Origin of the sequence: Alcanivorax sp., from assembly GCF_040118815.1 — a bacterium.
Lineage (GTDB): Bacteria > Pseudomonadota > Gammaproteobacteria > Pseudomonadales > Alcanivoracaceae > Alcanivorax.
Genome location: NZ_JBEDTC010000006.1, coordinates 113985 through 171655, shown reverse-complemented (window position 1 = coordinate 171655; position 57671 = coordinate 113985). Strand labels below are relative to the sequence as shown.

At 57.5% G+C, this 57671-nt stretch carries 50 protein-coding genes and 1 tRNA gene (2 of these 51 cut by a window edge); 21 read left to right on the top strand and 30 right to left on the bottom strand.

Translation table 11 applies throughout. The annotated features are described in order from the left end of the window. Positions 1–1514, top strand: the 3' portion of a protein-coding gene (locus tag ABNH18_RS04760) for a hybrid sensor histidine kinase/response regulator (protein WP_349381706.1). 766 nt of this gene lie to the left of the window's left edge; the window shows 1514 of its 2280 coding nt (coding positions 767–2280); its start codon lies beyond the left edge, outside the window; its stop codon occupies positions 1512–1514. Here ABNH18_RS04760 and ABNH18_RS04755 read toward each other — a convergent pair. Next, positions 1511–2812: a Y-family DNA polymerase gene (locus ABNH18_RS04755; protein WP_502876771.1), complete on the bottom strand. Its 1302-nt coding sequence runs from the start codon at positions 2810–2812 to the stop codon at positions 1511–1513. The genes ABNH18_RS04760 and ABNH18_RS04755 overlap by 4 nt on opposite strands. Then, positions 2799–3227 carry a translesion error-prone DNA polymerase V autoproteolytic subunit gene (umuD, locus tag ABNH18_RS04750; RefSeq protein ID WP_349381705.1) on the bottom strand — a complete coding sequence of 143 codons (429 nt, stop codon included), beginning with the start codon at positions 3225–3227 and terminating at the stop codon, positions 2799–2801. Before umuD ends, ABNH18_RS04755 begins: the two co-directional genes overlap by 14 nt. Before the next feature lie 223 nt (positions 3228–3450). Here umuD and ABNH18_RS04745 point away from each other — a divergent pair, with 223 nt between their 5' ends. Continuing rightward, positions 3451–3744 carry a hypothetical protein gene (locus ABNH18_RS04745; protein ID WP_349381704.1) on the top strand — a complete coding sequence of 98 codons (294 nt, stop codon included), beginning with the start codon at positions 3451–3453 and terminating at the stop codon, positions 3742–3744. Positions 3745–3996: 252 nt separating this feature from the next. Here ABNH18_RS04745 and ABNH18_RS04740 read toward each other — a convergent pair. Next, positions 3997–4070, bottom strand: a tRNA-Gly gene (locus ABNH18_RS04740). 509 nt (positions 4071–4579) lie between these two features. On the opposite strand from ABNH18_RS04740, the gene ABNH18_RS04735 reads away from it, so the two are divergent. After that, positions 4580–5563, top strand: coding sequence for an NAD-dependent epimerase/dehydratase family protein (locus ABNH18_RS04735; protein ID WP_349381703.1), 984 nt, complete (start codon positions 4580–4582; stop codon positions 5561–5563). Between the two features lie 180 nt (positions 5564–5743). Here the strand turns inward: ABNH18_RS04735 and ABNH18_RS04730 are convergent, their stop codons facing one another. Next, the gene (locus ABNH18_RS04730; protein ID WP_349381702.1) at positions 5744–6718 is read right to left on the bottom strand and encodes a methyltransferase; all 975 of its coding nucleotides are present in this window, start codon (positions 6716–6718) and stop codon (positions 5744–5746) included. A 192-nt stretch (positions 6719–6910) separates the two neighbouring features. Here ABNH18_RS04730 and ABNH18_RS04725 point away from each other — a divergent pair, with 192 nt between their 5' ends. Beyond that, the gene (locus ABNH18_RS04725; RefSeq protein ID WP_349381701.1) at positions 6911–8866 is read left to right on the top strand and encodes a transglycosylase SLT domain-containing protein; all 1956 of its coding nucleotides are present in this window, start codon (positions 6911–6913) and stop codon (positions 8864–8866) included. A gap of 13 nt (positions 8867–8879) precedes the next feature. Here the strand turns inward: ABNH18_RS04725 and ABNH18_RS04720 are convergent, their stop codons facing one another. Continuing rightward, positions 8880–9626 carry a spermine/spermidine synthase domain-containing protein gene (locus ABNH18_RS04720; RefSeq protein ID WP_349381700.1) on the bottom strand — a complete coding sequence of 249 codons (747 nt, stop codon included), beginning with the start codon at positions 9624–9626 and terminating at the stop codon, positions 8880–8882. A 3-nt stretch (positions 9627–9629) separates the two neighbouring features. Then, positions 9630–12569 (bottom strand): DUF748 domain-containing protein, encoded by a 2940-nt coding sequence (locus tag ABNH18_RS04715; protein ID WP_349381699.1) that lies wholly within the window; start codon positions 12567–12569, stop codon positions 9630–9632. A gap of 140 nt (positions 12570–12709) precedes the next feature. Between ABNH18_RS04715 and ABNH18_RS04710 the strand changes: the two genes are divergently transcribed. Continuing rightward, positions 12710–13177: a hotdog fold domain-containing protein gene (locus ABNH18_RS04710; protein WP_349381698.1), complete on the top strand. Its 468-nt coding sequence runs from the start codon at positions 12710–12712 to the stop codon at positions 13175–13177. Positions 13178–13271: 94 nt separating this feature from the next. Here the strand turns inward: ABNH18_RS04710 and ABNH18_RS04705 are convergent, their stop codons facing one another. From ABNH18_RS04705 to ABNH18_RS04670, 8 genes are all read right to left on the bottom strand, one after another. After that, positions 13272–13973: an alpha/beta family hydrolase gene (locus ABNH18_RS04705; RefSeq protein ID WP_349381697.1), complete on the bottom strand. Its 702-nt coding sequence runs from the start codon at positions 13971–13973 to the stop codon at positions 13272–13274. A 23-nt stretch (positions 13974–13996) separates the two neighbouring features. Beyond that, positions 13997–14614: a TetR/AcrR family transcriptional regulator gene (locus ABNH18_RS04700; RefSeq protein WP_349381696.1), complete on the bottom strand. Its 618-nt coding sequence runs from the start codon at positions 14612–14614 to the stop codon at positions 13997–13999. Next, on the bottom strand, positions 14611–15393 hold the full coding sequence (locus ABNH18_RS04695; RefSeq protein WP_349381695.1) for an SDR family NAD(P)-dependent oxidoreductase: 783 nt from the start codon (positions 15391–15393) through the stop codon (positions 14611–14613). The genes ABNH18_RS04700 and ABNH18_RS04695 overlap by 4 nt, the downstream gene beginning before the upstream one ends. Before the next feature lie 109 nt (positions 15394–15502). Next, entirely contained in the window at positions 15503–16546 is a 1044-nt protein-coding gene (locus ABNH18_RS04690) for a PA0069 family radical SAM protein (RefSeq protein WP_349381694.1), read from the bottom strand. A gap of 99 nt (positions 16547–16645) precedes the next feature. Continuing rightward, positions 16646–21487: an NAD-glutamate dehydrogenase gene (locus ABNH18_RS04685; protein ID WP_349381693.1), complete on the bottom strand. Its 4842-nt coding sequence runs from the start codon at positions 21485–21487 to the stop codon at positions 16646–16648. Between the two features lie 254 nt (positions 21488–21741). Beyond that, a complete protein-coding gene (locus ABNH18_RS04680; RefSeq protein ID WP_349381692.1) occupies positions 21742–22914 on the bottom strand; it encodes an SO2930 family diheme c-type cytochrome in 1173 nt (390 codons plus the stop codon). A 10-nt stretch (positions 22915–22924) separates the two neighbouring features. Continuing rightward, a complete protein-coding gene (locus ABNH18_RS04675; protein WP_349381691.1) occupies positions 22925–24136 on the bottom strand; it encodes an SO2930 family diheme c-type cytochrome in 1212 nt (403 codons plus the stop codon). A gap of 69 nt (positions 24137–24205) precedes the next feature. After that, a complete protein-coding gene (locus ABNH18_RS04670) occupies positions 24206–25741 on the bottom strand; it encodes a parallel beta-helix domain-containing protein (protein WP_349381690.1) in 1536 nt (511 codons plus the stop codon). Positions 25742–25993: 252 nt separating this feature from the next. On the opposite strand from ABNH18_RS04670, the gene ABNH18_RS04665 reads away from it, so the two are divergent. Continuing rightward, on the top strand, positions 25994–27007 hold the full coding sequence (locus tag ABNH18_RS04665; RefSeq protein WP_349381689.1) for a helix-turn-helix domain-containing protein: 1014 nt from the start codon (positions 25994–25996) through the stop codon (positions 27005–27007). A 147-nt stretch (positions 27008–27154) separates the two neighbouring features. Here ABNH18_RS04665 and ABNH18_RS04660 read toward each other — a convergent pair whose 3' ends face one another. Both ABNH18_RS04660 and ABNH18_RS04655 read right to left on the bottom strand, forming a co-directional pair. Further along, positions 27155–27469 (bottom strand): DUF2288 domain-containing protein, encoded by a 315-nt coding sequence (locus tag ABNH18_RS04660; protein WP_349381688.1) that lies wholly within the window; start codon positions 27467–27469, stop codon positions 27155–27157. A 299-nt stretch (positions 27470–27768) separates the two neighbouring features. Beyond that, complete coding sequence (locus ABNH18_RS04655; RefSeq protein ID WP_349381687.1) at positions 27769–29181, bottom strand: alkaline phosphatase D family protein; 1413 nt, start codon at positions 29179–29181, stop codon at positions 27769–27771. A gap of 95 nt (positions 29182–29276) precedes the next feature. Here ABNH18_RS04655 and ABNH18_RS04650 point away from each other — a divergent pair, with 95 nt between their 5' ends. After that, entirely contained in the window at positions 29277–32069 is a 2793-nt protein-coding gene (locus ABNH18_RS04650) for a hybrid sensor histidine kinase/response regulator (RefSeq protein WP_349381686.1), read from the top strand. On the opposite strand, the gene ABNH18_RS04645 is transcribed toward ABNH18_RS04650, so the two are convergent. Then, positions 32059–32313, bottom strand: a complete 255-nt coding sequence (locus tag ABNH18_RS04645; protein WP_349381685.1) for a response regulator — start codon at positions 32311–32313, stop codon at positions 32059–32061. The two genes, ABNH18_RS04650 and ABNH18_RS04645, sit on opposite strands and share 11 nt — an antisense overlap. Here ABNH18_RS04645 and metG point away from each other — a divergent pair. Further along, entirely contained in the window at positions 32312–34345 is a 2034-nt protein-coding gene (metG, locus tag ABNH18_RS04640; protein WP_349381684.1) for a methionine--tRNA ligase, read from the top strand. The two genes, ABNH18_RS04645 and metG, sit on opposite strands and share 2 nt — an antisense overlap. A 193-nt stretch (positions 34346–34538) precedes the next feature. Here the strand turns inward: metG and ABNH18_RS04635 are convergent, their stop codons facing one another. Further along, positions 34539–35231: a Crp/Fnr family transcriptional regulator gene (locus ABNH18_RS04635; RefSeq protein WP_349381683.1), complete on the bottom strand. Its 693-nt coding sequence runs from the start codon at positions 35229–35231 to the stop codon at positions 34539–34541. 128 nt (positions 35232–35359) lie between these two features. On the opposite strand from ABNH18_RS04635, the gene ABNH18_RS04630 reads away from it, so the two are divergent. The 3 genes from ABNH18_RS04630 (at position 35360) to ABNH18_RS04620 (ending at position 38378) form a co-directional block, all read left to right on the top strand. Then, positions 35360–36145, top strand: coding sequence for a class II aldolase/adducin family protein (locus ABNH18_RS04630; RefSeq protein WP_349381682.1), 786 nt, complete (start codon positions 35360–35362; stop codon positions 36143–36145). A gap of 10 nt (positions 36146–36155) precedes the next feature. Next, complete coding sequence (locus tag ABNH18_RS04625) at positions 36156–36752, top strand: HD domain-containing protein (protein ID WP_349381681.1); 597 nt, start codon at positions 36156–36158, stop codon at positions 36750–36752. Positions 36753–37007: 255 nt separating this feature from the next. After that, positions 37008–38378 carry an oxygenase MpaB family protein gene (locus ABNH18_RS04620; RefSeq protein WP_349381680.1) on the top strand — a complete coding sequence of 457 codons (1371 nt, stop codon included), beginning with the start codon at positions 37008–37010 and terminating at the stop codon, positions 38376–38378. A gap of 100 nt (positions 38379–38478) precedes the next feature. Here ABNH18_RS04620 and ABNH18_RS04615 read toward each other — a convergent pair whose 3' ends face one another. The 4 genes from ABNH18_RS04615 to ABNH18_RS04600 form a co-directional block, all read right to left on the bottom strand. Continuing rightward, on the bottom strand, positions 38479–38844 hold the full coding sequence (locus tag ABNH18_RS04615; protein ID WP_349381679.1) for a hypothetical protein: 366 nt from the start codon (positions 38842–38844) through the stop codon (positions 38479–38481). 326 nt (positions 38845–39170) lie between these two features. Further along, on the bottom strand, positions 39171–40001 hold the full coding sequence (locus ABNH18_RS04610; RefSeq protein ID WP_349381678.1) for a DAPG hydrolase family protein: 831 nt from the start codon (positions 39999–40001) through the stop codon (positions 39171–39173). Between the two features lie 636 nt (positions 40002–40637). Then, positions 40638–41288 carry an esterase/lipase family protein gene (locus tag ABNH18_RS04605; RefSeq protein ID WP_349381677.1) on the bottom strand — a complete coding sequence of 217 codons (651 nt, stop codon included), beginning with the start codon at positions 41286–41288 and terminating at the stop codon, positions 40638–40640. Between the two features lie 82 nt (positions 41289–41370). Then, the gene (locus tag ABNH18_RS04600; RefSeq protein WP_349381676.1) at positions 41371–42498 is read right to left on the bottom strand and encodes an aminotransferase class V-fold PLP-dependent enzyme; all 1128 of its coding nucleotides are present in this window, start codon (positions 42496–42498) and stop codon (positions 41371–41373) included. A gap of 284 nt (positions 42499–42782) precedes the next feature. Here ABNH18_RS04600 and rsxA point away from each other — a divergent pair, with 284 nt between their 5' ends. The 6 genes from rsxA (at position 42783) to ABNH18_RS04570 (ending at position 49547) form a co-directional block, all read left to right on the top strand. Further along, complete coding sequence (gene rsxA, locus ABNH18_RS04595) at positions 42783–43367, top strand: electron transport complex subunit RsxA (protein WP_007150071.1); 585 nt, start codon at positions 42783–42785, stop codon at positions 43365–43367. A 58-nt stretch (positions 43368–43425) separates the two neighbouring features. Next, positions 43426–44010 carry an electron transport complex subunit RsxB gene (gene rsxB / locus ABNH18_RS04590; protein ID WP_349381675.1) on the top strand — a complete coding sequence of 195 codons (585 nt, stop codon included), beginning with the start codon at positions 43426–43428 and terminating at the stop codon, positions 44008–44010. An 82-nt stretch (positions 44011–44092) separates the two neighbouring features. Next, complete coding sequence (rsxC, locus tag ABNH18_RS04585; RefSeq protein WP_502876770.1) at positions 44093–47050, top strand: electron transport complex subunit RsxC; 2958 nt, start codon at positions 44093–44095, stop codon at positions 47048–47050. Between the two features lie 127 nt (positions 47051–47177). Continuing rightward, on the top strand, positions 47178–48194 hold the full coding sequence (rsxD, locus tag ABNH18_RS04580; protein ID WP_349381673.1) for an electron transport complex subunit RsxD: 1017 nt from the start codon (positions 47178–47180) through the stop codon (positions 48192–48194). Then, entirely contained in the window at positions 48194–48841 is a 648-nt protein-coding gene (rsxG, locus tag ABNH18_RS04575) for an electron transport complex subunit RsxG (protein WP_349381672.1), read from the top strand. Before rsxD ends, rsxG begins: the two co-directional genes overlap by 1 nt. Next, complete coding sequence (locus ABNH18_RS04570) at positions 48834–49547, top strand: electron transport complex subunit E (RefSeq protein ID WP_349381671.1); 714 nt, start codon at positions 48834–48836, stop codon at positions 49545–49547. The genes rsxG and ABNH18_RS04570 overlap by 8 nt, the downstream gene beginning before the upstream one ends. A gap of 190 nt (positions 49548–49737) precedes the next feature. On the opposite strand, the gene ABNH18_RS04565 is transcribed toward ABNH18_RS04570, so the two are convergent. Beyond that, entirely contained in the window at positions 49738–50202 is a 465-nt protein-coding gene (locus ABNH18_RS04565) for a hypothetical protein (protein WP_349381670.1), read from the bottom strand. A gap of 253 nt (positions 50203–50455) precedes the next feature. Between ABNH18_RS04565 and ABNH18_RS04560 the strand changes: the two genes are divergently transcribed. Continuing rightward, complete coding sequence (locus tag ABNH18_RS04560; RefSeq protein WP_349381669.1) at positions 50456–50986, top strand: glycine zipper 2TM domain-containing protein; 531 nt, start codon at positions 50456–50458, stop codon at positions 50984–50986. A gap of 81 nt (positions 50987–51067) precedes the next feature. Here the strand turns inward: ABNH18_RS04560 and gltS are convergent, their stop codons facing one another. After that, on the bottom strand, positions 51068–52252 hold the full coding sequence (gene gltS / locus ABNH18_RS04555) for a sodium/glutamate symporter (protein WP_349381668.1): 1185 nt from the start codon (positions 52250–52252) through the stop codon (positions 51068–51070). A 117-nt stretch (positions 52253–52369) separates the two neighbouring features. Between gltS and nth the strand changes: the two genes are divergently transcribed. After that, positions 52370–53008 carry an endonuclease III gene (gene nth, locus ABNH18_RS04550; protein WP_349381667.1) on the top strand — a complete coding sequence of 213 codons (639 nt, stop codon included), beginning with the start codon at positions 52370–52372 and terminating at the stop codon, positions 53006–53008. A 54-nt stretch (positions 53009–53062) separates the two neighbouring features. After that, positions 53063–53506, top strand: a complete 444-nt coding sequence (locus ABNH18_RS04545; RefSeq protein ID WP_349381666.1) for a DUF3617 domain-containing protein — start codon at positions 53063–53065, stop codon at positions 53504–53506. A gap of 95 nt (positions 53507–53601) precedes the next feature. Here the strand turns inward: ABNH18_RS04545 and ABNH18_RS04540 are convergent, their stop codons facing one another. The 3 genes from ABNH18_RS04540 to ABNH18_RS04530 form a co-directional block, all read right to left on the bottom strand. After that, a complete protein-coding gene (locus ABNH18_RS04540) occupies positions 53602–54351 on the bottom strand; it encodes a dienelactone hydrolase family protein (protein ID WP_349381665.1) in 750 nt (249 codons plus the stop codon). Between the two features lie 128 nt (positions 54352–54479). Continuing rightward, positions 54480–54887, bottom strand: a complete 408-nt coding sequence (locus ABNH18_RS04535) for a DUF1330 domain-containing protein (RefSeq protein ID WP_349381664.1) — start codon at positions 54885–54887, stop codon at positions 54480–54482. A gap of 89 nt (positions 54888–54976) precedes the next feature. Continuing rightward, positions 54977–55600 carry an IMPACT family protein gene (locus ABNH18_RS04530; RefSeq protein ID WP_349381663.1) on the bottom strand — a complete coding sequence of 208 codons (624 nt, stop codon included), beginning with the start codon at positions 55598–55600 and terminating at the stop codon, positions 54977–54979. Positions 55601–55628: 28 nt separating this feature from the next. On the opposite strand from ABNH18_RS04530, the gene ABNH18_RS04525 reads away from it, so the two are divergent. Then, the gene (locus ABNH18_RS04525; RefSeq protein WP_349381662.1) at positions 55629–55922 is read left to right on the top strand and encodes a hypothetical protein; all 294 of its coding nucleotides are present in this window, start codon (positions 55629–55631) and stop codon (positions 55920–55922) included. Here the strand turns inward: ABNH18_RS04525 and ABNH18_RS04520 are convergent. The 3 genes from ABNH18_RS04520 to ABNH18_RS04510 all read right to left on the bottom strand — a co-directional run. Continuing rightward, the gene (locus ABNH18_RS04520; RefSeq protein ID WP_349381661.1) at positions 55916–57043 is read right to left on the bottom strand and encodes an HlyD family secretion protein; all 1128 of its coding nucleotides are present in this window, start codon (positions 57041–57043) and stop codon (positions 55916–55918) included. The genes ABNH18_RS04525 and ABNH18_RS04520 overlap by 7 nt on opposite strands. Next, positions 57043–57414: a DUF3302 domain-containing protein gene (locus ABNH18_RS04515; RefSeq protein ID WP_349381660.1), complete on the bottom strand. Its 372-nt coding sequence runs from the start codon at positions 57412–57414 to the stop codon at positions 57043–57045. The genes ABNH18_RS04520 and ABNH18_RS04515 overlap by 1 nt, the downstream gene beginning before the upstream one ends. 82 nt (positions 57415–57496) lie before the next feature. Beyond that, positions 57497–57671 carry the final stretch of a YbaY family lipoprotein gene (locus ABNH18_RS04510; RefSeq protein WP_349381659.1) on the bottom strand. It continues 641 nt past the right edge of the window, so the window shows 175 of its 816 coding nt (coding positions 642–816); the start codon falls outside the window, past its right edge; the stop codon is at positions 57497–57499.

Here is a 57671-nt window from a genome sequence, read left to right as displayed (position 1 = left end):
AAGAGCGTCGCATCCGCGCAGAAAGCGCCAACGACGCCAAAAGCACCTTCATGGCCACCATGAGTCATGAAATCCGCACGCCTCTCAACGGCATCATCGGCATCATTGACCTGATGCAGACCAGCCCCCTGAGCAATCAACAGGCGCACTACCTCAGGCTCATGCAGCAATCCAGTGAGAACCTGCTGGCGATCATTAACGACATCCTCGATTTTTCGAAAATTGAAGCCGGAGAGCTGCGCCTTGATCACCAGCCCTTCAATCTGACAACGCTCATTGAAGACACTATGAGCGCCTACGCCGGGATCGCCCACAAGAAGCACCTAACCCTTGCCTGTGAGCTGCAATTGGATCGTATGCAGGCCGTGGTCGGCGATGAAGTGCGGCTGCGGCAAATCCTGATGAACCTGATCAACAACGCCCTGAAATTCACCGAGCAAGGCCATGTCATTATTCGCGCCCGCGACAAATCGCAGACAGACACCGGGCTGAGCGTACATATTGAAATTGAAGACAGTGGCATCGGTATTTCCGATAGCCATCAAGAGGTGATCTTTGAGGCCTTCGCCCAAGCCGACCAGAGCACTGCCCGCCGCTTTGGAGGCACAGGCCTGGGGCTGAGCGTCTGCCGCTCGTTATGCTCGCTGATGAACGGCACCCTGGGCGTCTCCAGCACACTGGGCCAGGGCGCACGCTTCTGGCTCGACTTGCCCCTGCAACCCCAGGAAAAGCAACCGCCACTGCCGCAGCTTCCCAAGGCCAGCATTCTGATACTCAGCCACGACCTTCCCCTGCGGCAAACACTCAGCCGCATGCTGGAACACGCCGGCGGCACCACCCTGCAAGGCGACGCCATCAACTTGCTTTCCCTGCCCGGCCCCTTCAGCCATGCGCTGATTGACGAGACCCTGCTCGGCGCCGCCGGGCTCAGCGCCATCCCCCCGGACACCCAGGCCCGGATACTGTTGATCGGAGATCTGCACGAAGAAAGCGACGCAGTGCCCGTGCTCCGCAAGCCCGTCACCCGGAGCGCCCTTTTTCTGGCCCTGGCGCCAGACTCCGGACATGAAACAGCCGCATCAAAACCGAGCCAAGCCCCCGCCCTTGATCAACTGCAAGTCTTGGTGGCAGAAGACAACAGTGTTAACCGGGATGTACTGAGGGCCCTGCTTGGTTCTCTGGGGATCACCCCACTCATCTGTAAAAATGGTCACGAAGCGGTGCAAGCCTACTGCCAGCACCCGACCCCGCTGGACCTGATCCTGATGGATGTGGAAATGCCGGAGCTGGATGGCCTCGCGGCTACCCAGGCCATTCGCCAGTTTGAGCGGGATACAGAGAAAGCACCCTGTCCGATCATCGCCATCACAGCCCATGCACTCGGCAGCCAGATCACCCGCATCCACGACGCCGGCATCGACAGAATCCTCAACAAACCGATTCGCCGCGATACGCTCTTGCAGTGCCTGCAAGAACTGGCTTCTCCCCTGACACACAGAGACCAAGACGCCTAGCGCACCACCGGCAAATCAGACCAGCGGCTGGTGTATGCCGGAGACAGATGCGCCCTGCGCATGGCCCAGACACTGTGTGGGTCGCTGGGCATTCCTCTGCCCGCCAGCCAAACCTTGCCGGCACCGCTCTGGTTAATCGTATCCATTACCGCCATTAAGGCGCCGCCCCGATCACCGGACTCTTCTTGCTGCGTAAACAATCCATCCTGGATCTGATCACGTCCGCGCAAATCCGTGAGAATCACCCCAACTTTCCCGTAGCGGTATCCCGGCTTCCATAACTGAGCCAGCAATCCCTGCGCCTGATGCACCACCACTCGGGTGTCTGACGTGGCCGTCGCCAGTGGCGCACCGAGCGTGTCAGGAAACAGCTGTTGTGGTTTGCCCATTGGGGCAGTCCGTAAATACACCGTCACCCGGCCTGCGTATAACGACTCCTTGCGCAGGGATTCCATTGCCCGCGACACAAAATCACTCAGCGCCTGACGCAACGGAGGCAACGCCGCAACGGGCTCACCAAAAGAACGCGAATGGATCACTTGCTGGCGCGGCGAGGGTTGTGTTTCCAAAGAGAGGCAGGGCTCTGCGTTCAACTCCCGCACCAGACGCTCCTGGACCACGGAGAAACGGCGGCGAATCATGCCGCTATCGGCCCGAGCCAGATCCTGCGCCGTCTCAATACCGAGGGCCTCAAAACGCCCTGCCAACCGACGCCCTACCCCCCACACCTTGGACACCGGCGTTAGTGCCAGCAGCTTTTCCCGGCGCAGCGGGTCGGTCAGTACCACCGTGCCCTGCGTCGCGGGATAGCGCTTGGCCGCGTGGTTGGCAAGCTTGGCCAGCACCTTGGTAGGCGCCACCCCCACGCACACCGGAACTCCCACCCAGCGAGCAATCCGCGCCTGAATCTGCTGCGCCAGTGGCAACAGCTCCACCTCCCTAACCAACGACAGGTCCAGAAACGCTTCATCGATGGAATACACCTCAACCTGGGGCACCAGGGTTTCCAGGGTCGCCATCACCCGCTGGGAAATATCGCCATACAGACCATAGTTGGATGAAAAAACCTCAACCTTGTGGCGGGCAATCAAATCACGGGCCTGGTGAACCGGCATACCGGTTTTCATTCCCAGCGCCTTGGCCTGTGCAGACCCAGCCACAATGCAGCCGTCATTGTTGGAGAGCACTACCACAGGTCGCCTCTGCAGATCCGGACGGAACAAGCGCTCACAGGCAGCATAGAAACTGTTGCAATCGACCAGGGCAAACACCGCGTTACTCTCCTTATTCTCCCCCAATGACTCCCGATTCCTGCGCCGCCCGACTGCCGCCCCGCAAGGCGTGCAGGCAAAACGTCACCACGCCAAAAAGATCGACACCATCTTCACCGATAGAGATCGGCGCATAGGCCGCATTGCGGGGTTTAAGCATGGGAGTCGGCAGTAGCTGCAGTTCCTTTACGGTGAACTCGCCCTGCAGCGAGGCAACGACCACATCGCCGGCCACGGCTTCCAGTGAGCGATCCACAATCAGGATGTCGCCAGAAAAAATACCGGCATCAACCATGGAATCCCCCTCCACGCGCAACAGGAAGGTGGACGCTGGCCGGCGAATGCATAGCCGGTTCAGATCCAGGTGCTCATCCAAATACCCCTGGGCCGGAGACGGAAACCCCGCAGAAATGCGTTCACTGAAAAAAGGCAGGGCAGACATAACAACACACCGGAAATCGACAGTCGGCCAAGCATGGCAAAATACTGTCATTATGTACAGTTATCATGTCATCCAAAGCTCATCCGGTAGTACTCCCCACACGTGAAATCAATCACAAGAACGCGACAAAACGACAAGCAACGCCTATCCATCCGCTGCAACGGCTGACGTAACTTACGGTGATACACGTTATGCGCCCGCACGAAGTAAGCAGGAGGCCACCATGAGCAACAATAATCATCACCGCTGGATGTCCGATTTTCTGGAAGAAATGGGGCTCCCCGCCCGGGCCGAATTTCAGGGCTATGTTCTATTCGACCTGAAGCAGAATGCCTTTATCGCCACCAGCAGACACCACCAGGAAGGCTCGCATCAGCGGCTGGTCAAACCCTGCGCCTGGGCCCACTGCTACCCCTACATCATGCACGCCAGCGACGCCGCCAGCATGCTGGGCAGCGAATATGAAATTCGCGCGCTTTTCCGGCTCGACGGCCGTCACCTGTCCTGTTCCGTGTGATTGGGTGTAGCCAAGGGACTGTAGATTCAACGCAAGACGCCCGGAGCTCAACGCTGGATGCTTAAAACCTAAAGTCAAAATCCCATCGCCATTTTGTTGGAGCGACCCTGTGGGCATAAAGGTCAGGAACCTAGGGAACCCGTCAACAAGGGCAGCAGTGATGTGACTTTCGATTCATTGCCTCTGACATCAAGCGTTTTGCATCTGGCCCAGACATAAAAAAAACCGCCAAAAGGCGGTTTTTTTTATGTCTGGAGCGGGTGAAGAGAATCGAACTCTCGTATGCAGCTTGGGAAGCTGCCGTTCTACCATTGAACTACACCCGCCTGTTTGAAACGGCAATATAGTCAAAAGCCGCGGGCTTGGCCAGTGTTGAAGCAAAGTCTCCAAGGTTTCGACAAGTCGCTGTTTAAAAAGTGCATTGGGGATTAACGTGAATAACTGGCTTCTAGTCGTTTGATTAGCTTATCGCAAATAACCTGCATTTCCCGGACGCTAGGCGCCCGATGCCTGACGCAAAACCCAATAGTCTGATTGCCTGATCGCTATTGCGTTACCTCTTTTGAGGGACATTCAGGGAATAGTCGGGTAGTACGTTTTGAGAAGAGCGCATAGAAGCCAAGGTTTTCAGGTTTTGAATGCAAGCGTGCGTCGTCGGGCATCCGGCGCCCTGCGGTTGCCAGAGTTGGATAATGAAACAAATCCTGAAATCGGCTCATCACTCAATCCCGCGATGAACCTTTAAAAGCGAGTCGGCGCACAGACAAAGCAGTTGCCAGCGTCCGTTTCGATGCGTATAGAAGAGACAAGCATCAGCAAAAGAAGGATACACACCATGCCAGTGGCATTTATCAGTGGGGGCCGGGGGTTTCTCGGCGGACATATCATCGACCAGCTGCTCGACAAACAATGGGAGGTGGTTGCACTGGTGCGGCCCAACAGTGATGCCAGTGCCCTACATGCCAAAGAAGGCGTGTCGGTGGTGCAGGCGCCCCTGGATAATGCCACCGAGCTGGCGTTGGTGATGCCTGCAGCGCCGGATGCTGTTTTCCATGTGGCTGGCAATACCAGCCTCTGGCGCCGCGGCAATGCCCAGCAATACCGTGACAACGTACTCGGTACCCAGGCCATGGTCAGTGCCGCCCTGAAAAACGTGGCCGGTCGCTTTATCCATACCTCATCCATCTCCGCCTGGGGTATTCAGGAAAACCCGATCAACGAGCTGACGCCATCCAATGCCGCCAGTGACTGGATCGGCTACAACCGCACCAAGCTTCTCGCCGAGCAGGAAGTGGAAAACGGGATTCGCCAGGGGCTCGACGCGGTAATCATGAATCCCTGCGGCATCATTGGAGCCGGCGACACTCATAACTGGTCACAAATGATCCGCATGATCAACGACGGCAAACTGCCCGGCGTGCCGCCAGGGGGCGGGAATTTCTGTGCGGTGGAAGAAGTGGCCCGGGCCCACATTGCGGCTTTGCAGCACGGTGTCTGCGGTGAGCGTTATATTCTGGCCGGCGTGGAAGCCAGTTTCCTGACGCTGGTCCAGACCATTGCCGGCCAACTTGGCCGCAAGGCACCGCACCGCACCGTGCCCCCCGCCGTGCTGAAACTGGCTGGCCAACTCTACCCCATCGGCAGCCTGTTCACCGGTAAAGAGCCCAACCTGACCCCGGAAAAGGTCGCCCTGATCACCAGCCGCGTACATGCCGACGGCAGCAAGGCCGTAGAACAACTGGGTTTTAATGATCAGGTGCCGCTGGCCACCATGCTGGAAAACTGCATCGCCTGGATGGCCCGGGAGCAGATGCTGTAAGCGCCTGCTAACAGTTTTCCGTGCGCCAGATGCCTGAGGTAAGACAACACACTGCGCGAAAGGCTGCCGCTATCCCGGAATCCCTTCTGAGGAAGGATTCAGGCATCCAGTGCTCGCCCAGACTGGATAGAAAAACTTCCCCTGAAATTTGCTCACCGCGCAATGGCGGTAGCCCCAAAGCTACAACACTGCCCGGTAGACACGGAATCGGGTGGTTTCGCTGGCCACCTGCACATGGCTGAAGGCATCGTCCAGCCACTGCACATAGGGCAACTCACGGTTGGCCACCAGCCACAGTACCCCGCCGGACTTGAGGTACTTGGGCGCGTCGGCAATCAAGCGACGGGTAATATCCGTGGTGCGCTGGCGGCGGTCATGGAACGGCGGGTTAGTGACCACCATATCCACACGCCCCTGAATCGGGGAAAACAGGTCACCGCCCATAATCCGACCTTGCAGCCCATTACGCGCCAGGCTTTCAGTGCTGGCCGCCACCGCGCTGGCGCTCACATCCACGCCCTGCACCTGCCAGCCATGGCGAGCCAGCCAGACGCTAATCACGCCCGCGCCGCAGCCCATATCAATCACTTTCCCCGGCTTACCCAGTGTGTGCGACTCCATGGCTGCCAGCAGAAGCGCACTGCCCTCATCCAGGCGGCCGCGGCTGAACACTCCGGGATAGCTGATCGCTTCCTGATCAGCCACCTCCAGCACAGTGCCCCAGGCTTGCAGGGACTGCTTTTCACCCGGTTGTAACAAGCCGCTATACAGCTTGCAGTGGCGGGCACTGTCTTCGAGCACGGACGCATCCACATGGGCATCCAGGTATTTCAGCGCACCACGGATGCCGCCCTTCGCCGGCCCGACCAACCAAAACTCGATGGGCGCAGTAATTTCACCGGCTAGCCAGTTAAGCAAAAATCGTAACCGATCGATGGACTTGGGCAAGGGCAGCACCAGCAAGTCCGTCCCTTCCGGCACGGTCGGCGCAGGCGCCCATTGTTGTGCACCGATGGTGTAGTCGTCCGCATGCACATGCACCGTAGCGTCCACCGCCAGGGTTTTCAGGGCAGGATCATTGGCATCCACCACCAGCACATTTCTGCCGGCAAAGGCATCGGACTGGCGCAGCAATAGTTGTGTTGTATTTTCCATGGGCTCGGCTCAAAGAATCAGCGGCGGCAGTATAGTGCATAACAGCCTTGTCCGGACAAGGGCGCTCCCTTCCCCCCCCCCAAGACCTGACCCATAAGTACCAGCCCTCGTAAGTTTTACATAATCGCCACGCCATCCGGGCAAACCTGCCGTTAGAATCAGCAGATTATTCCGACGATGTGGAGGCTTCAAATGGTTCGCACTGCGCCATTAACTCGCGCTGCACTGTTTGCCTGCTGTCTGTTTTCTTCGTTGGTGGTTACCGCTACGGAAAGCGATAACTTCCACCAGGCACTGGACGCAGCACGCAACGATGACTGGGAAACCCTGTCCCGGCAGCAACAGGCCCTGGGGGACCAGCACCCCCTGCAAGCCTATCTGGACTTCCACCGGCTGCGCGCCGCCCTGCCCCAACTAGACGCAGACAAGGTAAATCAGTACGCCGAACAATACCCAGACTCACCTTTACCAAACGATATTCAACAGCTTGCCATTGTCGCCTACGGCAAGGCAGAAAAATGGCAAACACTATTGGCCATTACCGATAGCGCCCCCAACGGGGTGGCACTGAGCTGCTATTACCACCAGGCACAATGGGAAACCGGCGACCATGCCGCTAAAAAAGCGGCCCTGCAGGCGGGCAAAGAACTCTGGGCCACCGGCCAGTCCCGCCCCAACAACTGCGACCCACTGTTCAACGCCGCCCGTGATGCCGGCGTCATCGGCGATGCACAAATCTGGGAACGCCAACAGCTAGCCTTTGATGCCAACAGCGCCGGGCTGATGCGTTATCTGGATGGGATGTTGGCAGATAGCCCCTACGCCACCGCCAGCGAATGGCTGCAAACCCTGTACCGCAACCCGGACAAGGTCGCTGATCTGCCCCGCAATATACCGGCCCCACAACGCCAGGTGCTGCTCTCCGCCGGCCTGCGCCGCTGGGCCTATAAAGACACCGAAGCCGCGCGAAAATGGTTCGACACGCAAAGCAAAAAACAGGGCCTCGCCGACCCGGCGCTACGCGAGCGGGCCGGCAAGCGTATTGCCTGGTACTCCACCATTCGCGGGGTGGAAGACAATCGCCAGTGGCTGGATAACTGGCTGGCAACGCACCCGGAAACCCAACTGGTAGAACAGCGGGCCCGGCGTACCGTGATAGAACAGGACTGGAAAGCCCTGGACGAGTGGGTTATGCGCCTGCCCCAAGGCGACCGTGAAGATTCCCGCTGGCTATACTGGCGCGCCCGAGCCCTGGAAAACACCGGCCAGCCGGATCAGGCCCGTGAGCTTTACCAGCAGGCCGCCCAGCAACGTAATTTCTTCGCTTTCCTGGCCGCAGACCGCCTGGGCGAGCCCTACCGTTTCTCTGAACAAAAACACACGCCCTCTGCCACTTTCACGCCGCCGCCGGCGATCACCCGTATCCGCATGCTGCGAGCACAGGATGAACCCTACCTGGCGCATCAAGAATGGATGTGGCTGATGTGGCACAGCAACAAAGAACAGCTGGCGGAACTGGCCGATTACGCCCTAACGCAAAAATGGTACGGCCTGGCCGTACAGGCATCTATTCAGGCCAAGGCCTGGAACACCCTGGCATGGCGTTTTCCACCCGCGTATTTGCCATTGTTCCAGGAAGAAGCCAAACCCCATGACCTGGACCCCTGGCTGGCAATGGCCGTGGCCCGACGCGAAAGCGCATTCAATCCGCGGGCCCGCTCACCAGTGGGCGCCATGGGGCTAATGCAACTGATGCCCGCCACCGCCCGCAAGGTGGCCAACGACGCCAACATGGGCAAACCCACCACCAAAACCCTGCAGGACAAACACACCAACATCACCCTCGGCAGCCGCTATCTGGCAGAGCTTCTGGGCGATTTTAACGGCAACAGGGTGCTGGCTCTGGCCGCCTACAACGCGGGCCCGAGTCGGGTGAATCGCTGGCTGGAGAACGCCGAAGACGGCGTCCCCGCAGATGTGTGGATCGAGTCCATCGCGTTCCGTGAAACCCGGGATTATGTGCAGGCAGTATTGACCTACCGGGCCTTATTCGTGGGCATGCACGATGATCAGCCGCGCAGCAACCAGCTGCTAACTCGTGAAGAAAATGACGGGCTTTATTCCCTGACTATGCTGGATGAGGACTGACCGCAAGCCTGGGTCAGTCCAACTGGCGGATGTGGTAATCCAGTCGTGCCGCCGCTTTCGCATGGCTCAATGCCGGCGTAGCGGCGATGCGTCGGCGCAGGTGGATACTGCGCGCCGGCTCGCGGGTAAAGGCGATCACCGCGTTATGGCAATCGCTACAGGATAAGCGAAAGCGGCTGCTGAAACCTTTCATGGCGCGACGCCCGGAGACCGGGCTGTCGCGATATTCCTGCCAATCACCGAAATTCATAATCAAGGTGCCGGCGTCCGACAGGTTTTTGCGCAAGCAACCAAGCCAGTCCGCATCGGCGGGCACCGCCCGGCTGACCTGCTCATTGCTCGGCGCAAACAGGTCTTCGATGATCAAGTCGAACGGCTCCCCCTGATAGTCACGCAGCCATTGCTGCGCATCACCCTGCCAAGTTTCCACCCCGAACGCCTCAATGCCAAACACCTCACGGGCCACCTGCAGGTGCGCGCCGTCCAGCTCTACCGCCGTCAACACATCCGGATCCAGCAATTTGCGAACCGGAGGAATCAGCGAGCCGCCACCCAGCCCCAACACCAACACTCGACGAAACGTCGCGGGCTCATGCAACAGGGCCGGTAGCCACAACAAATCCCACACACTGCCGGTAAGCAAGCGTTTAGGATGAAACTCCGAATGCTGAACGCCGTTGGCATACAGTCGCAGCGTCTGCCCCGCGCGCTTAACCTCGTAGCGCACACCGTCCTTCTCCGTTTCCCAGATCGATGCCACCGATTATTTTTCCAACGTCAACGTCAGCCCTGTCACCGGGCCATCCACTTTGGATTCTTTTAAGTACACCCGGGATTGCTCAATCTGGAACTGCTGCACCAGAGCCGCCTTGGCATTTTCCGAACGCAAACGCGCCAGCTCCACCAGCTGTGCTTTATCCACTGAAGGTGCCTCTGCAGTCACCATGGCATCCCAGGCACTGCGCGCCAGCACCGCATCGCGTTCATCGTCATCTTCCGGCAACGGCGCACTGGCCAGGGTTTCTACGTCACGGTTATAATCCGATTCATAACGGCGAATCAGCTTGCGGCGCCATTTCTTCTCCTGCACGGCAACATCGATATCCGCCCAGTCATCTCCCGCTACATCCTCACCAATCGCCTGACCGGCAATGGCCGTGCGATCCTCTGCGCTGGTGGTGCCCACCAACCCGATCTGCAGGTGCGGTTTTGCCGTTAACACCTTCGCCAGCGCCTGCAAAGAACCGGTCGTTTGCGCCTCCACTTCAGCATTGCCTGCCTCGAACGTAATCGTTTCCAGGTTCTCGCCGCCGGCCAGGCCAGCCAGCACAGAAAACGGTGCCGTCGCCGCCTTGACCACGATATTGGTCAGCACCTTGAGAATCATGCCGCTAACACTAAAGCTCGGATCATCCAGATCCCCGGACATCTTCACCGGCAAGGTAATTTCACCGGAGCGACTGCGCAGCACCGACAGACCCAGTTTTACCGGCGCCCTCACGGCTTCCTCGCTGGGCACTTTTTCACCCAGATAAAACTGGTCGGCGAGAATATCGGAGACACTGTTCAGGTGATTTTTCTCAACGGTGACCTCCGTATCCACCCCCAGCTGCCCCTTCTCCACCTTGTAGCCCAGGTACAGGCCGGTGTAGGGCGTCAGGCTCGTCATTTCATAATTGTGCAGCGAGACCACCATGTCCGTGGACAACGGTTCCGGGGACAAACGCCCCTTGATGGAAAACGGTGCATAGCGATCCACCTGCGCATTCAGATCCAGCCTCGCCGTACTTCCCGAACGGGTATCCAGATTGCTCACCGTGCCCGACAGCTGATACAAACCAATACGGAAATGGGGGCTCAGGGACAGATCCTCATGGCGTACCTGACTGCCTACCAGCCGGACCCGATCCACCGTCACTTGCCAGGGTTTGGATGAAGAAGCCGCCGCAGACGAACTGGATGAGCCGCTGCCCGATGGCATCGCCGCCTCGATGCGCGTAGACGCATCCCGCCCCTGGGAATCCACCCGGTGCAACATGTCCATGCCGGTCAATCCGATTTCACCAACCCGCACCCGCTGTGCAGCGGTGTCCAACGACAACTTTTTCACCTGTACCTTGTTGACCTTGATAAGGGGACGACCGCCTTCCAGCAGGTTAAAACCATCCATGCTCGCAGTGCCATTGACGGTAATGTTCGGACCATCGCCTTTCACCGCTGACTGCAAATCCAGATCCAGTTGACCGCTAGCCACTTTAAGTGGGGCTTCGCGCTCCAGCCACGGTGACAACGGCGCTAACGGCAGGCCGGACAGTGCCGCCTTGGCCGTTACCGACAACGGCGCCAACTGACCCTCACCGGAATGCGTCAACGCCCCCTGCTCCTGAATCTGCGCCTTGCCCTCCCAGGTAAAGGTGGCCTCTTCACCCAGAATTAAATTCTTCAGCGTGAATTCACCCTCAGTCAGGCTCACCGTTTGCGCCGGATTCAAAGTCCGGTCCGTAAAGCGGAAGGTATTGCCATCGACGTTCAGCGTTCCCAGGCGGGTCACCCAAACCGTCTCTGCTTCCTGAATCCGTTCTGCGGCTTCTTGTGCTTTTTCCTTCACCTCTTGCTTGCGCTGCTCGGCCTCCTCCGGATCCACTGGCAGGAAGAGCGTGGCAAGATCCAGCCCGTCAGCATTCAATACCGCATTCACTTCAGGCTGTCTGAGGTTCACCTCCGGCAGCGACACGTCCCGCTTGTCGCTGTCCACGGAAATTCCTGTCATCGTCAACGCAGGCACGCTGACACTGGGGGCTTCTTCACCCGGCTTCTGGATCTGCAATTCACGCAGCGTCAACTCGCCATTGCTCACCTCCACACGCGTACCCGGCTCCGTGGTGAACAGGTAATCCGTTTGCAGGTCCAGTTCACCGGAGGGCACGGTAAAACGCACCTCGTCGCGGGCCAGTTTGGCCAGTGACACCAGATCCACTTTCTCGATACTCAAGCGGCCCTGGGCCAGGAACGGCGAAAACTCAAAGCGCCCATCCCAATCGAAGGCACCGCCATCCGGCCCTTCCAGGCGTATCGCATAACCGTTCTGGTTTTCCCCTTTCGCCACGGTGGAAAAATTGGTCACCGTAAACGCCACAGGGAGCACCAATTGATGCGGCTCCTTACCGGCCGCTTCGGTGTAGCGCAAATCGCCATTGGTCAGGGCCAGCTCACCCACGGAAATATTGGGCAATGCGCCATCGTCCTGGGCAGCAGGCTCCGGCTCAACGTCCTCGGCACTGTCCGCCAATTGCGCCTCTATATGCTGAAGCACATCGTCAAAGTTGAAAACAGAACCGGGATTGCGCTGGGCACGCACCGTCAAGCCATCGAGATCGACCTGCCTGAAATGCCAGCTCCAGCGAAACAGCGACGACATTTCGAAATTCACATAAAGCTGGTTAAAGCCCAGCAGCACCTCAGTTTGCTCATCGTTGATGGCAAACCCCTTCACCGTGGTGCTCAACGCCAGCGGGTTAATCTTCACCTCACTGATCACCACCTCACGGCCGGTCAATTCCGCCAGCGCATCGCGGGCGTTATCACGCACCAGGCCGGGAGCGACAAAAAAGCCCAGCAGTGCATATAACAAATAGAGGCTGACCAGAATCAACAGTGTCTTGATCTTCCAGCTACTGCGCTTCCATGCCTGTGTGACTTTCACGCCCTTCCTCCCGCTGATACCGCTGATGTTCAAATCCTGACGCTATGGTAGCAGTTGGGCCGGACTGTGGCGCCCCAAAACCCATTGCAGCGCCTCCCGGGCTGTGGAGAATGAGGCCATTGATTTCAGGAGTCCGCCCCATGAGCAACAACTACCTACTCAACATGTACGAAAAAGCCTTGAAGCTGCCCGCCGGCCGCAAGCTTTTCTCCATGGTTTTCAGCCGCAAAGCCCCCTATTTCGCCACCATCACACCGACCATCGCTGAACTGCGTCCTAATTTCTGCAAGGTTACGTTCAAGAAGCGCAAAGGGGTGGAGAACCACATACAGACCGTCCACGTTATCGCTATCTGTAATGCGCTGGAATGCGCCATGGGCGCTATGGCGGAAGCCTCTGTACCCAAGCATTTGCGATGGATCCCCAAAGGCATGGATGTGAACTACACCGCCAAGGCCACCACCGACATCACCGCCACTGCAGAAGCCAAACCTGAAGACTGGAAACCCGGCAACCTGCCGGTAACCGTTAAAGCCATGCGCGACGATGGCACCGTAGTGGTAGAGGGCACCATCAATCTGTGGATCAGCGAAAAGCCGCAGAAATAAACGGCCAGAAAAGAAAGAACGCGATGCAAATCGCTGGTGCAAGCTGGCAGCAAACGCTGTTGCCAGCTTGCAATGAAAAGAGGTGTAGACCGCCTCAGAGATCGGTAGTCCTGCCGGCTCCCCCCACAAACGCTGCCGCCACGCTTGCCGCCTCAATAATCAGATCCTGCTGCTGTAAACCACTGCGCTTCAGTGGTTTAAAATCATGATCCCCACTGGGCAACCAGTGTAATTTTGCCTGCTCAGGCAGACCATAACGCGCCACTTCATCCGGTTTGCCAAAGGGGTCTCTCTCACCTTGGCATACCAGCATGGGCACCGTCAGGGCCGGCAGGTGATCGATGCGAGTTTTCTCCGGTTTGCCGGGCGGGTGAAAGGGGTAGCCCAGCGCAATGACACCAGCCACATCCACTGAGGCCACACCATTGCCCTGCGCCGCCAGCATGGAGGCCATGCGCCCGCCCATGGATTTACCGCCGATCCACAGTGGCAGAGCGCCATTGGGAGTCCCAGACAATTCAGCCGCCAGTACCCGGGCTTCTCTGACGCGCTCGGCAAACGCTGCCAGCAGCTTGGGCGCACGGTCCGGCGGGAATTTCCGTTGTTCGTCACGACGACGTTGCATATAGGGAAATTCAAAGCGCAATACGGCCACTGAGTGCGACGCGAATGCCGCCGCCATGGCGTTCATGAAGTCACTGTCCATGGGCGCTCCGGCGCCATGCGCCAATAGCAACAATGCAACAGGCTTGTGCGCCCGGTCGTACAGGCAATCCGCACCAAACCGCTCAGCCATACTGGCGCTCCCCTGCCAAAGAGTTATAACGCTGCCTGCAACGCTCGTAGCTGGATGCGCAATGCATCCCCGAACTCCACCTGAAATACATCCAGCGGGGGAGCTTTGATCACGGTGGCTACCACCGGCGCCGGTTGACTCACCGCCCAACAACCAATCACCGCTTGCTGCACCTGCATCAGGAAACGTATGACCTGATCTCCCTCCAGAGAAAAATCACCCTGAAGGCGCGCGGCCAGCTGCGCAAAGCTTGCCAGCAAGGCCTGCTTAAATTCCTGTGCCTGTGATTCATCCAGATTGTGTTCCAGCACGGTATGCAGAATAGAGGTCAACCGGCAGAACAACGGGCGGGCAATTAATAGCTCACTGATCGCCGCCCAGGCAGGCCCCTCCTGCGGCAAAGGCGCCTCAACCATGGCATTCAGTTCACTCAGATAGAGCGCCAGAAACAGCGCTTCTTTAGAAGGGAAATACCGGTACAACGCTGCCTTGGTCACACCAGACTGGCGGGCGATGGCCGCCAGGCTGATGGCCGCGAATCGCTGCTCGGCAAAAAACAGGGCCGCAGCCTCGAGAATTTGTGCGCGCCGCTCCGCCTTCTGTTCCGGGGAACGGGCACGTTGAAAAGGACAAGAATTCACGCTTGTAACAATCCAGCCAGTCGGCGGGTAATCATACGGGGCGAAAGCTTGCCGAGCCACACCATCAACAGGTTCTTCAAGCCAGGAATAACAATGGCGCGATGACGGCCGGCAAGCGCCTTGCTGACCACCGCTTCGGTGCTCATAGCGCCGGCCTTGAAAAGCAAGGTGTTGGTCATGTTGGCTTCCTGGGCAAACTCAGACGCGGTGGCACCGGGGCACAGTGCACTGACCGCCACGCCCTCTTTTTTCAGCTCTTCGTGCAGGCCTTCCGAAAACGACAACACAAACGCTTTGGAAGCGTAATAGATACTCATGTTCGGGCCGGCCTGGAACGCCGCAGTGGAGGCCACATTGATCACAAACGCCCCCTGCCCTGCCGTAGTGGAGTTGCTGAACGTTTTCAGCTGTGGCACCAACCGCCAGGTCAGATCCACCAACGCCGTCACATTCACCTGAATCATGTCCAACTGACGCTGCAGTGGCAGATCGGAAAAATCACCCCGGTCGCCAAAACCGGCATTATTGATCAAGCCGGTCAGTTCCACCTTTTGAGTGGCCATATCCGCCACCAGCTTTTCTGCGGCCCCCGCCTGAGCCAAGTCTGAGGCAATGCAGACGACTTCAAGGTTATGACGCTCACGAAGTTCACGGGCCAGCGCTTCCAGCCGGTCCAGCCGGCGAGCCGCCAGCACCAGATTGTGTCCCTGAGTGGCCATCTGGCGAGCAAACTCTTCACCAATGCCGGCACTTGCCCCGGTAATCAATACGGCTTTCATCGGACTCTCCTTGTAGACACAACGGAAATACGCGTGCCATCAATAACTTTAGTGACCATGGGTTACTAAATTAAAGGACAGGCCACTAAAAGTAAATAACCCAGAGTCACTAAACGGCACCCCACAAGCTCAACTGCCCGTGGGGGCCCGGCGGAATAAAACCACTGGCATCCAACTCCATCGATTCCCGCCCCGCCAGGCCGGCACTGCGGCAGGCAGAATCAAAACGCTGGCGCAACAGATGCGCCCAAGCGCCCTGCCCGCTTTGGCGCTGGTGCCAGCGGCTGTCATAGATAGCACCGCCATGCAGATCACGCATCACCGACATGACCTTTTCGGCCCGATCCGGGTAATGGTCCGCCAGCCATTCCTGCCACAACGGTCCCACTTCGTGGGGTAACCGCAGCACCACATAACCCGCCTGCTGGGCGCCCGCCATGGCCACCTGATGAACGATATCTTCCAGTTCATGGTCATTGATAAAGGGGATCACCGGCGCCACCAACACCGTGACCGGCACCCCGGCACGGCTCAGCTCGCGGACCACTTTCAGACGTTCTTTACCGCCGCTGGCACGAGGCTCCAGCTCTCCCTTGAGGCGGTTATCCAGTGTCGTTACTGATACCGCCACCGAAGCCCGCCCTGCCCGTGCCATGGGCGCAATCAGGTCCAGGTCGCGCAACACCAGGGTGCTCTTGGTAATCAGGCTAAAAGGATGCTGACAATCCACCAGTACCTGTAACAGCTCACGGGTAATGCGCCGCTCACGCTCAATGGGCTGGTAAGGGTCCGTCACGGTACCCAGCACAATGGGGCGGCAGCGATAGCCCGGTTTCCGCAGGCTGTCGCGCAATATCTCCGGAGCATTGTCCTTGCAAAAAATCTCGCTCTCGAAATCCTGCCCGGGGGACAGATCCACATAAGCATGGTTGGGGCGGGCGTAGCAGTAGATGCAACCGTGTTCGCAGCCCCGATAGGGATTGATGCTCTGTTCAAAGGGCAGGTCCGGGCTGCGATTGGTCATGATGATGCTATTGGCCTGCTCCCGGTGATAGCGGGTGGGCCGAGCGGCGGGTGGCGAGTCGGACTCGGAGTGGCTAACGGCAAAACGGCCAGGTAGCTGGCTCAGGGTGCCCCGGTTCGCTGCGCGCATAAACTTCACCTCTGCATATACTGTCTTTTTGTACAGTATATGCAGAGGTCGACCAACTCAAGTGTTATCCGGGCGCTAGCGGCGCCAAAACAGAGAACATTACAGGCTTCGCAATTTACGCAGCTCCCGCACCCCCACTGCCAGCGTCATGAAATCGTGGGGGCCGTCGGCCTGCAAGGTCTGTAAGCGGTGAATGCCGAACGCCACTTTGCGGCGGGATTTTTCTTCCCAGGCAGCAAAGCGCGCTGCTGCCGTGTCACCCTCATACTCGAGCACCTTGCCAGCCACTTGCCGGTGCAGGCGATAAGAATCTTCGCGCAGATTTGCCCGCGCCAATGCTTGCCAGCGATCCTGCACAGACAGATCCAGAATCGATGACAACAGCCACAGAATCTGCAGTTTGTCGCCCACCAGAAAGTACACTTCCGCCGCCAGCTTCAACGGCACCTGGGCCAGCGACGCCAGCTCCACAATATCCGGGGCACACCCCAGCACCATGGTATTGGCCAGTAATTTCGCCTCTTTTTCTGGTACGCCGTCATCTTTCATGCCGTCCACGGCCTGGTCCCATTCCTGCCGATAGCTGCCCGGCAACGCCGCCGGCAGCATGCTTTCCAATTCGGCGATGGCGTCGCGGTAGCGAGCCACCGCCTCTGCCACCGGACGGCGCCCCCACTTGTAATGAATCAGCCAGGTGGTCACGTGTTTCATCAACCCGATCACCCGGCCATAAAGCCGCAGCTGTACCTGGCTGTCCACGCGCCCGTCCAGGCCATCCACCGGCGCCCAATACAGATCACCATCGAACACCGCATGAGCCATGGCGTAAGCCTTCACCAGTCGGTGCAACGACAAGCCGTGTTCATCCGCATAGCGATGGGCAAACGCAAAGCCCATGCGGTTAACCACCGCATTGGCCAGCACCGTGGCGATCAATTCCCGTCGCAGGCCATGATTAAGCAGGTCGTCCCCGTAGGACTCCACCAGTTCCTGGGGGAAGTAGTGCAATACATCGCGATCGAAGAAGGTGTCGTCGGGCACATCCGAGGCCAGCAAGGCATCGAACAGCGCATTCTTGGTATAGGACAACAACACCGACAACTCTGGTCGGGTCAGCCCTTTGCCGCGGGTGCGGCGCTCACCCAGAGATTCGTCATCCGGCAGGAATTCCACCGTGCGCACCAGCATGGCCTGACGTTCCAGGGTACGCAGGTGATTGGCGTGTTCATCCAATCGTGATGCGGCGTTATATTCCAGCAAGCTAAGCGCCAAGCTTTGCACGTAGTTATCGCGCAGCACGGCGTCGGCCACATCATCGGTCATTCTGACCAGCAAAGGATCACGGGTATCGCGGTCCAACCGGCCATCACGCAAACGCTGGTTAAGCGGAATCTTGATATTCACTTCCCGGTCGGAGCTGTGCACGCCGCCGGAGTTATCGATGGCATCGGTGTTGATATGCCCACCGTTAAGGGCAAATTCAATACGGCCCAGCTGGGTCAGCCCCAGGTTGCCGCCCTCGCCCACCACCTGACAGCGCAGGTCTTTGCCGTTCACGCGGATGGCGTCATTGGCCCGGTCACCCACCTGCCCATGGCTTTCGTTGCTGCCTTTCACATAGGTGCCAATACCACCATTCCAGAGCAGCTCCACCGGGGCCTTGAGAATGGCCATGATCAACTCGGCGGGGGTCAGCGTCCGCTCGCTGATACCCAAGGCCTCGCAGGCCTGTTCGCTAAGCTCAATGCTCTTGGCGCTGCGCGACCAGACGCCGCTACCCTCAGACATGGCAGCGCGATCAAAGTCATCCCAGGTAGCGCCTTTGGTGGTGAACAGGCGCTGGCGTTCAGCAAACGTGGCCGCCGGATCGGGGCTGGGATCAATGAAAATATGTAAGTGATTAAAGGCTGCCACCAGCTGGATCTGTTCTGACAACAACATACCGTTGCCGAACACATCACCGCCCATGTCGCCAATGCCCACCACGGTGAAGGGCTGGGCCTGAATGTCCTTATCCTGTTCCCGGAAGTGACGTTTCACGCTTTCCCAAGCGCCGCGGGCGGTAATCCCCATTTGCTTATGGTCGTAACCGGCACTGCCACCGGACGCAAAGGCATCGCCCAGCCAGAAGCCGTATTCATCCGCCAAGCCATTGGCAATATCAGAGAAAGTCGCGGTGCCTTTATCCGCCGCCACCACCAGGTAGGGGTCATCGCCGTCATGTCGCACCACTTGTTCCGGCGCCACGATCGCGTCGCCTTCACGATTGTCGGTGATATCCAGCAGGCCTCGGATGAACTGCTTGTAGCATGCGATTCCTTGTTGTTGCCACGCTTCGCGGTCACCCGGTGTGCCGCCTTTCACCACAAAACCGCCCTTGGCGCCCACCGGGACGATGATGGCGTTCTTAACCATTTGCGCCTTGACCAGGCCCAGCACCTCGGTGCGGAAATCCTCGCGCCGGTCGGACCAGCGCAGGCCGCCACGCGCCACGGGCCCACCGCGCAGGTGAATACCTTCCATGGTGGGTGAATACACAAAGGCCTCATACATGGGGAGCGGCGGCGGCAGCTCGGAGACTTTCTCTGGGTCGAGTTTCAGGCTGACATAGGGTTTGTCGTGACCCGCCGAATCCTGCTGGTAGAAGTTGGTACGCAGCCCGGCCCGTACCACACTCAAGAACGCACGCAGCACCCGGTCCGCATCCAGCGAGGCCACGCTGTCCAGTTCATGGTCCAGATTCTGCGCCAGTTTCAGCCCCTCACTATCGCGGCGGCTGTCGGTCAATTGCGGGTCAAAGCGGGTCTCGAAAAGCTGCACCAGCAGGCGTGCAATACGCGCATGTTCCGCCAGCAACTCTTCCATGTAGTTTTGCGAATACGGCAACCCGGTCTGGATCAGGTATTTGGTCAGGGTGCGCAAACACACCACTTGCCGGGCATTCAGGCCCGCCAGCAACACCAGCCTATTAAGGCCATCGTTTTCGGTATGGCCATTCCAGCATTGCAGAAAGGCCTCTTCGAAATAACGCTTTTGCTGCACCGGCCCCAGCGAACACTCCCCATGGACCTGCACGTCGAATACCTGAATCCAGCGAGGTTCGCCGTCACGGGGCGTTACCCGAGTGGGGTTCTGGCGCACCACCCGCAAGCCAAAATTCTCCAGGGCCGGCAAGACATCGGACAGCCCGATGGGATTGCTAAGGCTGTAAAGGCGCAGGCTGGTCGGGCACGCTGCACCATCCGCATCGGTGACGGCCAGACTGGGCAACACCGGCTGGTCCGCAGACAGCTGCGTCAGGTATTGCAGGTCGGCAGCCGCCTCCACTGCACTGTGTGCTTCCCGGTAACCCAGGGGAAAGGCCTCTCCGTAACGCAGGGCCAGGGCAGCCCCGTCATCGGCCCGGCTGCCCACTTTGTCGCCCTGCTCATCCTGGTAGTCACTTTCCCGCAACACTTCCCATAACTGGTCAGACCAGGAACGGGTAATTTCGATCAGCCGCTGCTCGACCTGACTATCGGTCATGGCCAACTGTGTACCTTGGGGAATGCGCACAATGCAGTGAATACGGGCTAAGCCTTCACGGAGGAAATCCACCGTACGCTCCACCGAGCGGCCGTTGCACAGCGTCATCAGCTCGGCGGTGACTTTATCGCGTAATTCCCGAGAATAGCCTTCGCGGCTCAGGTAAATCATGCACGAATAAAAACGCCCATAACGGTCCCGGCGCATGAACACACGCAGATGGTGACGATCGCGCAGGGCACGAATGCCCATGCAGATGTCATACAGCTCTTCTTCGCTGCACTGGAACAATTCATCGCGGGGCAGCTGGTAAATAATGTCGCGCAGGTGTTTGCCTGAGTGTGACCGTTCCGGGAGCCGGGAGCGGTCCAGTACGTAGTTCACCTTGCGGCGAATCAGGGGAATGTCACGGGGCCGGTTGATATAGGCATCCAGCGAAAACAGCCCAATATAACGGTCAGTGCCTTCCACCGAACCATCAGCAGCCAGGCGCTTCACGGACACCACATCCATATAATGCGGATGGTGAATGGGCGAGCGCACATTGGCTTTGGTCACCACCACCAAGCGGCCATGGCGGATGTATTTGGCCATTTCGTCGTGGGGGGCAATAAATTCATCTGCATTGGCGTAGGGGCTGGTGGGCCGAGCCAGACCAAGACCCGCCTCGTCGACCAGATGCAACTGCATGCCGTCGTGCACCGCTTGTGCCTCAGAACGGGCATACCCCAGAAAAGTGAAGTGATCTTCAGACAACCATTCGATAAAGCCGGTAGCTTCGTTCAGCTCCTGCTGGTCTCGCTCCGGGTAACTGGCTGACAGGTTGGTACGGGTGGCCTCCAGGTTTTCCAGCATGGGCTCGAAATCTTCCACTACCACGCGCAGGTCACCCAGCACACGCTCCAGAATATCCTGCAGGCGGGCGTAGTCCTCATCGTCGGCCAACGGCTCGAATTCCACATAAATCAGGGATTCCGCTGGCTGTTCGCCATCGCCCACGCCCGCTACTTGCGTGAGATGCCCGTGGGCATCGCGGCGAACCTGAATCACCGGGTGCACGGTCCAGTCGATGGCGGTACCGGCATCACGCACCGCCATGGCCACGGAATCCACCAGAAACGGCATGTCTTCCGTCACCGTACGCAGGGCCGCAAGCCCGCCGGGCCGGCATGGTGGTTTCAGGTGAATCAGAGTTTCGCCGGGGTGGCGTTGGTGCGCCATCAGCCAGTGCTGTTGGGCGATATGAAACAGTTGTTCAGGGGGACGGGCTGTCAACGCCGCCAAGCTGCTCATTTCATAATAGGCAGCGAGAAAACTGCGAAACAGAGACTGATGGTCAGCCCCAATGTGGGCAGTGACCTGCCCTTCCAGCTGGGCCTGCAACAGCGCCTGGCGTTGAGCGATGTCATCCTGCATCGAAACCTCCGGCGTCCTTGTTACTACGCAAAGTGACTGCGCAAAGCCGGGTCATGTGAGAACTCACAGTCTCCGGAATGTCGCCAGGCCGGCCGGGCACGCCCCGCAGGCCCTTTCGCTCACTCTATACCGGTGGCTGCGACCAATACCAGCCTGCCGTTTCAAGTAATAAAAACAAACCATCACGACAACAGGGAGACAGTCGGGGATCGCTCTGCGAGTAAGAGAAGGAAGGGAACGGTCGGCCGGTCAATTCAGTCTAGTGTGGCGCACTCTTTTGCGGGTAACTGATCGATCCACTGGCGTACCAATGCCACTGCATCATGGTCCGCAAGGCTGCGGCCCAGTGGCGGCATCATGTCTTTGGCTGTATCGGTATGGCGTTCGGCACCGAGCCGGAACGGCAACACGGATTCAGCCGCATTGCCGGGCACGATATCGTAGGTAAGGCCCAACGGCCCACCGTAATAGCCTTGCGCCCGGTTGCAGATGCCATAGATGTAATCGGTCGGGTCACGCCACATTTCCAGCCGCAGACCCGACAGCGCGCCGCTGCCCACATCGCTATGACAGTGGCTGCAGTTGGTATCCAGGTAGGAACGCACACGCAGGTCCAGCGGTTCGCTGGTGTCATGCCAATCCGCGGCGCGGGGCCAACTCGCCGGGGCTGGAGCATCGGCCAGCATGCCGTTTTCCTGCCAGTAAACCAGCTGGTTCCTGGCTCCATCAGCATAGGAAAAATCATGATTCAGCTGCCGAACCGTTGTACCCAGCGGCGTCATGACTTCATTGTCAGTACGGCCTTGGTGGCACTTGCGACAGGTCAACACATCGGGAATCTGGTAGCGGAAATCCTGCTGCACACCGTCGACCATGACATAGGTGTCGATGACCTTGCCGGTGCGGGCCAGGGTGGCGTCTTGCCCATCGGCTTGCCACTGGTACGGCAACCCCACCCAGCCTGCCTCCCGGTGGATCAGCAGGCGGGTTTCCATCAAACGATCATTACCGCTGCCCGGGCTGACCGGCAGGGCAAAGGTTTTCACCATCACCGTGCCCACCGGGAATACCAGCCCAAAAGTGTCACGGTATTGCGCCGCGCTCCCCTCGGGCAGAAAAACAAATCGGTACTTGGTGGCGTGATCACTAAAAAGGCCACTGGCCGGGGCAAACTCTAGCCCCGGCGCAGTGGGGCCCACACGAGGATCACGGCCATCGGAAAAAAGCTGGTACTGAGACAAGCGCGGGCAGTTCACGTCTGCCAGCGCCTCCCAATTAGGCCCGTCGCTGTCGGCAAGACAGCGCGGGTCGGTGGTATCCGGCTCCGGCGCTGGTGCAGTGGCGGCCGTATCACTACCGCCGCCACTGCCACCGCACGCCGTCAACAGCAATAACAAGACGCTATATAGGCCGGTTCTTGTTATCACTGCATCACCTTCACTTCGAAGAACAGGACTCGTCAGGCAGGCTGTTGATCCAGGCTTCCACCAGAGCAACACCTTCCTCATGAATCAGTGCACGCCCCAGGCGTGGCATGCTGTCCTGCGGATTGGTGGTATCCATACGGAAATGCAGAATCGATTGATCCGCCTTGCCCGGCACCACGTCGTAGGTCATTTCACCCTGGTCATAGGCGATAGGGCCTTTGCAGACACCGTGCTTTTCTTTCTCGGTGTCATAGTCTCGCCAAAACTCCAGCTGCAAACCAGTATAGGCCGCGGTCCCGCCCACGCCGTGGCAATGGGCACAATTCACGTCCAGGTAGCCTTTCGCAGCGGCCATCAGTTGTTCATCACTGTAACCACTGATCAAGCCCGCATCGGCATCGTGATAGTTTGGCACCTTGTCCACCTGATCCAGAGCCGGCAAGCCGCTGAGAATGCCTGCGGAGCCCCAGTGGGTCAGCTGGTTTTCCGGGCCACTGCCATAGTCCATGTCTCCATTGAGATGGCGGGCCTTGGGCCCGATGGGAATAAACACATTGGTGTCGCCGTCATCATGGCTGTGACACTGCTTGCACTGGGCCTTATCGGGCACGGAATAGGTAAACGATTCCTGGGCGCCGTTATGTACCAGTGTCGCGGGCAGCTGTGCGCCCTGAATCCGATAAGTCGCCTCAGTACCTGCTTCGTTCCATACGTAAGGCAACGCGGTCCAGCCGCCGGCACGGTGGATCAGCAAACGGGTTTCCAGAAGGGTTTCCGTGTTCGTCTCCGGATCGTAACCGCGGTAGGCAGTATCCGCCGGCAGGGCAAAGGTTTTGGTAATGACGGTACCTACCGGAAATTCAAATACATCGTTTTCCTTGTAGGTCGCACTCTGTCCATCCGGCACGAACACCAAGCGGTATTTGCTGGTGTAATCGGAGAACAAAGGCGTGTTCAAATCGTAAGGCATGCCACCATGGGCATTCCGGGTGGGGTCACAGCTGCTGGCAAAGAGGTTGTAATCCGACAGCTTTTCCAGGTTGTCGTTTTCCAGTGCATCCCAGTTTACATCAGCGCTGTCACTGATCAGGCAGTTCTTGGCTACCGGGTCGCCGCCGTCCGACGTACCGCCACCACTGCCACCACTACCACCACCACCACCGCCGCAGGCAGACAGCACAGCGGCGGTAGAAAGCAGGGAAATCTGCATCAAGATTTTCATGTCATAACTCCTGCTTCGGGGCGGCCAAGGCCACCCCGAAATCAGACAGGTAGAAAAGATAAACAAACGTTAGAGGACAGGGGCCGGCTTGCAGTGCTCGCTGGTGGTGTCGTCGACGCCACAACCAAACTGCTCACCCTTGAAGGTCAAGGTAGCCGCAGGCAGCGCGGGCTGGCTGCAATTCAGCAGATCAGTGCCCACGGACGGGCTCAGCGTCGGGCCGGACATGGTGGCAGCGGTGGCCGGGTCGTAGGGGTAGCCGATCAGGGTGTCGCCGTTGTTCTGGAAGCAAACCTTCTCGCCCTCTTCATAAGCGTCGGCCACTGGCAGCAAAGCGCTGCTGTTAGCCAGCTGCTCGCCTAGACCGTCATACAGGATGCCCGGCCACTGCAGTTCCGGAGTCAGCGTGAACAGCGTAATCATGTCCTGAATCAACGCCCCGTTCGGTGCGGAACCGGCATTGGTGATAGCGTTATCGTGCACATGGATATTGCGCACCAGCGGCAGCCAACCGTCGGCGATGATGGACTGATAATCGGGACCCGCTGCGTTTTCATCGGCGATAAAGAAGCTGGTCACCGCCACCGCCAGGGTGTCGTGATCGGCAATCTCGTTATCAAAGATTTCAACATCATCAGTGGACAGAACAATGACACCGGTACCCGGCGGTACGATATGAACGCCACCCGGGTTGCTGCTGCTATTGGCAAAGTTCTTGGTGTTGTTTTCAGTCACGGTGTTACCGAAGACCCGCACACCAGAACCATAGGTGCCATTACCGATGGGCAGATCAAATACCAGCAAACCACCGGTATTGAAACGGGCGATATTGTTGTACATGTCCGCACCGGTGGAGTTCTCGATTTCGATCCCCGCCACGTTGTATTCGGCCACGTTGTTGCGCACAACAATGTTCTGTGACTGCCCCACATAGACACCGGCATCCGCAGAGCCGCGAACGTAGCTGTTTTCCACCAGCACATTGCTGCTTTCTACCGGGTACAGACCGTAAGCGCCATTGCCCTTGTCCGGCTCACCTTGCCATACAGTCGCGGTATAGTTGATACGCACGCCATCGGCATGCTGGAACTTGATGGCATTGTTAGCCGCTTCCACCACCGCCAGTCCGTAGACTTCCACATCATTGATGTTGGTGATAAACAGGCCGTCATCACCCACGGAATTGCTGAAATCCAGGATGGTTTTGTCCATGCCTTGGCCACAAATCGTGATATCGGCAATGCGAGCCCCACCCAGTTCCCCATCCAGCGTCAGCGTATCGTTCAGGTCAAAGCGGCCTTCCGGGAATACGATAACGTCACCATCCTGAGCATCAAGGAAAGCAATCTTTGCACTATCAGTAAGGTTATTGGTGTCCAGCACGATGGCATCTTCACCGCCACAGGCGATCTCCTGCTGAGGTACATCGGCAGGCATATCCTGGGGGAACTGATATCCCACCGGATTCTCCCCCCCGTCGGTAGCGCCACCGCCACCACTGCTGCTGCCACCGCCACCACAGGCAGCCAAAGATACGGCCAGCGCCAGTGGCGCCAACATGGCCACCGCCGGCGATGATACGAATTTATTCTTATCTGATTTCATTATTATCACTCTCCCTAACATCAGGACAAAAGCGTGACGTAAGTCACCGTTTTGAGGGTTTACGCGCCACACACATCGCAAAATGGTGCGTTATCACGCACATATCGATGTACTATCGTACGAAGTGGCTACTTTACGAGGGAGAGAAAACGCAACATATGGCGCCAGACGCCAGCCAAACAGGGAGTGTGTCGCCAAAAACCAATGCCGTTTCAAAACAACGACATAAGAATAAAAGATTAGAGGCAACCCATGTTCAGCAAACACATATCCATGTTCCGCAGTGACCTGCGTTACTGGCAGCGCCAGGGGCTCGATCTGCTTGAACTATTCACCAGCGCCAGTTTGCCGGCATCACTACTGACCGAGAATGATGAGCGCCTGGACGTATCAGCCATTCACCGGCTGTTCGAGCAGGCGGAAAGAAAGCTCGGCGACCCCGCCATGGGCATTCGCATTGGCCAACAAATTCTCCTCCCCGATATCGCCCCGCTGGGTGATGCCTTGCACTACTACCGCGATGGCTGGCAGGCACTGAAAGTCCTGGAGCAATACTGGTCGTTACTCACAGAAGCCCAGCAAGTCACCATTCACCTGCAAGGCGAGAGTGTGGCGGTGCGCTGCGGTGCCAACGGTGATGCTCCACTCCATACCATGCAAACCCATGCCGTTCTGAGTGGTTTTTTGCGTCTGGCAGATGTGGCATTGGGCGTGCAGGCCAACGACGACGTCCACGTTCACTTGCGGGAGAGCACCGCCCACACCGAGCTATTCAGCGCTTTATTGAAGGCCCCGGTCACTGCGAGTTGCGAGCACGATCAGGTGCTATTCCCTGCCCGTATTCTCGATACGCTCAACCCCAATCACGATGACGAGCGTTTTCAGCAAGCACTGATTCACTGTGATAAGACCCTGAATTCCCTGCGCGATCACAACCTGATTGAGCTGATTCGCGACCGCCTCCGCCATCAACTGGAGGGAGGTCATTACGACCAGCAGGCGCTGGCCAACAGCCTGAACATGAGCGTGCGTAACCTGCAGCGGCGGCTCAGCGCGCAACACACCCGCTTCCGGGATTTGCTGGATCAAGTCCGCGCAGAACTGGCCGAGCAACTGGTCCGCTACAGCGAGTCAGGTTTTGCCGAAATCGCTCAGCAGCTGGGTTACGAAGACCCCTCGTCATTCAACAAGGCCTTCAAGCGATGGCTTGGGCTGCCCCCCGGCGAATACCGGACGCGGCATCTGGACTCGCCCCCCACCGCATAAGTCGCAGAGAGGGACGAAAACCAGGGGCGAGAAAGAAAGGAGAAAATAGAAAAGGACGGCACTCCAAACGCGATAACGCTACCCACTGGGCAACGTTATCCGCTACGGAACCGTTATTGCCAACGTACCCCTAGGCGACAAGTCGGGTTACTGCACGGATTCCGGCTGCACCAGAACCCAGGGCGGCAGTACCACGGTCCACAGGCCTTTATCATCCGCGAACCACGCCGCCGCCTGTTCATCGGTGACCTTGTCCACCTGAGCTTTATCACGCCACAGGGCAATCATCTCGGCTTGATCGTCTGAAAACGCCAGCGCCACCTCGATCAGATCCAGCTCTGGCGCCACATAGACCGTCTGCCCACGGGCGAAAAACGGCTGCAGCTCTTGCCAGCTGGCCTTGGCGGTTTCCTGGTTCAGTTTGGCTTTGAGGATTTCCCGCTGTTCCGCTTGCTCAGACATGACCGACTCCTACTGTTAAGCGGGGCATTATCGGTGTTCTGTTACGGGCAATCAAAGGAAGAGCGGTAAAAAGAGAGAGGAGAGAAAGGCAGAAAAAGAAACGCCCGCCATTTGGGGTTGGCGGGCGTAGGCTGTACCGGGCCGAAATCGAACATCCGTGTTCCATCGCGTCCTTGCGAGATCCACTTTAGGCAAACGGCCCAGCCGGGGTAAGGCGAGAAAAGCCCCAAGTCATGTAAGCGTTTCGCCATGGGAGGCATGAGAGATCCAGCAGCATCACTGCTATTCTCACAACAACATCACCATTCGATGGTTCGACTTGCTTGCGGTACAGCGCGATTGCGTCGGTCGAACAGCGCGAATTGGGCACCTTTGTCATCGAATGACACCACCGAAAACGCATTATCACTAAAGACCTCGCCCGGCACGCTGACCTGACCCAACGGACGCCCCCAGCCGCTATACAGTAACCCCGGCACCCGAATCATCGACCGGTACCAACGAAACGCGAACAGTGCGGTAGGCCAGAACAGACCTGAGCACGTCCAGCTGTGCACTTTTTTACCGCCGTTCAAGGTCAGACTGGCGTACAGCGAGGCATGCACATCGCCGCTGAGCACCACCAGCTTCTGGCTGGCGCTCTTCGCCATGGCAGACAGTAATCGCTGGCGCTGATGCCGAAACCCTTCCCAGGCATCCTTCCCGCGAAACGGGCGCCGCTGCTCAGGAAACATGACCACCGAGGTCACTAGCACCTTGATTCGCTCGGGGTCACGGTCCAACCATTCAACAAACGCCCGCTCCTGAATCTCGCTGATCATCTTGCGCTGCCAGGGCCAGCGGCTCAGCACCCGCTCGGTGCGTACATCCATGACAAAGAAGTCTGCCGGCCCACGGGAAAAGGTGTACCAGAATTTATCCGGGTCACGATCCAGATAGGTACCGGCTTCATTCAATGGCGCTGCCGGGGAATGGGACGCCTGGTAAATCTGGTATGCCTTGATCGCTGCCGGATACTTGTTTGTCCACAACTCGGCGTCGGCCTTCGCGGGCCAGTTATTCTCGATTTCATGATCATCAAGGATCATGTAGCTGTTGGTTTCCCTTAGCAATTTGGCCAGGTGTTTCTGGGAAAAACTGGCCCGATAGAGGGAATCGAAATCGTCGCGAGTTGCCGCGGCCCCAATGCTATACATGGAATCGGCATAAACCTGATCTCCGCCGAACAGGACAAAGTCCGGTTTGTGTTGCTCCGCCTGCACCGACATTTCCGCAAAAATCTTGTCGGCACGATCATCCTGGATAATCCCATCGAGCCCCACAAACCGGTAACAACAGGAACCAAACAAGAAGGTTGTCTGATCAGCCGTGGGCTGATTGGTGGAAAAACACCCGCTCTCAATGGCGTGCCAGTCCAGTGGAGCACCATCCTCTTCGCTGTGCACCCAACCGGCTTGATACTGGTAGCGGGTGCCAGGCTCAAGCCCGTTGATCACCACCACCCCGGAGCCATCGAAGTTGCCATTAAGGCGGAACTTACGGGGCTCAGACCAACTATCCTCGCCCCGTTTGCGCCAGCGAACCCGCCCCCACATGCATTTATTGCCTGCGCCCAGCCCGCCTTTGGGCAATGCCCCAAACAGGCGCACATGGCTCTCGCCGGACTCACCCGTAATCGGCCCCACCGCAAAACGGTTCACTATCCCTGTCATCTGTTATTCTCCCCCTGCATTGAGCCCCCCGGCTCACGCTGCTAGCATCACTGAGAAGAGGTGATGTCACCCCGTCTATTCAGGATAAAGACACTTTGTTCAAGGACTCGAAAGCCGCCCTGCTTTTGCTTGTCGCTTTTTTCTCGATCTGCCTGCCCCCACTGGCCTCGGCCAATGGCCCGGACACCCAGATCATCGGCGAACAGCAGGAACATTTGCATCCCTATCAGGGCCTGCAGACCTTCTGCACGCCTGCTGACCAGTCGCCCGGCATTAATGCCATTCTTCAACGCACCGACCTGCCCTGGCAACCGTCCGGTACCAGCACACCGAATTTAGGCTTTACCACGGATCATTGCTGGTTCCGTTTCTCAATCCGCAATCTTAATCGACTTCATGCTGACTGGCAGCTGCAAATCGACTACGCCATGCTCGGTGAAATGGATGTTTACCAGATCGATGCCGGCGGTACGCTGATTGCCCACTTTCAGGCAGGCATGGACCGGGATTTTTCAGTGCGCCCTGGCACAGCCCCAACGCCAGCGTTTCCGCTGACCTTACCCGCCGGTACCGACAACGATATTTATCTCAAGGTTTCCTCAGCGCACAGCATCCAGTTGCCACTGGAGCTGCTGTCGCAGGACAGTTACAACGCCTCAATCCAAACGCAAAGCATGGTGCAAGGAATTTTCTTCGGCGGCATGCTGGTGATGATTCTTTATAACCTGTCGCTGTTCTTTTCCATTCGCGAAAAAGTGTACTTGCTGTACGTTTGCTGGTCCGCTGTGGTCACCTTGTTCATGGCGGTGCTGCACGGCTATGCCCACCGGTATTTGTGGCCGCATTCCACCCTGATTAGCCAGTACATAATTCATTACCTGCTGCCGCTGATTGTTCTGCTTCCGCCTCTGTTTACACTGCACTTTCTGTCACTGCGGGAGAAGGCGCCGCGACTGGCCATGTGGCTGCAACTACTGGTGGGGATTGGCACCGTACTCTTCCTCGCCGCGCCCTTCACCAGCCGCACCTTTCTGATCCCGATCTCCGTCAGTGCCATTTTGCTAATGGATTTCAGTATTTTCTTCGTCAGTTTAATCCGGGCCCGCACCGGCGATTCGGATGCTCGAATTTTCACCATCGCCTGGTCCTGCTTTATTGTTGGCGCCGCTGCCATGGCACTGAATAAATACGGTGTTTTTCCACGCAATCCGCTGACCGAAAACCTGGTGCAAATAGGCGTCTCTCTAGAGGTGGTGTTGCTTTCCCTGGCGTTAGCCCGGCGCATCAATCGCTTGAAGGAAGCCCATTCTGATTCCGTGCGCGACCGTGCTATTGCGGAAATGGAAGCATTCAAGGCTGGCGCCAGAAACCACGCCAAAAGCGAATTCCTGGCTACCATGAGCCATGAAATCCGCACCCCCATGAACGGCATTATGGGCATGACCGACCTGTTGCGACGTACCAGCATGACGCAACAACAGGCGCAGTACGTCGGCACCATTTATCAGTCCACCCAATCGTTGCTGACTGTCATCAACGATATTCTGGATTACTCGAAAATCGAATCCGGCAAACTGGAACTGGATTATCAGCCCATCGCGCTGGAAAACATTGTCGATGATTGCGTACGCCTGTTTGCCCTGCGCTCCAGCGAAAAAGCCCTGCCGCTGTATATTCATATCGACAGCCGGGTACCGGAACGCATCAAAACCGACCCGATCCGCCTCAAGCAGATCATTACCAACTTGCTCAGCAATGCCTTCAAATTCACCGAACGGGGTCACGTCGCTTTGCACGTGAACCTGAAGCAACCTGTGAATAACAAGGGCATGTGCGTGCTGATGATTGAAGTGGTTGATACCGGGATCGGCCTGGATGAAGGCCAGCAGTCGTCACTATTTCAAGCTTTCAGCGATCTGTCAGCCAAGGGCAAACACAATGGTGCCGGCCTGGGGCTGGTGATCTGCAAACGATTAATCGAACTGCTCGGCGGCGACATTGGCGTGTCCAGCTCGCTGGGCCGCGGGGCCACCTTCTGGTTATCCTTGCCAGTGGAAGTGGAAAAAAATCAGAAGCAACCGGTGCTGGCAAACCGCACAGCCGCCATCATTTCCAGCACAGCCCCGCAACTGCTAAGCCTGTCACAAATTCTCAGCCGTTGGGGCGCCAGAACGCTGGAATACCGTGATGTCGTAACCGCGCTTGATCCAACCAATCCCGGCCAAGCCGTGGACTATCTCATCGCTGAGCTGCCGGTACTGGAAGACCCTCACTACGTGGAGCGCCTTCGCGCTCACTTCGAGAACCCGGCACTGGTGCTGTTACACCCCACCGGCCGGCCTCTCAGCGACACCCTGCCGGAAGACCTGCTACTGATAGAAACACCCTTCTCCTGCCAGGCACTGAAGCGCAGTCTGCTCACCGGCCCCGATGAAGCGCGCGCGCCCTCCACCACGAAAGAACCGCTAGTCCGGCTGGACCGGGCCAATATGCTCAAGGTGATCGTGGCGGAAGACAATGCTGTGAACCAGCTGGTGATCGACAGCATCCTCAAGTCGCTAGGTATCCATGCCACGCTGGTCAGCGACGGTGCCAAAGCCGTCGAGCAAGTCCGCAACCGGCCGAATCACTGGGATATCATTTTCATGGATTGCGAAATGCCGGTCATGGACGGCTACCAGGCCACCCGGGAAATTCGAGCCCTGGAAGCTGCTCAGGAAGAGCCGCCACACTGCTGGATCATTGCCCTGTCAGCCCATGCCACCGGCGATTATGTGCAGAAAGCCCGCGACGCCGGAGTAGATGATTACCTCAGCAAACCGGTCTCCCAGCAACAAGTCCGCGATGCGCTCAAACGCGGTCAGGTCTCCAAGGATATTACGGGCTAACAGAAACGTCAGACTGATTAAAGAGCTGCGAGCATACCGCCAGCAGCTCCCTCACCCTTACTGGCTTACCCAAAAAGGCATCACAACCGGCGTCCAGACAACGCTGGCGATCCACCGCCAGCACGTTGGCCGTCAAAGTGGGGTAAAAATGGCCTGCGAAGCCTGTGAATAACACAGGATGAAAAACCCCGGCAGCCCCCGTATCATAGGCCACCCATTTTTTGGAAAACGACGCCGTTCCCATGAGTGACACTCCCCGCAAGATACTGGTCACCAGTGCCCTTCCCTATGCCAATGGCCCCATTCATCTGGGTCATTTGCTGGAATACATCCAAACCGACATCTGGGTTCGCTTCCAGAAACTGCGTGGTCAGCAGTGCACCTATGTCTGCGCTGACGATGCCCACGGCACCGCCATCATGCTCAAGGCCGAGGAAAACGGCGTCACCCCGGAACAGCAAATCGCTCAGGTGAAAGCGGATCACGAACGGGATTTCGCCGATTTCCAGATCAACTTCGACAATTACTACAGCACCCACAGCCCCGAGAACCAGGCGCTGTCGGAAATGGTATTCCAGCGCAACAAAGATGCTGGCTATATTATGGAAAAGACCATTACCCAGCTGTACGACCCACAAAAAGGGATGTTCCTGGCGGACCGTTTCGTCAAAGGCACCTGCCCGAAGTGCAAAAGCGAAGACCAGTACGGGGATAACTGCGAAGTCTGCGGTGCCACCTACACCCCGGCAGAACTGATCGAGCCCTACTCCTCCGTCAGCGGCGCAACGCCGGTGGAAAAAGAAACCACCCAGCTGTTCTTCGACCTGCCCAAGTTCGAGCCCCTTCTGCGCGAGTGGACCCGCTCCGGCGCCCTCCAGGAACAGGTGGCAAACAAGCTGCAGGAATGGATTGAAGATCTACAGCCCTGGGATATCTCCCGTGAAGCCCCCTACTTCGGCTTCGAGATCCCCGGCTACCCGGGCAAGTATTTCTACGTGTGGCTGGATGCGCCCATCGGCTACATGGCCAGCTTCCAGAACTACTGCGATCGCGAAGGGCTAAGCTTCGACGACTACTGGGGCAAAGATTCCACCGCCGAGCTGTATCACTTCATCGGCAAGGACATCATCAATTTCCATGGCCTGTTCTGGCCGGCCATGCTGGACGGCGCTGGGTTACGCAAACCCACCGCCATCTACAGCCACGGCTTTGTCACCGTGAACGGCGCCAAGATGTCCAAGTCCCGCGGCACCTTTATCAAGGCCCGCACCTATCTGGATCACCTGAGCCCGGAGTACCTGCGTTACTACTTCGCGGCCAAACTCTCCAGCCGTGTGGATGATTTCGACCTGAATCTGGAAGACTTCGCCCAGCGGGTGAACTCGGATCTGGTCGGCAAGCTGGTCAACATCGCCAGCCGTACCGGCAACTTCGTGAAGAAGTTCGGCGGCACGCTCAGTGCCGACCTGGACAACATGCTGCTGGTACGCGAAGTACAAGAAGCGGGCCCACGCATTGCTGATTTCTATGAGAAGCGTGAATTCGGCAAAGCCATGCGTGAAATCATGGCGCTAGCCGACCACGCCAATGGCTACATTGCCGACAAGGCGCCCTGGAGCCTGGCCAAAGAAGACGGCAAGGAACAGGAAGTGCTGGCCATCTGCAGCACCGCCATCAATGTGTTCCGCCTGCTGGTGATTTACCTGAAACCGGTGTTGCCCGCCCTGGCGGAACGCGCCGAAGCCTTCATGCAGGTGGAACCGCTGACCTGGGCCGATGCTGACCAGCTACTGCTGGGCCATGAAATCGCCAAGTTCAAGCCGCTGCTGAGCCGCATTGATATGACACAGGTCGAATCCATGCTGGCGGATTCCAAAGACAGCACGCCTGCACCGGTTGCCGACAAGCCCAAGAAAGCAGACGCAAAAAAAGCGGACGCAGACGACGAAACCATCAGCATTGATGATTTCCTCAAGGTGAAACTGCGTGTCGCCCGTGTGGCCAAGGCCACCCATGTGGAAGGCGCCGACAAACTGCTGCAACTGACACTGGACGTGGGTGAGCTGGGCGAGCGTAACGTGTTCGCTGGTATCAAAGCCCGCTACGCACCGGAAGAACTGGAAGGCAAATTGGTGATCTTGGTCGCCAATCTCGCGCCACGGAAAATGAAGTTCGGTGTCTCTGAAGGCATGGTGCTGGCCGCCGGCCCCGGCGGGGATGATATCCACATCCTCAGCCCGGATAGCGGCGCCACACCGGGCATGGAAGTGCGTTAATTCGCGATATAAAAAACCGGCATTAGCCGGTTTTTTTATGTCTGTTGAAATCAAACCACGACAGGAATGTCGGGTTACGGCCTTCGGCCTCTCTGTGCCCTTGGGTAAACACGACCTACGAGTCGTATGTGGGGAATACTGTAAGTAGGTCGAATTAGCCTGAAAGGCGTAATCCGACAAACAGCACTCAGCGTCAATTCAACGTCGCCAGATGCTCCCTCAGCGCCGCCTCATTTTCGATGGTGATCCGCCCGTAGCCCAGCGAAATCAGCTCTTGCGCCTCAAATTCCTTGAGCGTCCGGTGCACGCCCTGGCGGGTCATCCCCATCATGTTGGCAATATGTTCGCGGGTGAGACGCACCGTCACCGGCCCACCCTCCGGCTTGCCGCCGCGCTGCATTTGCGACAGGAACAACAAGCGCTGCCCTATACGCGCCTGAGTACCCCGCAACGCATCTTCTTCAATCATGGAAATGGCCGACCACAAGCGCTGGCTGATCAGATCCAGTACCACTGGGTAACTTTCCGGGTAACGCTTTAACAGGTCGCGGAAAAAGGGTCCCGGCACTTCCACCAGCACCGCGACTTCCTGAGCCGTTGCCCCATAAACCCGGCCGGTGCCCGGCGAAAACACCGCATCACCAAACCAGGTGCCCTGATCGAAGATGATCAATACCGCTTCCTGCCCCTGCACATTCACCGAACTGATGCGCACCAATCCCTCGGCAATCACGCACAGGTTGGACTGGGGTTCACCCTTTTCATAAATCGGCTGGTTGGCCTGAAACGACCGTATACGGGCATGCCGGGCCGCCTCATGTAAAGCAGCATCGGGAAAACCAGCGAGCAGGGGGCAGTGCCGCAGCACCGTATACGCGTCCGTCATGGCCCAATTGTAAACCTGTTGACAGTTTTATCCCTAACCATCGGCCTACACTCGAGACAACGCATCATCCGATGACACCATAAGGGTCTTTGACCCACATAAGACCCACAAAAAGGGAGAGCGCTACAATGAACAGCCAGGTCACCATTAACCCAGCTACCGTCCCCTCCAAGAAAGGCAGCGTCAGCGCCGAAGAATGGCAGTTGCGCGTGGATCTCGCCGCCGCCTACCGGCTGATTGCCCTGCACGGCTGGGATGATCTTATCTTTACCCACCTGTCCGCCCGTATCCCCGGCGACGAACACCATTTCCTGATCAACCCCTACGGCATGATGTTTGATGAAATCACCGCGTCCAGCTTGGTGCGCGTGGATCAGGAAGGCAACAAGCTGGACGACAGCGATTACGATATCAATCCGGCTGGCTTCACCATTCACAGTGCCATCCACGCGGTGCGTGACGATGCCGCCTGTGTCATGCACACCCACACCACCGCTGGCGTTGCCGTGTCTGCCCAGCAGGAGGGCTTGCTGGCCCTGTCCCAGCAGAGCTTATTCCCGCTGGCCAGCCTGGCGTACCACGACTACGAAGGCGTGGCCCTGCGCGACGACGAGAAATCCCGTCTGCAAGCCGACCTGGGTAATGCCAACTTTATGATCTTGCGTAACCATGGCCTGCTGACCGTTGGCAGCACCATCGCCGATACTTTCCTGAGCATGTTTATTCTGCAACGAGCCTGCGAAATTCAACTGCAAGCCCTGTCCGGCAACCGACCACTGACCCCGATCCCTGCTGGCATTGTCGATACCATCAAACAGCAGGCATCACAGGTAACCAAAGGCATGGGCGGCAACCTGGCCTGGCCCGGTCTGCTGCGCAAGCTGGACCGCAACAACCCCGGCTACGCGGAATAAGGAGCTCAGCATGAATGACATGACTGCCCCCCGCGCTGACTTCACCCACATGAAGGACGGCACCGGGGAAGACTGGCAAATCATCGCCAAATCCTTCGGTGACTTCAGCAAGGGCCTGTCCGATCGCATCATGGCCCACCTGCGTTTGCTGGAAGGTGACTTCGGCGGTTTCAAGATCGACCGCTTCCAGCATTGCCTGCAAACCGCCACCCTCGCTCACCGTGACGGCAAGGATGACGAATACGTGGTCTGTGCCCTGCTGCACGACATCGGCGACACCCTCGGCACCTTCAACCACGCCGACGTGGCCGCCGTGCTACTGGAACCTTTTGTGAGTGACGCCAACCATTGGATGGTGAAGCACCACGCGATTTTCCAGGGCTACTATTTCTTCCACTATCTCGGCATGGACCGCGACATGCGTGAGAACTTCAAGGATCACCCTCACTACCGCCAAACCCTGGAGTTCGTCAGCAAGTACGATTCCCCCGCGTTTGACCCGGACGGTGAAACCCTGCCGCTGGATTACTTCGAACCCATGCTGCGCAAGGTGTTTGCCGAGCCACGTAAATCACTCTACAAGAAAGCCATGGCCGAGCAGGATTAACCGTTTGCTCGCCAGCAACGCAGGCATGGTTCTCGGTCTCGACCGGGAGACCATGCCCCTCAAATAAACATCTTCACCTCAACCGTTTCCCGCAATAAAACAAACGCCCTCACCGTGTTTCCTCCACATGGCGTCGGCTCTGTCGATTCAGGCCAAAACACCACACCCTGTGGTGATTTCGCTTTCTTGCCATTGTCATCAGCAAGGAGTAAACCCAATGTATACATTCATTGAATGGCGCATTAGAGGTTCCTGATGGCACTGTCACTTGAGGCACTCTGGGAAAAGGTCCGCGAACAGAAAACCCGTATTCCGTCCCTGTACGGCGATATCGATTTCGATATCACCCCGGAACGCTTTACCGATGACATCAACACCCGCAGTTCGCTACCGGGACATTTCGCGCGTAAATACCGCGACGGCATTCTCGCCAACAACGAAAAAGTCGAACGGGCTCGGGCCTACACCCTACTCGGCGATACCGTCTCGGATGCCTACGCCGCACTGATGCCGCAATACGGTTTTCGCAACCTGATTACCATGCTCAAGAAAGCCTGCGATGAAGGGCTGGACGCAGTAGAGGATGCCCCCCAGGAATTGATCGATTTCATTTCCGCCATGGAAGCCACCCCGGACTGGGTGGACATGGATCTGGTCCGCGAAGGCGCGCGCCTCAGCCGTAACCAGATGGCCAACCTGGCCCCCTACGTGATTCGTGGCGCCTTTGTGGCCACCTTCATGAACAAGTACTCCGGCCTGCCCATGGCGATCACCGGCACCCTGGCCAACGACTCGGTGAATCAGCGCATCAACGAAACGGCCAGTTTCTTCACCACCGCCACCCTGCCCGGTGCGCTGGAACGGTTTGGTCCCGGCTTCAAGGCCGCCGCCATGGTTCGCCTGATGCACTCCATGGTGCGCTTCAACATCATCAAACGGGCCACTACCGACAAAGGGGGGCCCTGGGATCCCGCTGTATATGGCATCCCCATTCCTCAGGTAGACCAGATGCCGGCCGGCACCATGCCCGCCTACCTCACCGCCTTTAAGGCACTGCGCAAAGGTCGCAAACACTTCACTGCCAACGAGCGCGCCATCGTCGAACTGTCGCGCTATGAATGTTTCCTGCTGGGCCTGCCCGAAGAACTGCTGCCCGCCGACGCGCCGGACATCATCAATACCATGCTCACCTATTCCGGCACCCTGCGCGAAGGCTATGACGACGAAACCTGTGGTGAGCTCACCCGTGCCACCATGGCCGTCTATCGCCCTAAAAATAAGAAACTGATTAGCCAGCTGCATAACCGCGTAGAGCGCAGCTTCTCAAAGGTGTTTTTTAGCCAGGCGTTTCTAGGTCGCAAAGACAAATCGAAAGCCAAAGAAATGGGCGTGGAAGCCCACCTGATGGACTACGCCCTGTTCACCGTGGGTAACCTGTTCGTCGTGCCCCGCCTGATCGCCTATCGAACGCTGCAGGATATCCCGGTGGCCAACAAAGTGGCGGACAAGATACTGGTGAAAAGGATCAAGGAACTACTGGTGGAATATGGCCACGCGGAATACACCACCGACGCCAATCAATATGCGCCAACAGCGCAGGAAAGCAGACAGGAAAACGCCGCCTAAAGGCGGCGCAGGTGTCGGGTTACGGCTACGCCTAACCCGACCTACGAAGCACGGTTTTTGTAGGTCGAATTAGCCTGAAAGGCGTAATCCGACAAGTACCCTATACCCCCAAATACTCCGCAATCAAAAACGCGTCCCCAACGCCTTCTCGCTTACCAAAGTAGCTCACCGGATCTCGCTGATCGTCTTCAATTGAACCCACTTCACAATCAATGTTGTATTGCTTGGCCAGGTCATTAAACAGATTCACCGGTTCCTTGAGCTGAATCTTTTTCTTCACCGGCAGGCTAATGCCAAGCACCCAGTCTTCACACTCCTCACTCTCGCAGTCATCCATCAGCGTCGAGGCTTCATTCGCATCCACATAAGCGTGCAGCGCCGCCTGCAGATCAGTCAGGTTGCGCTTAAGCTTCTTTTCCTGCTTTTCATCAAGGCGATCGCAGGCGACGAGGAGGTAGACGAGCATAGGGAGGTCCGGGTTGGGGTTTTGTGGCCACTGTACCACAACAAGACAGGGTTTCATTCGCACCGGCAAGGAGCTGAAACCCCAGATTACCGCACATGCATGTCGGTCGAATTCGCCTGAAAGGCGTAATTCGACAACGTGTTTCTCCTAGAGAGTCAAGGGGATACCGGGGGCATGCTCAACATCTCCATTCCAAAGAAACGGCGGAAACAATGGAAAACAGGAGGCTTTTCCCTATTGATTCCCTGGGGCATATACCTACTCCTCAGGTTAAGAGAAGGTGACCACTGAAGTGTGATAACCACATGTTCTGCTTAATTGCCTTGTTATGTTTTGACGTGATACTCGTCGTGTAATTCGGGAAGAAAACTGGCCAAGTGGTTCATTTCCATTGCGCAATGTACAAACAAATCCCTCCCATTTTCGATAGTCGCGGCACGTTTAGCGAAAAGTCTAGATCCTAGTACTTTATTTACAAATCCATTAGTGGCTAACCCTCTAACCTCAGGCTTTCCTATCCAAAAACGACTTCGCATTTCGCAGCCATCTTCAGTTTCTCTGATTAAATGGATTAACTTTCCAGCATTCAACGGAAAGCGTTGAAGTCCAACAGAGCCACAAATCGCAGTACTAACATTAGCATCTTTAAACTGGCTAACATCGAAAAAATCAGAAGCATCTGAAAAAGTGATAATGATATCTTGCAATCCACTTCCGATAAATTCAGTGACAAAATTAGGGTTGTTAATATATTTTTCACGATCGGATAAATCTGGATCATCACCGATCATTTTTTCCGCTCGATTAAGCACATGAGAACGAGGATGCCATAGCTTGTAACGTTGGCTTTCCATGTAGTGCCAACCAAACCACCAATCAATCATTTTCCCGGTCACTCTCGGCATTTTTGTTAATACGCTTACAAAAATCTGTCCATTATCCAAACGAGTATAGCCATTCTCTAAAGGCAAATAACCTTGCTTTAGGAGTTGGTTCGTATCTGTAAAGGGGAAGCCTAATTCAGAAGCTTCAGGCCCATGCTCAACAGCGTGCAAGGCATGTTCCTGCATAGTAGACATATGAGGATTCCAATATTTGGCATAGGCTTTGTTATCTAGATCCCCTGCTCGCATGCCTAAATACTTTTCTTGGGTCATAACAATCCTCACTAAAAAGCACACAATAGACTTAGAAAGCCGATTCTAACCATCCAATGAGCGTGCCGACTTCATATCCCAACCATCAAACAGGAACCAACTTTCACCCTCAGCATCCTGAAACACGGGACAAGACCTGACTCCGAATCCGACCCCGAATCCACTCTCATATTCTTGGATTTCCGAATCTTTTTCGCCCTGATCCTCCAATCTTATTTTCTGAATATAACCAAAATGACGAGCTTAATCAGAAGATAAAATGAAAGAACAAGAAAAAACCAGAATGAAAAATATGGATAGATCGCCGGAGCAGCCAAGTAATCACATCCCCACTGACATGTCACAGCATAATAAATGCCTGATAGCAGGCAAGTAATTCCTGAGCCTATAAGGCCAGCAAAATACAGAAGTGGTTTTTTCAAATTGAGCATCCATTGATGTAGCGTAATCAGAACCATATGAGCTGTTCCCATCTAGCTCAACCGTTTCCAGATTAGTAACTTGTTGTCGATGATCCCCTGACAGAATCCCCCACTGTCATAACAGCACCTTGTGGTGCCATAGCCAAGTTCCAATATAGACCCCAAAGGAAAGTTCCGTTGAAAACGGCCCAAGGTTAGTGAGGCACCAGCTTTCCTATCTCTGATAATCAAACCGCCCTTGCGCCAAAAACACCGTCACCTGCTCAATCACCTCCCCATTACGCATCATGAATGGATGCGTCACCGGCAGCACCAGATGGTCCTGCATGCCTTCAACCCGGGTTCTTTCCACCGTGACTTTGCCATCATTGGGGCCGGGTAATTGCGTGGAGAGCAGGAAGTTGATGGTCTGATTGCCAGCAATAACCCCAACAGGGAAATCCACCGAACCGAGCTGAATGGGAATGCTGTCCGGCCCGGTGCCCATCTGGCTGCCGGCGGGGCCGTTAAACCATTGAAATGGTGCCCAGCCTCCGAGGCGGTCGACGACTTCGCTGCCCTGATTGGGCGGTCCGAGCATCACGGTTCGGCCAAGGCGAGGAATGGTATGTTGGCTGAGGTACTGGCGCAGCAGGATGCCGCCCATGGAATGGGTCACAAAATGAATGCTGCCCGTGGAGGGGCATTTTGCCAATGCGGCAGGAAGGGTTTCAGCCGCGAGGGTTTGAATGTTCTGTTTGGTGGAGGGGTAGCCCTGGTTGACTACCATATAACCGGTCTTCTCCAGTGCGGTTTCCATTTTTTTCATGGCATGGGCGGTTCTGGCCAGGCCATGTAGCAGCACAACGCATTCAGGTTCTTTCATGCCTTCCTCCGCCTGTGCCGCAGGACGTGCCAACAGGCACGCTAGCAATAACGCCAGCGCCCCTGTCCTGCCAGTCGCAGATCTAGCCAAGCTGATCCAGTGCAGTCTTGAGACGGGCAACCGCCGCGTCCACATCACCCAGCTTGTCTAGCCCAAACAGGCCCACGCGGAAGGTTTTGAAGTCCGCTGGTTCGTCGCACATGAGCGGCACACCGCCGGCGGTCTGCAGGCCTTGCGCGATAAACGCCGCACCGCTCTTGATGCCATCGTCGCCGGTGTAGGACACCACCACACCCGGGGCTTCAAAGCCCGGTGCGGCCACACTGGCAAAGCCGTGTTCGCCCATCAGCGCACGAACCGCGTTACCCAGCTGCCACTGTTCAGCTTTAACGGTATCCAGCCCGCGCTCCACGGTTTCCATCATGGTGTCGCGGAAAGCGGTGAGTGCATCCGTGGGCATGGTGGCGTGGTAGGCATGGCCGCCGTTTTCATAGGCGATCATGATGTCGCGCCATTTGCGTAGGTCGCAGGCGAAGCTGCTGCTGGTAGTTTCGTGCAGGCGCTTTTCTGCGGCTTCACTGAGCATGACCAGGGCGCTGCAGGGCGAACTGCTCCAGCCTTTTTGCGGGGCGCTGATCAGCACATCGACACCGCAAGCCTGCATATCCACCCAGATAGTGCCGGAGGCAATGCAGTCGAGGACGAACAGGCCGCCCACACTGTGCACCGCATCGGCCACCTGCTTGATGTAGTCATCGGGCAGGATGATGCCGGAAGCCGTTTCCACGTGAGGGGCGAACACCATGGCCGGTTTTTCAGCCTTGATGGTGGCGACCACGTCTTCAATGGGCGCCGGGGCGAACGCAGCCTGGGGCTTGTCGTTAACCGGGGAAGCCTTGAGGACGGTTTCCTTGGACGGGATCTTGCCCATCTCGAAAATCTGGCTCCAGCGGAAGCTGAAGAAACCATTGCGGATCACCAGGCAGGACTGGTCGGTGGCGAACTGACGCGCCACCGCTTCCATGCCGAAGCTGCCGCCACCGGGCACCACCGCCACGGAATGCGCGTTATAGACCTGTTTCAGGGTCGATGAGATATCCCGCATCACCTGCTGGAAGCGCTGTGACATATGGTTCAGGGAACGGTCGGTGAAAACCACGGAGTATTCGAGCAGACCGTCACGGTCAAAATCGCGGGGTAAAGCGGGCACGGGTGTCTCCCAATCAGCCAGGTTACGGGTACGGGGTTTTTCGTCTGTCTTGGATACTGGATTGACCGGCCTACCGCAACCGTTTGCCCGCCTTCAACCGCAAAATAATGGCAAAAGCCGGCTCAACTGTTCAAAAGACGGCCAATGACCTGTACTCCCTTGTCTATTAAGCTTATTCGCTATCATTCTTGAGCGTATAAAGGCGCTGCCTCATACTATGCGCCCTTGGTGCCATGTAAACATGGCGTCTACTCCTATTTTTCGGCAAGCGGGCCTGCGATCACATGACTGAGTACGTCCTGATTCTGATCAGCGCTGTGCTGGTAAACAATTTCGTGCTGGTGCAGTTCCTTGGGCTGTGTCCGTTTATGGGGGTGTCCAATAAAGTGGAAACCGCCATGGGCATGTCCTTGGCTACCACTTTCGTGCTGACGCTGTCCTCGGTGCTCGCCTACCTGACCTGGGCCTACATCCTGGTGCCCTTTGAACTGGAATATCTGCGCACCATCAGCTTTATTTTGGTGATCGCCGTGGCCGTGCAGTTCACGGAAATGTTCGTCAAGAAAGCCAGCCCGCTGCTTTACCGGGTGCTGGGGGTATTTTTACCGCTGATCACCTCCAACTGTGCGGTGCTGGGTGTGGCGCTGCTGAATGTGCGCCAGGAAGACGCCACCTTTATGTCCTCGCTCACTTACGGCTTCGGGGCCGCACTGGGTTTTTCACTGGTGCTAATTTTGTTTGCCGCCATGCGCGAACGCATTGCCGTGGCCGATGTACCCGAAGCCTTTCGCGGCCCCAGCATTGGCCTGATTACCGCTGGCCTGATGTCTCTGGCGTTCATGGGCTTTTCCGGGTTGATCAAGTTATGAGAAGCCGCTTGCATGCAAACACGCATCACGCCTGCACGCAGATAAACGGAGTGCGCCCATGACCGCTATCTTAATCGCTGTGGCGGCGTTGTTGGCTCTGGCGGCGGTGTTCGGTGCCGTGCTCGGGTTCGCCTCGGAAAAATTCAAGGTGGAAGGCGACCCCATTGTCGAGCAGATCGATTCACTGCTGCCGCAAACCCAATGCGGCCAGTGTGGCCACCCGGGCTGCCGCCCTTATGCAGAAGCGATTGCCGAAGGCGAAGACCACAACCGCTGCCCACCCGGCGGTCAGGACACGGTGGTGTCGCTATCCGAACTGCTGGGCCGTGAAGAACTGACCCTGGACAACGAAGGTGCTGAAGACGCCAACGTGGCCAAGGTCGCCTACATCCGCGAAGACGAGTGCATTGGGTGCACCAAATGCATCCAGGCCTGCCCGGTGGACGCTATCGTCGGCGCCGCCAAGTTGATGCATACCGTCATTGTTGATGAGTGCACCGGCTGCGACCTCTGCGTGGAACCTTGCCCGGTGGACTGTATCGATATGCTGGAAGTGAAACCGACCTTGCAAACCTGGGGTTGGCACCGCCCGGCAGGTATCGGTGAGCGCCCGGACAGCCGCATTGAGGTGGTTAACTTATGAGACGCTGCACGCCACACGCATCACGCCACACGCTTTCCCCGTGCAGCCTGCCATTATTGGACTGCGGCGCCGGAGTTCAGACGTGAGCCAGACGCAGACAAATAAAACCCAAAAACCACGTTCTGTTTTTGCGCGTCTGGCTTCTGGCATCCGGCGTCCAGCTTCCACTCATGACTTCCACGGCGGCATTCACCCGCCAGAAATGAAACACCTGTCCAACGGCACGCCGATTATGCCCGGCCCGTTGCCTGCGCAACTGGTGCTGCCCTTGAACATGCACATCGGCGCCCCCGCCAAACCTTTGGTGGCACCCGGTGACAAGGTCTTTAAAGGGCAGATGATTGCCGAGCCCATTGGCGCCGTAAGCGCGGCTATTCATGCCCCCACTTCTGGCACCATCAGCGCCATCGGCCCGCGCCCCATCCAGCACCCATCGGGCATGGATGCGGTGTGTATCGTTATCGACACGGATGGCGAAGACCAGTGGATTGACCATCAAGGCATTGCCGATTACACCGAGAAAAGCCCCGGCGAGCTGGTGGACCTGATTCGCCACGCGGGCATTGCCGGCATGGGCGGCGCCGGCTTTCCCACCAGCATCAAGGTGAACCTGGGCGACCATCAGCGCGTGGAACAGCTGCTGATCAATGCGGTGGAGTGCGAGCCCTACATCACCGCCGATGATCGCCTGATGCGCGAGCGTGCCGAACAGATCGTTACCGGCATCCATATTCTCCAGTACCTGCTTAACCCGCGCCGCACCCTGATCGGTATCGAAGACAACAAGCCCGAGGCCATTTCCGCGATCAAGCGGGCCTGCAAAGGCTGTGATATTGAAGTGCGTGTGGTGCCCACCAAGTACCCTTCCGGTGGCGAGAAGCAGCTGATTCAATTGCTCACCGGCAAGGAAGTCGCCAGTGGCCAATTGCCTGCCCAAGTGGGCGTGGTTTGCCAGAATGTGGGCACTGCCTTCGCCATTAAACGAGCCGTGTGCGATGGCGAACCGCTGATCTCACGGGTGACTACGCTTACCGGTGATGGGGTCAGCCAACCGGGCAATTACGAGGTAATGCTGGGCACCCCTGTTCACGACTTGCTGGCTCACGGCAACCTGGCCGGTCTGGACATAGGCCGGCTGGTGATGGGTGGACCAATGATGGGCTTCACCCTGCACAACCCAGGCGTGCCCGTGGTGAAAACCACCAACTGCATCATCGCCGCCAGCCCGGAAGAGCTGCCAGAACCCCCACCGGAACAGCCGTGTATCCGCTGTGGTTCCTGCGCCGAAGTCTGCCCGGCCAACCTGCTGCCCCAGCAACTGTACTGGCACGCCAAGAACGACGATCTGGAAAAAGCCCAGCACCACAATTTGATGGACTGCATCGAATGCGGGGCTTGTGCCTATGTCTGCCCCAGCCATATTCCGCTGGTGCAGTACTACCGCTACGCCAAGGGTGAAGTGCGCCAGCAAGCGGCGGATCAGGTAAAAGCCGACAAGGCCCGCCAGCGCTTCGAAGCGCGCCAGGCCCGTATCGAGCAGGAACAGGCGGAGAAAGAAGCCCGTCGCCAGGCGCGCCTGGAAGCCAATCGCAAGAAGAAAGAAGCCGGACCAGCAGCAGCCAATACCGTGGATACTGCTGCCCTGAAGCAGGCGTCACTGGATGCCTCCAAGGCCTACAAGGCGGCCGTGAAAGCGGCCAAGGCAGCAGAAGCGGAAAATGCAGATAACCTTGCTGACCTGAAAGCGGACGTGGACCGGCTCAAAGCGGTGGCCGACAAGGCCAAGGCAGCCGTGCGTGACGCTAAAGACGGCGCCCCCGTTGCGACAGCACCGGCGGAAGACACCGTGGCCAAACTCAAGAAGCAGGTTGGCGACGCGTCCAGTGCTTACAAGGCGGCGGTAAAAGCGGTCAAAGCCGCCGAAGCCGATGACGCTGACAATGTGGCCGAGTTAAAAACTGAAGCTGACCGGCTGAAAGCCGCCGCCGACACACTTAAGGCGGAACTGCGCGATGCCAAGGCGAATGCCCCAGCGGCTAGCGCCCCGGTTGCTCAAGCAGACCCGATGGCCGAGTTGAAGAAACAGGTTGGCGAGGCGTCCTCCGCGTACAAGTCCGCCGTGAAAGCAGCCAAACAAGCGGAAGAAGAAGGTGCAGACAACGCCGCCACCCTGCGCGCTGAAGCCGACCAACTGAAGGCCGTCGCCGATCAGTTGAAAGTGGAGTTACGTGACGCCAAGGCCAATGCACCGGCTACGCCCTCTCCCACGGCATCAGCTCCCACAACGGTCGAACAACCCGATCCGGTATCAGCGCTGAAAAAACAGGTGGGCGATGCGTCTCTGGCCTACAAGGCAGCGGTAAAAACCGCAAAACAAGCCGACAAAGATGGCGCCGACAACGCGGCAGACTTGCACGCCGAAGCCGCTCGCCTGAAAGCCATCGCTGATCAACTAAAGGCAGAGCTGCGCGACGCCAAGGCCGCAGCACCGCCTGCGCCGAAAGCGGCGCCGGCAGCAACCGCCACCACTGACAGCCCCGCCGTGCCGGAAGAACAGGCACCGCAGTCCTTGGCTGAAGTGGATCCGGAGCAAGCCGCCAAGCGCCAAAAGCGACTCAAGGGCCTGAAAACCGCCTACAACATGGCGCACAAGCAGTACAAGGAAGCCCACGCGGCGTACGAGCGAGCCGAGCGTAATGAAACCGCCAGCGCTGACGAACTGAACGCCATGCAGGTAAAAATCGACAAACTGAAAGCCAAGGCCGACAACGCCCGCGACGCCCTTGATGCGCTGGTGGAAGAAGCCAAAGCGGATATCCGCGCCCACACCGGCAAGGATTTAAAAACCCTGAAGCTGGAAGCCGCCCGCGCAGAAAGTGCCCTGGCCGACAAGCAGCAGGAACTGGAACAGCAACGCAGCAGCGCCTCGGAAGACACCCTGGAAGCGCTCAGCTCTGAACTACAGGCGCTGGAAAGCGAAACCCAGATTGCCCGCAAAGCCCTCAAGCAGGCGGTAGAAGAACAAGGATTGGCAGAATGAATAGACGCTCGATGCTTGAGGCCAAACGCCTGACACTGGCCCCATATTTCCGTAGGAGCGTCGCTCGAGACGCGAATCTGCGTCTGGCGTCGAGCGTCCGGCCTCAGGCTGCACACGGAGTGTGCTTATGAGCCTGATCACGTCCACCTCCCCCCATGCCACAGTGAAGAACAACACCGGCGCGTTCATGCGTCAGGTGATCTACGCCACCCTGCCCGGCCTCGCCGTTCTGACCTGGCAGTTTGGCTGGGGCTCAGTGATCAATGTGCTCTGGGCCGTGTCCGTTGCGGTAATCAGTGAAGCGCTGTTCCTGAAGGCCCGGGGCCGCGATATTGCCTTCTATCTAAAAGACTACAGTGCGGTACTGACCGCGGTACTGCTGGGCCTGGCCCTGCCGCCCACGGCTCCCTGGTGGCTAACCCTGATCGGGGTGAGCTTTGCCATCATTGTCGCCAAGCAGCTCTATGGCGGACTGGGCATGAACCCGTTCAACCCGGCCATGGTCGGCTATGTGTTGCTGCTGATTTCCTTCCCCGTGGCCATGACCCAGTGGGTTATGCCCGGTGAGCCGCCCTCTTTCATACAAAGCTGGCAACTGTTTACCGGACAACTGCCGGTGGATGGCCTCAGCGGTGCCACCCCACTGGATACGTTCCGTACCTGGGCCGGTAATGAACCTGAACTGGCCAGCCACAGCATTCTGCATGGCCAATTTGCCGGGCTGGGCTGGGAATGGGTCAACCTGGCGTTTCTGTTGGGCGGTCTCTACCTGATCAGCCGCAAGATCATCACCTGGCACATTCCCGTAGGCTTTCTCGCCGGCCTGAGCTTGCCTGCCTTGGTGGCCTGGCTGATCGACCCGGTACGCTTTGCCGACCCACTGTTCCAGCTGTTTTCTGGCGGCGCCATGCTCGGTGCGTTCTTCATCGCCACCGACCCGGTCAGTGCCGCCACCAGCCGCATGGGCCGCCTGATCTATGCACTTTTGATCGGTGTGTTGATCTGGGTGATTCGCAGCTTTGGCGGCTACCCGGACGCGGTAGCCTTCTCCGTGTTGCTACTTAACTTGTCCGCGCCCTTTATTGATTACTACACCCAGCCGCGAACTTACGGGCACAAGTCATCCAATCGAGGGGTCAGCTGATGATGCGCCACGCCATCACCAAGAATGCGGTGATCCTCGGACTGTTCGCTATTGGTACCGCCGCCACCCTGGCCATTACCAATGAAGCCACGCTGGATCAGGTGCGCTGCAACAAACAGCAGGCGCTGATGAGTTCGCTGAACCAGGTGATGCCACACGATCAGCATGACAACGATTTGCTCGCCGACCGCATCACCGTGAACGATCCATTACTGGGCCGTGAATCACAGCATTTATACCGGGCCCGCCTGAATGGCGAGGATAACGGCGCGGTGCTGGAAGCCACCGCACCGGACGGTTACGGTGGCGCTATTGCCCTGCTCGTTGGCGTAGACACTCAGGGCCAGGTTCAAGGCGTGCGGGTGGTACCGCCCCACAATGAAACCCCCGGTCTGGGTGACAGTATCGAAACCAAAAAATCTGACTGGATCCTTGGTTTTGACGGCCACTCTCTGGGTAACCCCGACAGCCAGGGCTGGGCCGTGAAGAAAGACGGCGGCGAATTCGACAGCTTTACCGGCGCCACCATTACCCCCCGCGCCGTTGTCGGTGCGGTACACCGCGCCCTGCAGTATTTCGCCGCCAACCAGAGTGTTCTGTTCGACGCCCCTGCTGACACCACCCCGGTGGAGACCTGCGATGAGTGACATTAATTACAAAAAGATCAGCATGGACGGTCTGTGGAATAACAATCCGGCCACCGTACAGATTCTTGGCCTGTGCCCATTGCTTGCGGTGACCGGTTCCGTGGTGAACGCCATGGGCCTGGGGCTCGCCACCCTGGTGGTGCTGATGGGCTCCAACGCCTGCGTCTCGCTGATCCGCCATTACGTCACCGATGCAGTACGACTGCCCGCTTTCGTAATGATCATCGCCGCCATGGTGACGGTGATTGAAATGCTGATGCAGGCCTATACGTTCGAGCTGTACGAAATCCTCGGCATCTTCATTCCGTTAATCGTGACCAACTGCGCGGTGCTAGGCCGTGCCGACGCCTTCGCCAGCAAGAACGCTGTCCTTCCTTCCATGGTGGACGGCTTCATGATGGGCATGGGGTTTCTGGTGATTCTGCTGATTCTCGGCGGCATGCGCGAACTGGTTGGCCAGGGCACTCTGTTCACCAACATGCAGCTGCTGTTCGGGCCCATGGCGGCCAACTGGGAACTCACAGTCATCGACAACTACGGCGGTTTTTTACTGGCCATCCTGCCTCCCGGCGCCTTCCTGGGTCTGGGCCTGATCATCGCCGGCAAGAACGTGATCGACAAACGCCTGAAAGAGGCCCAAAAACGCAAAGCCAGCGACGAACCCAAAGTCAGTCGCCGTGTGCGCACCACCGGGAAAGTCAGTTGAGCCGCACCACTGCACTCTCGTAGGAGCGTCGCTGGCGGCGCGATAAAGTCGTTCCGGGTCGCGAAAGCCTGAAACGTTTGTTCTTTGAGATTCTGCTTTTCGAAACTCGCTTCTCGCAACTCGCGGCTGTTGTTATCGCGCCGCCAGCGACGCTCCAGCGGCAACCCCTTTCGCGGCTCGAGCGCCGCTCCTACAGCACCAACCCTGCCACCAACAACGCCACCGCCACCAGCCCGTGTGGCAGAAAAACGTGGCGCCAGCGCAGAATGCGCAGCAGTTCTTTCATACCGCCGGCGCGGCGGCTGCGCTCCCAACTATCGGCGCTCTGGAAGGGGGAAATTTCGTCCACCTCGCCACGAAAATGCGCCTCGATTTTTTCGATACGCGCATAATGGGCAGACTGAAATGCCTTCCAGTGCCCTTCCACCAACCAGAACAATACACTACCCATCACCCCCACCCACAACAGCGCCGGGCGATCAAAAAACGCACCGGAACCGGCCAGGATCCCTGCCAGCGTCACACTCCAGGCCTTGATCGTCAGTGACTTCTGATCAAAAGAATCAATCAGGCTGGTGAGATGAAAATATTCTGCCTGTAATTGCGCGTCCAACTGCGCAGTGGCGACCGGTTCTGTGCCCGATATCTGTTCCATGCCCCCCCCCCCTATACCCACCTTCGATGGCGGAAAAAAATCACATGATTCAACGTCGTACCAACAACCCCATGTATCAGCACTCCTGTTTAAGGGGCTGCAAACCCATGCACAAGCGACAATACCACAACGTTTAGGAGACTTTTTACCCGCTTTTTACCTTCACACTGTTTTGCAATTGTTCCCCCTCCCAAGACGAACTCTCTATGCCAGACTGGCTCTAATCGGGAAATAACGGAATAAGGAGTCAGCCATGAAAAGCGCAGCAATTGCCGCCCTGAGTATCGTGGGTGCCGTGGCCGTCGCAGGCGTGGGTTATGGTGCTTATCAGGCAGTCACCCCGCAAAAATCAGGTTATGCCAAAGTGACTAACGTGGAGCCCATTGTGAAAACCTGGCAGGAACCGCGCGAGGTGTGCCAGCAGGTTAACGTGGAAAGTCAAAAACCCGTCAAGGACAAGCACAGAGTAACAGGGAGTGTTGTTGGTGCCGTTATCGGCGGCGTTGTCGGTCACCAGTTCGGTGGCGGTAGCGGTAAAGATGCCGCCACCGCCGGCGGTGCTATTGCCGGTGGTGTTGCCGGTAACCAGATCCAGAAAGGCATGCAGCAAAAAAATACCCAGACCACCACCGAGCAACGTTGTAACACGGTGATGGAAGACAAAAGCCGCACCGAAGGCTACGACGTCACCTACACCTTCAATGAAAATGAAGACACGATTCGCATGGACAAAAAACCCGGCGAGCGCCTGCGTATTGAAGACGGTGATGTGGTTACCCAGTAACCCTCACTCGCACACAAAAAAGCCCGCGTTTGCGGGCTTTTTTGTGTCTGCTCGACACGCCGTAAGAGCCCGCCTTCTGAATCAGCCCGACAGCACCGACACAAAGGTCTGAATGATCGTGGCATTGGCAATATCCACGATGAAGCCCCCCACCACTGGCACGATAATAAACGCCAACGGCGACGGACCGTGGTGCTGCGTTACCGCCTGGATGTTCGCTACAGCGGTTGGGGTCGCGCCCATGGCAAAGCCGCAATGACCCGCGCACAACACCGCAGAATCGTAGTTACGCCCCATCAGCCGGAAGGTCACAAAAGTAATGAACGTCAGCGCCAGCAGCACCTGGCCCACCAACATCGCCAACATGGGCAACGCCAGATCCACCAGCTGCAGCAGTTGTAAGCTCATCAGGGTAATCGCCAGGAAAATTCCCAACGCCGTGTTGCCCACCACATCGATGGTTGCGTCGTTAACACGCCACAAGCGGCGGGCGGTATTGCCCAACAAGATGCACACGAACAACACCCACACGAACGTTGGCAGGCGGAACACGGAAGCAAACTCTTCCGCCGCCACCTTGCCGACCACCACGCCGACAGATAGCAGCATGAGAATACGGATCACGCTACCCGCCGAAATGGGGTGCGGCCGTTCTGCCTTGTCGTAGGCCGCATCCTCATCGGCCGCCCCGTGGGCGGGAGCGGCGATTCGGTAGCGACGAATCAGGAACATGGCCAACGGGCCACCCAGCAGGGCACCGAATACCAGACCAAAGGTGGCCGATGCGGCTGCCAGTTCGGACACACCAGTGAGCCCGAAATCCTTCTCGAAGACACTGGCCCAGGCCGCGCCCGTGCCGTGGCCACCGGTCATGGTCACAGAGCCCCCGATCAAGCCATAGTAGGGATCCAGCCCCAGCAGCTTGGCCATACCGACACCGGCCAGATCCTGCAGGGCGACCAGCACGATCACCAGCACCGCAAACAACAACATGGCCCAGCCGCCCTGCTTGAGCAGACGGAAGTCTGCGGCCAAACCCACTGCCCCGAAGAAAAACAGCATGGAGGGGACCTTCATGCTTTCATCGAATGTCAGGGAAACGCCACCGATCTGAAGCCCCGTCACGATGATAGTGGCCAGTAAGCCACCCACCACGGGTTCCGGCATATTCAAGCGGGACAAGATGGAAATCCGGTGTACCAGCCATTGACCAATGCCCAACACCAACAAGGCAACCATCAGGGTTTCCATGGCGGAAAACTGCATCTAACTCTCCTTCTTCGACCCGCACCTGCAGGCCCGACAGGCGGCTGTGACGAAGGGTCTCCTCCTCACAGCCGCCGCTTCATCCGCTATACTGCCCCGCGAACACAGGATGATGCTATGAACCGCGAGAAACGTACCGAAATTTTTTCCCGTCTGCGTGCCCAGAACCCGCACCCGACCACCGAACTGGAATACCAGTCGGATTTCGAGCTGCTGGTTGCCGTGGTGCTCTCGGCCCAGGCCACCGATGTGGGCGTCAATAAAGCCACCGCACGCCTGTATCCGGTGGCCAATACCCCGGAAGCGATCTTTGCACTGGGTGTCGACGGGCTTAAAGAGTACATCAAGACCATCGGCCTGTTTAACTCCAAGGCCGAAAACATCATCCAGTTATGCCGTATTGTGGTCGAACAACATGAAAGCCAGGTGCCCCGAACCCGGGAAGAACTGGAAGCCCTTCCCGGCGTGGGCCGAAAAACCGCCAATGTAGTGCTCAACACCGCCTACGGCTACCCCACCATGGCCGTGGACACCCACATCTTCCGGGTATCCAATCGCACCCGTATTGCCCCGGGGAAAAACGTGCTGGAGGTCGAAAAACGGCTGGTTAGGCTGGTGCCGGAGGAATTTCTGCGCGATGCTCATCACTGGCTGATTCTGCATGGCCGCTATGTGTGCATGGCCCGCAAACCCAAGTGCGGCGATTGCCTGATCGCGGATCTGTGCGAATTCCCCCTTAGCCAGCGCCCAGGCTAACTGGCGCCGGTACACCGGGGCTGCCCCAAACCTGTACTCGCGAAGGGAATCGTTATGAATACTGCTACCCGACTTGGCCTGTGTTTACTGACCGCCCTGCCCTTGAGCCTTGCCTCGCTGGCAGCCCAGGCCAACCCGCTCACCCCCGGGCTTTGGGAGATAACCGCCAAGCTGAATTCACCTGCCGTGCCAGACGCCATGCGCAATCAGGTCCGCAAGGAATGCCTGACGCAAGCCCAGGCGGCCAACCCGGAAATAGCCATGCGTGACAGCTGGAAACAGGGAGGCTGCGGGGCCGGCGAAGTGAACCGTAGCGGCAATACATTGCACTGGAGCACCAACTGCAAGATGCCCGGCAACAACACTCCCACCAAGATTCGCGGTGAAATGGTGCTGCACAATCCCAAACATTACAGCACCAGCATCACGGTCACCGGTAACAAGCAGTCCATGACCACCCATAGCGAAGCCAAATGGCTCGGTGCTTGTGATAAGTAAGAGTTGGATCCCGGGATTGAGGACAGGCGCTTAAGTCGCCTGAGACCTGACTAAACAAAACCGCCCGAGCCGCTTTTAGCCTCGGGCATTCGGCGTCAGGCCTCAGGCGTAACGCTCAACTCACCGCTGAAAACCTTTTCAAAAAACACCAGCACCCGTTGCCAGCTGTCTTCGGAAGCCCCCGCGTCAAACTTGGAACGTAGCGGCGGTAACGGACCGAGCTTCTTGAACGTGAAGGTCTGATGATCGTTCATGAAGGAGTGACCCACGTCTTCATAACTGCGGATATCGTGAGGCACACCGAGCGATTCCATGTGGCTGGCCAAACGCTCGCCATGATCACCGTAAAGCATGTCCTGCTTGCCCCAGCCACCCACCGCGGGGCAGATGCCGCGCAACGTTTCAGCCTTTTTGGGAATACCGCCGTAAAAAGGCGCGACCACCTGCACCGGCGCTTGGCTGGCATACAGCACCGCGAAGCGCCCGCCCATACAAAACCCCATTACCCCCACCTGAGACACCGGCTCTTCGCTTTGCGCCAGCAACCATTCGCGGCAGGCTTCCAGCTGCGCAAAGGCTGGCCCTTTGCCGGTTTCATGGGCTTTCAGCGTCTTCACCACACACAACGCCTTGCTGCCGGGCAAGTCATACAGGTCAGGCACCAGAACCGGGTAACCATTATCAGCCAGGCGCTGGGCAATGCGTTCAATGTCGTCGGTATAACCGAAAATATCGTGGATCGCGATGACCGCCGCCTTATGCGGCTGAGGGCTGTCAGGGCGCAGCCAGCGAGCACGCATGGTGTGACCACCGGGAATGGGAATACCTACAGGTTGGTTGGACATGGCAACACCAGTGAATAGTGAATAATGAGATAGGAAGACTACTACTAACCCCCCGGAGCCCCCCTGTCCAACCGGGCCACTCTGTCCTCGTTATTCTCTATCCATTAGTCGCCTCACTATTAAGTGCTTCAGCTTTCTTGCATGGCAACCAGGCGGGCTTCCTGCAGAGCGGCGGTGCGGTGTTTGGTGGCTTCCTTGTATTCCGGGTCCGCCAACATGGAAGCAAAGGCGTCTTTGGAGGGGTAGCGAACCAGTAATACGTCATCCCACTGCTCATTCTCCGGCGCAATCACCGCCGCCAAGGCCTTGCCCTTCCATACCATCTCACCACCGACCCCGCGCACCTTGCCAAAGGCCACGTCGGAGTACTTCTGGTAAGCCTCGCGGCCACTGTAATCTGCCTCGCCATCCTTATAGACGGCTTTGTCCTTAAAGCGCAGCAGATTCAGCATCACGATGGGAGTATCTGCCGGGAGAGATGCAAAAATCTCAGGCAATTTTTTGGGATTAGGATCAATAACAGGCCTATCACTCATAACAACGCTCCTTTTCTTTTCAGCCTGCCGGGTTAGACCGGCAACGAAAAGGGCGGATTACGACACAAGAATCGACAAAGCAGTCATTTTCATGTGCTGAGGACGGTTATTTGCTCTGCGGCACACAGCGCGAGCAAGTCTTCGCAATCCACGGTGAGACAGAGCACCGCCATGCGCACCTGTTGCCCATAGATTACTTCGCCCACCTGGGCAGCATGCTGAGCGGCCCAAAGGCGAATACGTTGCTCCAACGCAAACGGCACCTCGAGCTGCACGGTTGTCTGCGGTGCGTGCTCTACACGTTCGACCTCCGACAACACTGATTCTGCCGCCGCCGCATACGCACGCACCAGGCCTCCCGCCCCCAGCTTTACGCCACCGAAGTAGCGAATCACTACCACCAGCACATCGCTCACCCCCTTGTGCTGGATGACATTAAAAATAGGCTTGCCTGCTGTCCCCGACGGCTCGCCATCGTCATTCATGGCCGCCTGCGCAGAGGCCGGGCTGCCCAGCAAATAGGCATAACAATGGTGAGAGGCATCCGGGTAACGCTGGCGGGCGTCTTCAACAATGGCCATGGCCTCGTCCCGGTGCGCCACAGGTCGTAGCCAGGTAATAAACCGGCTTTTATTGATGACGATTTCGCGATCAATGGACGATGCGGGAACAGGGTAACCGTCGATGGGTAGCCTCCGGGACAGATAGAACACAGGGCGTTATGGTAAGGTAATTCGCTCTGTGACCGAACCGCTCATTGCCATGCCTATGCCCTCCAAAATATCCCCCGACAGCCTGCGCCGACGCCAGCAGCTGGCTATTTTTATGGCCTTACTGGTCAGTGGCATTGTGTTCTGGCCGCTCGCCAGCGCACTCTACGACGATGGCAGCGTATTTTTTCTGCTACTCAGCCTGTTGCTCTGGCTAGGCGTGGGCCGGTTTATCTACCACTTACTTGCCCCCGCAACGAAAACGGGCGGCCCAAAGGCCACCCGCACTACACCATCAGAGGATCGTGACGACCCGCATCAATGATCCAGATAAAGATAATGCTGCCAGCTCATCATTCTCAGCAAAATCTGTCGCATGATCGCCACATGATGAAAGTGCTCGGAATACACCGCCGCCTGGGCACTAACCCCCAGCGGCAATGCCTCTACGGCTTCGCTTTTTTCTATCTCGATCATGGTCAGGGTTTCGTTATCCATACGCTGGAAAGCCTCCCCACCAACCAGGCGCTGCCCTGCCGCCAATTGTGATTCAGCAATAGTCGGCAACACCTCAACCAGCTTGGCACTAAACACTTGCCCCGGCAGAGACGTGAAGGTCAGCTCCGCGTCAGACCCCGCTTGCAGCCGCAACAACGATTGCTGACGGAACGCCGCCACGAAGCGACGCTCCTGATCGCTAACGAAGTTAGCCAGGGGCTTTAGCGGCAACGGCACCGCCATCATGCCGGGTAACACCGCCAGCTGAGTCACGAATCCATCAGTGGGAGCCCGAATGATGGTGTTCTCCAGGTTGAAGCGGGCCTCTTCAAGCTGGGCTTTCACCGCCGCCACAGAAGGGTCGTCACCATCCACAGAGCCATTCAATTCGGTCTCGGCTTTTGCCAAAGCAGCTTTCGCCGCTTCCAAGTCCGCGTTGGTCGCAACGGTACGCTCAAACTGCGTATCAATTTGTTGCTTGCTGAAGGCGGTGGGCGCGCCTTCGTAACGGCGCAATTTATGTAGTGCCTGATCCCGTTCAGCCGTGGCCTGGCTAACTTTTGCTCGCGCCTCCGCCACCACCGCCACATTCCCCTGAGCCAGCTGCCCCGTGTCTGCCAGCTGCGCTTCAAGCTGAGCCACCCGAGCTTTAAACCGGGTGCTGTCCAGCACCACCAGCGGCTCACCCTGCTTCACCCGTGTGTTGGCTTTCACTGGCACCTCAAGGACCCGGGCGCGAACTTCCGAGACAAGCGGTGTGACCACATACACCTGGCGTACTTTATCGGTAAACGGATGGTTGTAGTTCATGAACAGTACCAACCCACCAACCAGCGCAATGCCGCCCAGAACAGCGGAGGGGACAGTCCATTTATTCAACGGAACCTTGAATACCTTGAAGATAAAAATGCAGATAGCGGCATAGGTAAGGAGCAATAAAGTTTCCATCAGAGATTCCCCTCCCCGTTCTGGCCTGTCTGCTTAGCCAACAATTGCTCCAACCGCTCCAACCGCTCGGACTGGGCGTTAACCTTCTCCTCAAGCTCCGTCACTAGGGATTCCTCCCTGCGCTGTTTTTCCTCAATCTGCTGGAATCCCCAACCCCGCTCCGGCCGGTACAAGGTGGCCCAGATCCATAAAAACGGCCACATGACATGCAAAGTAAACAAGCTGACCCAACCCGCCACATGGATTGCATCCTGGTGCGGGTGATTACGGCTTTTAGCTATATCGTAGGGAATATCGTGAATAGCGATGATGCCGTAAAACAGCACCAGCGCCACAAAAAACAGCAGGCCAAGGGCCACGTAACTCAACATACCGGCCATCCTTTTTCGTTATGAATCGCGGCCCCTTCCGGCCGCTCAGCGCTATCCTACCAGAAACTTATTTACTGCCGTGTCACAAGTCCTGACCACAGCCACTGTACAAGGTGTTGTTACGAGTCACCTTCACCTTATAAGCAGAGGCTTCACCGCTCATCACGTCTTCACATTCCTGTTCACTGATTTCGACTTTCAAAGCACCGGTCTCAGTGCTGGCCATGTAAATGGTCTCTGGGCCTTCAGTTTTCGCC

Excerpts from the sequence above, each read along its gene's own strand:
- umuD (WP_349381705.1), bottom strand. The coding sequence starts at position 3,227 with ATGTCTGCCCTGCCTTTTTTCAGTGAACGCATTTCTGCGGGGTTTCCG.
- ABNH18_RS04745 (WP_349381704.1), top strand. The coding sequence starts at position 3,451 with ATGAGCAACAATAATCATCACCGCTGGATGTCCGATTTTCTGGAAGAA.
- ABNH18_RS04735 (WP_349381703.1), top strand. The coding sequence starts at position 4,580 with ATGCCAGTGGCATTTATCAGTGGGGGCCGGGGGTTTCTCGGCGGACAT.
- ABNH18_RS04730 (WP_349381702.1), bottom strand. The coding sequence starts at position 6,718 with ATGGAAAATACAACACAACTATTGCTGCGCCAGTCCGATGCCTTTGCC.
- ABNH18_RS04725 (WP_349381701.1), top strand. The coding sequence starts at position 6,911 with ATGGTTCGCACTGCGCCATTAACTCGCGCTGCACTGTTTGCCTGCTGT.
- ABNH18_RS04710 (WP_349381698.1), top strand. The coding sequence starts at position 12,710 with ATGAGCAACAACTACCTACTCAACATGTACGAAAAAGCCTTGAAGCTG.
- ABNH18_RS04705 (WP_349381697.1), bottom strand. The coding sequence starts at position 13,973 with ATGGCTGAGCGGTTTGGTGCGGATTGCCTGTACGACCGGGCGCACAAG.
- ABNH18_RS04695 (WP_349381695.1), bottom strand. The coding sequence starts at position 15,393 with ATGAAAGCCGTATTGATTACCGGGGCAAGTGCCGGCATTGGTGAAGAG.
- ABNH18_RS04690 (WP_349381694.1), bottom strand. The coding sequence starts at position 16,546 with ATGCGCGCAGCGAACCGGGGCACCCTGAGCCAGCTACCTGGCCGTTTT.
- ABNH18_RS04685 (WP_349381693.1), bottom strand. The coding sequence starts at position 21,487 with ATGCAGGATGACATCGCTCAACGCCAGGCGCTGTTGCAGGCCCAGCTG.
- ABNH18_RS04675 (WP_349381691.1), bottom strand. The coding sequence starts at position 24,136 with ATGAAAATCTTGATGCAGATTTCCCTGCTTTCTACCGCCGCTGTGCTG.
- ABNH18_RS04670 (WP_349381690.1), bottom strand. The coding sequence starts at position 25,741 with ATGAAATCAGATAAGAATAAATTCGTATCATCGCCGGCGGTGGCCATG.
- ABNH18_RS04665 (WP_349381689.1), top strand. The coding sequence starts at position 25,994 with ATGTTCAGCAAACACATATCCATGTTCCGCAGTGACCTGCGTTACTGG.
- ABNH18_RS04660 (WP_349381688.1), bottom strand. The coding sequence starts at position 27,469 with ATGTCTGAGCAAGCGGAACAGCGGGAAATCCTCAAAGCCAAACTGAAC.
- ABNH18_RS04655 (WP_349381687.1), bottom strand. The coding sequence starts at position 29,181 with ATGACAGGGATAGTGAACCGTTTTGCGGTGGGGCCGATTACGGGTGAG.
- metG (WP_349381684.1), top strand. The coding sequence starts at position 32,312 with ATGAGTGACACTCCCCGCAAGATACTGGTCACCAGTGCCCTTCCCTAT.
- ABNH18_RS04645 (WP_349381685.1), bottom strand. The coding sequence starts at position 32,313 with ATGGGAACGGCGTCGTTTTCCAAAAAATGGGTGGCCTATGATACGGGG.
- ABNH18_RS04635 (WP_349381683.1), bottom strand. The coding sequence starts at position 35,231 with ATGACGGACGCGTATACGGTGCTGCGGCACTGCCCCCTGCTCGCTGGT.
- ABNH18_RS04630 (WP_349381682.1), top strand. The coding sequence starts at position 35,360 with ATGAACAGCCAGGTCACCATTAACCCAGCTACCGTCCCCTCCAAGAAA.
- ABNH18_RS04625 (WP_349381681.1), top strand. The coding sequence starts at position 36,156 with ATGAATGACATGACTGCCCCCCGCGCTGACTTCACCCACATGAAGGAC.
- ABNH18_RS04620 (WP_349381680.1), top strand. The coding sequence starts at position 37,008 with ATGGCACTGTCACTTGAGGCACTCTGGGAAAAGGTCCGCGAACAGAAA.
- ABNH18_RS04615 (WP_349381679.1), bottom strand. The coding sequence starts at position 38,844 with ATGCTCGTCTACCTCCTCGTCGCCTGCGATCGCCTTGATGAAAAGCAG.
- ABNH18_RS04610 (WP_349381678.1), bottom strand. The coding sequence starts at position 40,001 with ATGACCCAAGAAAAGTATTTAGGCATGCGAGCAGGGGATCTAGATAAC.
- ABNH18_RS04605 (WP_349381677.1), bottom strand. The coding sequence starts at position 41,288 with ATGAAAGAACCTGAATGCGTTGTGCTGCTACATGGCCTGGCCAGAACC.
- rsxA (WP_007150071.1), top strand. The coding sequence starts at position 42,783 with ATGACTGAGTACGTCCTGATTCTGATCAGCGCTGTGCTGGTAAACAAT.
- rsxB (WP_349381675.1), top strand. The coding sequence starts at position 43,426 with ATGACCGCTATCTTAATCGCTGTGGCGGCGTTGTTGGCTCTGGCGGCG.
- rsxD (WP_349381673.1), top strand. The coding sequence starts at position 47,178 with ATGAGCCTGATCACGTCCACCTCCCCCCATGCCACAGTGAAGAACAAC.
- rsxG (WP_349381672.1), top strand. The coding sequence starts at position 48,194 with ATGATGCGCCACGCCATCACCAAGAATGCGGTGATCCTCGGACTGTTC.
- ABNH18_RS04570 (WP_349381671.1), top strand. The coding sequence starts at position 48,834 with ATGAGTGACATTAATTACAAAAAGATCAGCATGGACGGTCTGTGGAAT.
- ABNH18_RS04565 (WP_349381670.1), bottom strand. The coding sequence starts at position 50,202 with ATGGAACAGATATCGGGCACAGAACCGGTCGCCACTGCGCAGTTGGAC.
- ABNH18_RS04560 (WP_349381669.1), top strand. The coding sequence starts at position 50,456 with ATGAAAAGCGCAGCAATTGCCGCCCTGAGTATCGTGGGTGCCGTGGCC.
- gltS (WP_349381668.1), bottom strand. The coding sequence starts at position 52,252 with ATGCAGTTTTCCGCCATGGAAACCCTGATGGTTGCCTTGTTGGTGTTG.
- nth (WP_349381667.1), top strand. The coding sequence starts at position 52,370 with ATGAACCGCGAGAAACGTACCGAAATTTTTTCCCGTCTGCGTGCCCAG.
- ABNH18_RS04545 (WP_349381666.1), top strand. The coding sequence starts at position 53,063 with ATGAATACTGCTACCCGACTTGGCCTGTGTTTACTGACCGCCCTGCCC.
- ABNH18_RS04540 (WP_349381665.1), bottom strand. The coding sequence starts at position 54,351 with ATGTCCAACCAACCTGTAGGTATTCCCATTCCCGGTGGTCACACCATG.
- ABNH18_RS04535 (WP_349381664.1), bottom strand. The coding sequence starts at position 54,887 with ATGAGTGATAGGCCTGTTATTGATCCTAATCCCAAAAAATTGCCTGAG.
- ABNH18_RS04520 (WP_349381661.1), bottom strand. The coding sequence starts at position 57,043 with ATGGAAACTTTATTGCTCCTTACCTATGCCGCTATCTGCATTTTTATC.
- ABNH18_RS04515 (WP_349381660.1), bottom strand. The coding sequence starts at position 57,414 with ATGTTGAGTTACGTGGCCCTTGGCCTGCTGTTTTTTGTGGCGCTGGTG.